58 protein-coding genes and 1 tRNA gene are annotated in these 56,526 nt (G+C 57.5%); 25 read left to right on the forward strand and 34 right to left on the reverse strand.

From position 1 onward, the window contains the following. Positions 1–396: 396 nt before the first annotated feature. Positions 397–1,212: an FkbM family methyltransferase gene (locus LC334_RS12790; protein WP_085800924.1), complete on the forward strand. Its 816-nt coding sequence runs from the start codon at positions 397–399 to the stop codon at positions 1,210–1,212. A gap of 153 nt (positions 1,213–1,365) precedes the next feature. After that, positions 1,366–2,229, forward strand: coding sequence for an NAD(P)-binding domain-containing protein (locus LC334_RS12795; RefSeq protein WP_223412978.1), 864 nt, complete (start codon positions 1,366–1,368; stop codon positions 2,227–2,229). Here LC334_RS12795 and LC334_RS12800 read toward each other — a convergent pair. From LC334_RS12800 to LC334_RS12815, 4 genes are all read right to left on the reverse strand, one after another. Beyond that, complete coding sequence (locus LC334_RS12800; RefSeq protein ID WP_223412979.1) at positions 2,204–2,458, reverse strand: hypothetical protein; 255 nt, start codon at positions 2,456–2,458, stop codon at positions 2,204–2,206. The two genes, LC334_RS12795 and LC334_RS12800, sit on opposite strands and share 26 nt — an antisense overlap. A gap of 214 nt (positions 2,459–2,672) precedes the next feature. Then, positions 2,673–3,476: a response regulator gene (locus LC334_RS12805; RefSeq protein WP_139836414.1), complete on the reverse strand. Its 804-nt coding sequence runs from the start codon at positions 3,474–3,476 to the stop codon at positions 2,673–2,675. A gap of 170 nt (positions 3,477–3,646) precedes the next feature. Next, complete coding sequence (locus LC334_RS12810; protein WP_085800920.1) at positions 3,647–4,420, reverse strand: sensor histidine kinase; 774 nt, start codon at positions 4,418–4,420, stop codon at positions 3,647–3,649. A 98-nt stretch (positions 4,421–4,518) separates the two neighbouring features. Then, complete coding sequence (locus tag LC334_RS12815) at positions 4,519–5,973, reverse strand: extracellular solute-binding protein (RefSeq protein WP_085800919.1); 1,455 nt, start codon at positions 5,971–5,973, stop codon at positions 4,519–4,521. A 110-nt stretch (positions 5,974–6,083) separates the two neighbouring features. Here LC334_RS12815 and LC334_RS12820 point away from each other — a divergent pair, with 110 nt between their 5' ends. The 3 genes from LC334_RS12820 to LC334_RS12830 all read left to right on the forward strand — a co-directional run bounded on the left by LC334_RS12820 (position 6,084) and on the right by LC334_RS12830 (position 8,861). After that, positions 6,084–8,039 carry a sensor histidine kinase gene (locus tag LC334_RS12820; protein ID WP_176237709.1) on the forward strand — a complete coding sequence of 652 codons (1,956 nt, stop codon included), beginning with the start codon at positions 6,084–6,086 and terminating at the stop codon, positions 8,037–8,039. 36 nt (positions 8,040–8,075) lie between these two features. Next, on the forward strand, positions 8,076–8,507 hold the full coding sequence (locus LC334_RS12825) for a response regulator (protein WP_085800917.1): 432 nt from the start codon (positions 8,076–8,078) through the stop codon (positions 8,505–8,507). A gap of 213 nt (positions 8,508–8,720) precedes the next feature. Further along, entirely contained in the window at positions 8,721–8,861 is a 141-nt protein-coding gene (locus LC334_RS12830) for a hypothetical protein (protein WP_217809114.1), read from the forward strand. 535 nt (positions 8,862–9,396) lie between these two features. Here the strand turns inward: LC334_RS12830 and LC334_RS12835 are convergent. From LC334_RS12835 to LC334_RS12850, 4 genes are all read right to left on the reverse strand, one after another. Continuing rightward, positions 9,397–9,473: transfer RNA gene (locus LC334_RS12835), tRNA-Arg, on the reverse strand. Positions 9,474–9,536: 63 nt separating this feature from the next. Beyond that, positions 9,537–10,922, reverse strand: coding sequence for a sensor histidine kinase (locus LC334_RS12840; RefSeq protein WP_085800950.1), 1,386 nt, complete (start codon positions 10,920–10,922; stop codon positions 9,537–9,539). A 19-nt stretch (positions 10,923–10,941) separates the two neighbouring features. Next, on the reverse strand, positions 10,942–12,360 hold the full coding sequence (locus LC334_RS12845) for a dihydrolipoyl dehydrogenase family protein (RefSeq protein ID WP_085800916.1): 1,419 nt from the start codon (positions 12,358–12,360) through the stop codon (positions 10,942–10,944). A gap of 4 nt (positions 12,361–12,364) precedes the next feature. Further along, positions 12,365–13,099 (reverse strand): TVP38/TMEM64 family protein, encoded by a 735-nt coding sequence (locus LC334_RS12850; protein ID WP_085800949.1) that lies wholly within the window; start codon positions 13,097–13,099, stop codon positions 12,365–12,367. Positions 13,100–13,382: 283 nt separating this feature from the next. Between LC334_RS12850 and rpmH the strand changes: the two genes are divergently transcribed. The 3 genes from rpmH to yidD are packed head-to-tail and all read left to right on the forward strand — an operon-like array spanning position 13,383 to position 14,171. Next, positions 13,383–13,517 carry a 50S ribosomal protein L34 gene (gene rpmH, locus LC334_RS12855; protein ID WP_027241708.1) on the forward strand — a complete coding sequence of 45 codons (135 nt, stop codon included), beginning with the start codon at positions 13,383–13,385 and terminating at the stop codon, positions 13,515–13,517. Positions 13,518–13,542: 25 nt separating this feature from the next. Next, a complete protein-coding gene (gene rnpA / locus LC334_RS12860; protein WP_085800915.1) occupies positions 13,543–13,941 on the forward strand; it encodes a ribonuclease P protein component in 399 nt (132 codons plus the stop codon). Next, the gene (gene yidD / locus LC334_RS12865; protein WP_085800914.1) at positions 13,938–14,171 is read left to right on the forward strand and encodes a membrane protein insertion efficiency factor YidD; all 234 of its coding nucleotides are present in this window, start codon (positions 13,938–13,940) and stop codon (positions 14,169–14,171) included. The genes rnpA and yidD overlap by 4 nt, the downstream gene beginning before the upstream one ends. Positions 14,172–14,255: 84 nt before the next feature. Here yidD and LC334_RS12870 read toward each other — a convergent pair whose 3' ends face one another. From LC334_RS12870 to LC334_RS12915, 10 genes are all read right to left on the reverse strand, one after another. Next, entirely contained in the window at positions 14,256–15,617 is a 1,362-nt protein-coding gene (locus LC334_RS12870; RefSeq protein ID WP_085800913.1) for a sigma-54-dependent transcriptional regulator, read from the reverse strand. Then, complete coding sequence (locus tag LC334_RS12875; RefSeq protein WP_176237708.1) at positions 15,614–15,751, reverse strand: hypothetical protein; 138 nt, start codon at positions 15,749–15,751, stop codon at positions 15,614–15,616. The genes LC334_RS12870 and LC334_RS12875 overlap by 4 nt, the downstream gene beginning before the upstream one ends. A gap of 1 nt (position 15,752) precedes the next feature. Continuing rightward, positions 15,753–17,051 (reverse strand): c-type cytochrome, encoded by a 1,299-nt coding sequence (locus LC334_RS12880; protein WP_085800912.1) that lies wholly within the window; start codon positions 17,049–17,051, stop codon positions 15,753–15,755. Then, positions 17,052–18,257, reverse strand: coding sequence for a formate dehydrogenase subunit gamma (locus LC334_RS12885; RefSeq protein WP_085800948.1), 1,206 nt, complete (start codon positions 18,255–18,257; stop codon positions 17,052–17,054). 114 nt (positions 18,258–18,371) lie between these two features. After that, positions 18,372–18,965, reverse strand: a complete 594-nt coding sequence (gene fdh3B / locus LC334_RS12890; RefSeq protein WP_085800911.1) for a formate dehydrogenase FDH3 subunit beta — start codon at positions 18,963–18,965, stop codon at positions 18,372–18,374. Between the two features lie 13 nt (positions 18,966–18,978). After that, on the reverse strand, positions 18,979–21,873 hold the full coding sequence (locus LC334_RS12895; RefSeq protein WP_085800910.1) for a formate dehydrogenase subunit alpha: 2,895 nt from the start codon (positions 21,871–21,873) through the stop codon (positions 18,979–18,981). A 111-nt stretch (positions 21,874–21,984) separates the two neighbouring features. Continuing rightward, on the reverse strand, positions 21,985–22,173 hold the full coding sequence (locus LC334_RS12900; RefSeq protein WP_085800909.1) for a twin-arginine translocation signal domain-containing protein: 189 nt from the start codon (positions 22,171–22,173) through the stop codon (positions 21,985–21,987). Between the two features lie 55 nt (positions 22,174–22,228). Continuing rightward, the gene (locus LC334_RS12905; protein WP_085800908.1) at positions 22,229–22,843 is read right to left on the reverse strand and encodes a TorD/DmsD family molecular chaperone; all 615 of its coding nucleotides are present in this window, start codon (positions 22,841–22,843) and stop codon (positions 22,229–22,231) included. Then, the gene (locus LC334_RS12910; RefSeq protein WP_085800907.1) at positions 22,840–23,460 is read right to left on the reverse strand and encodes a DUF3306 domain-containing protein; all 621 of its coding nucleotides are present in this window, start codon (positions 23,458–23,460) and stop codon (positions 22,840–22,842) included. Before LC334_RS12910 ends, LC334_RS12905 begins: the two co-directional genes overlap by 4 nt. Continuing rightward, a complete protein-coding gene (locus tag LC334_RS12915; protein ID WP_223412980.1) occupies positions 23,457–24,026 on the reverse strand; it encodes a DUF3305 domain-containing protein in 570 nt (189 codons plus the stop codon). The genes LC334_RS12910 and LC334_RS12915 overlap by 4 nt, the downstream gene beginning before the upstream one ends. A gap of 339 nt (positions 24,027–24,365) precedes the next feature. Between LC334_RS12915 and LC334_RS12920 the strand changes: the two genes are divergently transcribed. After that, positions 24,366–26,324 (forward strand): 4Fe-4S binding protein, encoded by a 1,959-nt coding sequence (locus LC334_RS12920; protein WP_085800906.1) that lies wholly within the window; start codon positions 24,366–24,368, stop codon positions 26,322–26,324. Here LC334_RS12920 and LC334_RS12925 read toward each other — a convergent pair. Beyond that, positions 26,318–27,031: a hypothetical protein gene (locus LC334_RS12925; RefSeq protein ID WP_223412981.1), complete on the reverse strand. Its 714-nt coding sequence runs from the start codon at positions 27,029–27,031 to the stop codon at positions 26,318–26,320. The two genes, LC334_RS12920 and LC334_RS12925, sit on opposite strands and share 7 nt — an antisense overlap. Positions 27,032–27,127: 96 nt before the next feature. Here LC334_RS12925 and LC334_RS12930 point away from each other — a divergent pair, with 96 nt between their 5' ends. From LC334_RS12930 to LC334_RS12950, 5 genes are all read left to right on the forward strand, one after another. Next, positions 27,128–27,319 carry a DUF6494 family protein gene (locus LC334_RS12930; RefSeq protein WP_085800904.1) on the forward strand — a complete coding sequence of 64 codons (192 nt, stop codon included), beginning with the start codon at positions 27,128–27,130 and terminating at the stop codon, positions 27,317–27,319. 4 nt (positions 27,320–27,323) lie between these two features. Next, the gene (gene apbC / locus LC334_RS12935; protein WP_085800903.1) at positions 27,324–28,385 is read left to right on the forward strand and encodes an iron-sulfur cluster carrier protein ApbC; all 1,062 of its coding nucleotides are present in this window, start codon (positions 27,324–27,326) and stop codon (positions 28,383–28,385) included. Beyond that, entirely contained in the window at positions 28,382–29,089 is a 708-nt protein-coding gene (locus tag LC334_RS12940) for a biotin/lipoate--protein ligase family protein (RefSeq protein WP_085800902.1), read from the forward strand. The genes apbC and LC334_RS12940 overlap by 4 nt, the downstream gene beginning before the upstream one ends. Beyond that, entirely contained in the window at positions 29,086–29,565 is a 480-nt protein-coding gene (locus LC334_RS12945) for a DUF6505 family protein (RefSeq protein WP_085800901.1), read from the forward strand. The genes LC334_RS12940 and LC334_RS12945 overlap by 4 nt, the downstream gene beginning before the upstream one ends. A gap of 182 nt (positions 29,566–29,747) precedes the next feature. Next, a complete protein-coding gene (locus tag LC334_RS12950; protein ID WP_085800900.1) occupies positions 29,748–31,505 on the forward strand; it encodes an adenylate/guanylate cyclase domain-containing protein in 1,758 nt (585 codons plus the stop codon). A gap of 198 nt (positions 31,506–31,703) precedes the next feature. Here LC334_RS12950 and LC334_RS12955 read toward each other — a convergent pair whose 3' ends face one another. Next, positions 31,704–32,474: a sulfite exporter TauE/SafE family protein gene (locus LC334_RS12955; protein ID WP_085800899.1), complete on the reverse strand. Its 771-nt coding sequence runs from the start codon at positions 32,472–32,474 to the stop codon at positions 31,704–31,706. Positions 32,475–32,623: 149 nt separating this feature from the next. On the opposite strand from LC334_RS12955, the gene LC334_RS12960 reads away from it, so the two are divergent. Then, positions 32,624–34,309 (forward strand): acyl-CoA dehydrogenase family protein, encoded by a 1,686-nt coding sequence (locus LC334_RS12960; RefSeq protein ID WP_085800898.1) that lies wholly within the window; start codon positions 32,624–32,626, stop codon positions 34,307–34,309. Positions 34,310–34,449: 140 nt separating this feature from the next. Here LC334_RS12960 and LC334_RS12965 read toward each other — a convergent pair whose 3' ends face one another. After that, positions 34,450–35,151: a fumarylacetoacetate hydrolase family protein gene (locus tag LC334_RS12965; protein ID WP_085800897.1), complete on the reverse strand. Its 702-nt coding sequence runs from the start codon at positions 35,149–35,151 to the stop codon at positions 34,450–34,452. Between the two features lie 111 nt (positions 35,152–35,262). Here LC334_RS12965 and LC334_RS12970 point away from each other — a divergent pair, with 111 nt between their 5' ends. The 3 genes from LC334_RS12970 (at position 35,263) to LC334_RS12980 (ending at position 36,971) form a co-directional block, all read left to right on the forward strand. After that, entirely contained in the window at positions 35,263–35,949 is a 687-nt protein-coding gene (locus LC334_RS12970; RefSeq protein WP_085800896.1) for a DUF1045 domain-containing protein, read from the forward strand. A 75-nt stretch (positions 35,950–36,024) separates the two neighbouring features. Then, positions 36,025–36,573 carry a TetR/AcrR family transcriptional regulator gene (locus LC334_RS12975; protein ID WP_223412982.1) on the forward strand — a complete coding sequence of 183 codons (549 nt, stop codon included), beginning with the start codon at positions 36,025–36,027 and terminating at the stop codon, positions 36,571–36,573. 5 nt (positions 36,574–36,578) lie between these two features. Next, the gene (locus LC334_RS12980; RefSeq protein WP_085800894.1) at positions 36,579–36,971 is read left to right on the forward strand and encodes an META domain-containing protein; all 393 of its coding nucleotides are present in this window, start codon (positions 36,579–36,581) and stop codon (positions 36,969–36,971) included. Positions 36,972–36,988: 17 nt separating this feature from the next. Here LC334_RS12980 and recO read toward each other — a convergent pair whose 3' ends face one another. From recO to LC334_RS13000, 4 genes are all read right to left on the reverse strand, one after another. Next, a complete protein-coding gene (gene recO / locus LC334_RS12985) occupies positions 36,989–37,726 on the reverse strand; it encodes a DNA repair protein RecO (protein ID WP_085800893.1) in 738 nt (245 codons plus the stop codon). A 68-nt stretch (positions 37,727–37,794) separates the two neighbouring features. After that, positions 37,795–38,733: a sterol desaturase family protein gene (locus LC334_RS12990; RefSeq protein ID WP_085800892.1), complete on the reverse strand. Its 939-nt coding sequence runs from the start codon at positions 38,731–38,733 to the stop codon at positions 37,795–37,797. Beyond that, on the reverse strand, positions 38,730–39,122 hold the full coding sequence (locus LC334_RS12995) for a hypothetical protein (RefSeq protein ID WP_085800891.1): 393 nt from the start codon (positions 39,120–39,122) through the stop codon (positions 38,730–38,732). The genes LC334_RS12990 and LC334_RS12995 overlap by 4 nt, the downstream gene beginning before the upstream one ends. A 62-nt stretch (positions 39,123–39,184) precedes the next feature. Further along, the gene (locus LC334_RS13000) at positions 39,185–39,751 is read right to left on the reverse strand and encodes a YqgE/AlgH family protein (RefSeq protein ID WP_085800890.1); all 567 of its coding nucleotides are present in this window, start codon (positions 39,749–39,751) and stop codon (positions 39,185–39,187) included. 151 nt (positions 39,752–39,902) lie between these two features. On the opposite strand from LC334_RS13000, the gene LC334_RS13005 reads away from it, so the two are divergent. Next, a complete protein-coding gene (locus LC334_RS13005; protein ID WP_263286462.1) occupies positions 39,903–40,712 on the forward strand; it encodes a protein-disulfide reductase DsbD domain-containing protein in 810 nt (269 codons plus the stop codon). On the opposite strand, the gene LC334_RS13010 is transcribed toward LC334_RS13005, so the two are convergent. From LC334_RS13010 to LC334_RS13040, 7 genes are all read right to left on the reverse strand, one after another. Beyond that, complete coding sequence (locus LC334_RS13010) at positions 40,691–44,098, reverse strand: efflux RND transporter permease subunit (protein ID WP_085800889.1); 3,408 nt, start codon at positions 44,096–44,098, stop codon at positions 40,691–40,693. The genes LC334_RS13005 and LC334_RS13010 overlap by 22 nt on opposite strands. Positions 44,099–44,101: 3 nt before the next feature. After that, positions 44,102–45,559, reverse strand: coding sequence for an efflux RND transporter periplasmic adaptor subunit (locus LC334_RS13015; RefSeq protein WP_085800945.1), 1,458 nt, complete (start codon positions 45,557–45,559; stop codon positions 44,102–44,104). 96 nt (positions 45,560–45,655) lie between these two features. After that, positions 45,656–46,198 carry a molybdenum cofactor biosynthesis protein B gene (gene moaB, locus LC334_RS13020; protein ID WP_085800888.1) on the reverse strand — a complete coding sequence of 181 codons (543 nt, stop codon included), beginning with the start codon at positions 46,196–46,198 and terminating at the stop codon, positions 45,656–45,658. 3 nt (positions 46,199–46,201) lie between these two features. Next, positions 46,202–46,822, reverse strand: coding sequence for a LysE family translocator (locus LC334_RS13025; protein ID WP_085800887.1), 621 nt, complete (start codon positions 46,820–46,822; stop codon positions 46,202–46,204). Further along, positions 46,822–47,415: a metallophosphoesterase family protein gene (locus LC334_RS13030; protein WP_085800886.1), complete on the reverse strand. Its 594-nt coding sequence runs from the start codon at positions 47,413–47,415 to the stop codon at positions 46,822–46,824. The genes LC334_RS13025 and LC334_RS13030 overlap by 1 nt, the downstream gene beginning before the upstream one ends. After that, positions 47,412–47,999, reverse strand: a complete 588-nt coding sequence (locus LC334_RS13035) for a hypothetical protein (RefSeq protein ID WP_085800885.1) — start codon at positions 47,997–47,999, stop codon at positions 47,412–47,414. Before LC334_RS13035 ends, LC334_RS13030 begins: the two co-directional genes overlap by 4 nt. Further along, positions 47,999–48,775, reverse strand: coding sequence for a uracil-DNA glycosylase (locus LC334_RS13040; RefSeq protein WP_085800884.1), 777 nt, complete (start codon positions 48,773–48,775; stop codon positions 47,999–48,001). Before LC334_RS13040 ends, LC334_RS13035 begins: the two co-directional genes overlap by 1 nt. Before the next feature lie 1,029 nt (positions 48,776–49,804). Here LC334_RS13040 and LC334_RS13045 point away from each other — a divergent pair. The 6 genes from LC334_RS13045 (at position 49,805) to LC334_RS13070 (ending at position 54,792) form a co-directional block, all read left to right on the forward strand. Then, on the forward strand, positions 49,805–50,755 hold the full coding sequence (locus LC334_RS13045) for an aspartate carbamoyltransferase catalytic subunit (RefSeq protein WP_085800883.1): 951 nt from the start codon (positions 49,805–49,807) through the stop codon (positions 50,753–50,755). Next, positions 50,752–51,273, forward strand: a complete 522-nt coding sequence (locus LC334_RS13050) for a hypothetical protein (RefSeq protein ID WP_085800882.1) — start codon at positions 50,752–50,754, stop codon at positions 51,271–51,273. Before LC334_RS13045 ends, LC334_RS13050 begins: the two co-directional genes overlap by 4 nt. A gap of 8 nt (positions 51,274–51,281) precedes the next feature. Next, the gene (gene pyrC / locus LC334_RS13055; RefSeq protein WP_085800881.1) at positions 51,282–52,559 is read left to right on the forward strand and encodes a dihydroorotase; all 1,278 of its coding nucleotides are present in this window, start codon (positions 51,282–51,284) and stop codon (positions 52,557–52,559) included. After that, positions 52,559–53,164 carry a glycerol-3-phosphate 1-O-acyltransferase PlsY gene (plsY, locus tag LC334_RS13060; RefSeq protein ID WP_085800880.1) on the forward strand — a complete coding sequence of 202 codons (606 nt, stop codon included), beginning with the start codon at positions 52,559–52,561 and terminating at the stop codon, positions 53,162–53,164. The genes pyrC and plsY overlap by 1 nt, the downstream gene beginning before the upstream one ends. Then, positions 53,161–53,418, forward strand: a complete 258-nt coding sequence (locus LC334_RS13065; RefSeq protein ID WP_085800879.1) for a hypothetical protein — start codon at positions 53,161–53,163, stop codon at positions 53,416–53,418. The genes plsY and LC334_RS13065 overlap by 4 nt, the downstream gene beginning before the upstream one ends. Positions 53,419–53,895: 477 nt before the next feature. Further along, on the forward strand, positions 53,896–54,792 hold the full coding sequence (locus LC334_RS13070) for a DMT family transporter (protein WP_085800878.1): 897 nt from the start codon (positions 53,896–53,898) through the stop codon (positions 54,790–54,792). Between the two features lie 148 nt (positions 54,793–54,940). Here the strand turns inward: LC334_RS13070 and LC334_RS13075 are convergent, their stop codons facing one another. After that, positions 54,941–55,594 carry a hypothetical protein gene (locus LC334_RS13075; protein WP_085800944.1) on the reverse strand — a complete coding sequence of 218 codons (654 nt, stop codon included), beginning with the start codon at positions 55,592–55,594 and terminating at the stop codon, positions 54,941–54,943. Positions 55,595–56,026: 432 nt separating this feature from the next. Then, positions 56,027–56,452, reverse strand: coding sequence for a VOC family protein (locus tag LC334_RS13080; protein ID WP_085800877.1), 426 nt, complete (start codon positions 56,450–56,452; stop codon positions 56,027–56,029). Between the last annotated feature and the right edge of the window lie 74 nt (positions 56,453–56,526).

Consider the following 56,526-nt stretch of genomic DNA (forward strand, 5'->3'; position numbering starts at 1 on the left):
TGAGAAGCCATCTAGCCCATGCGGTTGGATTTTCATTTCTACATTGGCCCCTGAAGCCCAAGGCATCCAGTTCCTGGGCAACGGGGATGTTGCTGCCGGGCCGGGAGTTTCACTGAGGCAGAGTCGGGCACATAGGCAACACGGGTATGGCAAGTAACGACGCTTCGATCCTTTTCCAGCATACAGGAACGGTGGTGAGCCTGGGGTGAGGTTGAAGAAGTGACAGTTGGGTTGGAACTCACTGCCGAACTCCCGAAAACCCAAAGTATATCAGCCACTTGACAAAATTATTAACACTTCTGGTGATTTTTACCTATCATGGAGCGCCGGTGGGGTTGTCGGTTATTGGTTCGGAGCGGGGGGCTCTCTGGGTAAAGTGCGTTGATACAATCAGGTATGAAATGGATTTCAGCTAAGCTGGACCGCATTGTAGGGGCCCTGAAGCTGTGCATGATTTATGCCGCCGACATACAAACGCGGCGCACGTTGCTTCATATCTATTCCAACCTTTCACGCCATGAGCTTTATGATGATGAGGTTTTTGTGAACTTCCGGGTAGGGAAACAGGTCTTTCCCTTCTATATGCGGATCAGCGATATATTCATTGTTCTGGAGATTTTGCACGAGCAGCAATACCGCCTGCAACATCCCATCCCGACCCGAGGCACAATCATTGATCTGGGTGGCAATATAGGGGCGTCGATGATGTGGTTCCTGGGGCAGCATCCAGAGGCCGATTATCATGTATTCGAACCCGCTCAAGACAATTTGCATTTTCTCCGCCGCAACGTCCAACCCTGGCCACATATACATCTCCAGGAAGTCGCGGTCGGTGACAAAACTGGCTCAATTGATCTTTTTCACGGAGAATTTGGCGGCATGCATTCGACCATCGCGGTTCCTGAAGACCCTGGGTGCAACTTCGAAACCGTTCCAGTCATTACCATGGCTGATTACCTGGAGACCCATAAAATCACCCGTGTCGACCTGCTGAAAATCGATGTTGAAGGGGCAGAACAGGTGATAATTGATGGCTTTGGGCCCAAAATAAAGCGCGTACAGACAATAATAGGCGAGGTGCACGACAATATTATAGATACGAAAAGATTCTACGAAACCTTGAGAGGAGCTGGCTTTTCACGGATAAAACGCAATTCATTCCGCGAGGGTGCTGATCTGGGTGTGCATGGATTTGAAGCATCCCGTACGTAATTATCCAACATTTCCGATTTGTCCGCGTAGCCGTCAAGTTCGTTCTGAGCCCAAGGCGGAATTTCAGATTCACAGAGGGCTGCTGGTGATATGTGCTATCGTTCGCTTGCTCACGCTTTGTGCGTGGACACCTAATTTTGGGGGGACGTGATGATGAGCGACATAACGGTTGTAGGACTAGGAGCCATGGGATCTGCGTTGGCGGCTGCCCTTTTGGACGCAGGACGAGACGTGACAATCTGGAACCGTTCGCCAGATAAAATGAACCCCTTGGTGGAGCGCGGCGCACGAGGTGCCTCTGAATTGAGTGAAGCAGTATCTGCAAGCCCGAGGGCGATCATCTGCCTGCTGAACTATTCAACCACGAATGCCCTGTTTGGAACACCACAGGTCTCGAAAGCCGTTTCCGGGCGCAATATCGTTCAGCTTGGCACATCATCGCCGCAGGAATCCGAGGACAGCAAAACTCAATTCAACAACTGGGGCGCTGGTTACCTCGACGGGACCATTATGTGTTGGCCCGGAAATATCGGAACACCCTCAGGCCGGATCGCTGTTGCGGGAGACAATGTCGCCTTTGCGGATTGCGAGATTGACCTGAAGGTACTCGCCGGTGACTTGCGTAATTTGGGATCGAATGTCCGTTCGGCAGCGACACTGGAACTAGCGTTTTTGTCGCGCCTCCTTGGCATCATTTTCGGGTCAATTCACGGTGCGCTGGCCTGCGAAGCCGAAGGCGTACCTGTATCGGAATTCACGTCAATCTTACCACCGGGAGACAGAGCCATTCCGCTAACGGAAACAATTCACGCCGGTTCGTTCGACCAGATTTCCACAGGTGGCGCATCGGTCGACGTGGCCGCAGAGGCAGTCACCGGCCTGTATGACCATGCGGTTTCAATGGGCATCAACAGCGAGCTTCCGTCCTTGATGCGTGATTGGGTAAAGCGAGCACAAGATGCAGGTTTCGGAAAACAGGAAACCGCGGCAGTCATAAAAACACTTCGAAAGCAATGAAGCCTCTACGGCCGGATTGAGCCCATACTGTGAATCTGGTTTTCATGCTGCGCGCGCTCGCAGCGCGCCGATCCGCTGCACTGCCGAATTTCTCTCGCTGCATGGCAGAGGAGAATGCAGCCATTCCGGCAGGCCGCAGCAAATCTGAAACCTCGAATTCACGGGTCGCGGACAAATTGAGCTTTCGCTGCGCGCGCACCAGTGACCGCTTCGCAGCTACCTTGTCCATTCCAATGCAATTGCTGTGGAACAGATCAAACAGGCAAGCGCTTACGGCCCAGCTAGAAATCTATTGGCATCGATTAACGCCACAGCGCTGCATGTTTGAGAAAGACTGCCGGGACAACTCCGCCATTTACCACAACAGCGCTGACAACCATCGCGGATTCTGCATTTAGAAACAAACGGTTCTCTGCAAGAAAATCTGGAGGATAGTTTTTAAATCAAAGATTTTGCGAGGGCCTTCTGGGCTTAATCGTCTTTGAACATGATCCGTTTTCAACTTGTCTTTGCCCGGCTTGACTAATCACGGAGGTCCTGAGAGCTTGTGGTTGTCCAAGTAAACTACTGGCAACTATGCTCGAGAGCTCACCTTCGTCTGCAAGTGACGACAAGTCCTGAAAAAATTCATCCATTCGAGCGCAGGTGTTTTCGATCTGGGAAATGCTTTCAGACGTAACATATTGGCCGATTTCCGACTTTAATTGTCGAATTTGCCGCACCATTCTTACCAACATCGGTTGCATTTCCTCGCTGCAGGCCGTCGAGAAAGATTTCAAGACCGCTTCGATCGACTTGGTCTCCGCCTCTGCGGCAACAGCGACCTTCGCGAGGCGTGTTTTCTGAATTGCGTTTATTGTTGCGCGCTCCAAAGAGGCTTTCGAGAGAGCGCTCTTTTCGATGTAATCAGCGAATCCCGCCCTCAATGCACTAAGGGCAACCTCTGCTTGGTCATCACCTGCTACCATAATCATCGCGGCGTTTTTGTTCACCTGATGGGAGCGAACCACAGGCAAAAGGTTCATGCCGTTGGCATCCACGAGATTTAAATCCACGAAGATTATGTCAAATTTGTCTTGGTCAAGGATATGCCCAAACTCGTGCACTTCACTGACTTCCTTCAGGTAAAAGTCAAGGCATGTTTCTTTTGCTATGCGCAAAAGCCTCCGCCGATCAAAGGCGTTGTCATCAATAACGAGAGCGCTGATCAACCCCATATTGCTGACTTTAGCGTCGGTTCCTTTCAAAATGACTCCTCCCAGGTACGAATTTCATGCGTTATTAGAATAAGCTACATGCACTTAATTTCAGGTTAGCAAATGCTTTACACTCAATGAATTAGCCGTCTCTAAAGTTTGCTTAAGCACGCTATTCCGGCATAGTCCTGTGAAGGGTTGGCAATGGTAGGGTTGTTATCTTAAATCGTTTCCGTTGAATTTTGTTCTGATCTAATCGGAAAAACCAATCCGAATGTTGTTCCTCGGTTAGGTGGACTGCTTTTTAACCAGATTTTTCCCTCATAAATTTTGCATATCTTTTTGCAAATCGCCAATCCAAGCCCACTCCCCTCGACTTGGTCTTTTGATTTCAAGGTTTTCATCATCTCAAATATTTTACCCTGCATATCTTCTCGTATGCCTGGTCCGTCATCAGAAAATTCAATAGTGACAAATCCATCCATTTCGCTTGAGTTAATCGTTAATGCAGCTTTGGATCGGTCATTGTGTTTGAAAGCGTTCGAAACGATTGACTCGAATAGCGTCGCCAGATCGTGTTTGCTGATCCAAATTTGGCAAGGCGAAACATTATTCGTTATCAAGCACTTGGATCCGATGTCAAATCCAGACAATACTTCTTCCAATACTTTTGCCGGATCGATAAATGTGATAACTTGTTCGCGCCCAACACGCGAATAGGTGGCGAAATCCTGCGTCAGTTGTACGAAACGGCTGGATTGACGAATGAGCATCTGGAGGTTTGCGAGGATTTCATCTGGCAGTTCGATGCCCGCATCCTCTACATCCTGCAAAATCCAGCGGGGTATGTCAGAAATTGCCCTCATGGACGCTCCGACATCGTGCGAAAAATTGGAAATCAACTTGTCAAACTCGGCTTGCAGATCAGCATCCGCGTTACGAGTGATAGTTTGTAACGTTCCGTCCATATTGTGTTTCACCACCTGATGTGCCACCAGATCGTAGGATCAACATCTTCTGTTAACAAACTCTAAAATCGCGTTAAGAAATCAAGATAAAATTGTTCAGATCCCGCTCAAGGCACCAGGTGGAATCACGAGTAATCTCGCAGGCGGTTTCGAACTGCTTGCGGGTATTTATTGCGCAGTTGCATCCAGCGTTCCTTTTGCTTTTGATGCCCGGTTCGCACAGAAATCAACGCCCAGTTTTCAGCAACCCGTTCCAACGCATCTTCTGGTTTGACCTCTCCGGTCAAAGCCCTGTAGAGCCATTCGCTCAAGACTCGGAAATACTCACCCTGATGCGCGAGGTATAGATCAGGGATCGCGTTTCGCATGCTGGCAGCGTGCACTTCAAGAAATTCGTCAGAATAAGTCTTACGTATTTCCAGATCTTCGTAATGTTCGAGACGGAACGGATCAAAGAAACCGGCCTGCTGCCGAACGGCGCGCTTCGACATTTCCGAACTGGACGCGAAAAGCGCGAATAGATAGGCTATTTCCGGCTCTCTGGATTGCGAGGTGACAACATAGTTCCAACCCCAATTGAAATACGGCGTAAACAAAAGATGTCCATCAACCAACCCGCCAGGCGTAGGGCCAAATTTCATCCGATTTTGCATTTTCGACTCTGGACCGTTCAGAAATTTTTGCGAACCACCCCAGCCGATATTGCAATAGACATCACCCCTCGCGTAACGCTCCCAGTTTTCAAACAGTCCGAGGGTCGCGGTTTCCGGGCAAAGGTGCTCAGAGACCCGGATCAGGTCTTCGAGCGCGGTTACGCCCGCATCTGACGCAATTTGCGGAACAAGATCCCGAGAGAACGGCCAATAGCCCCTGGCATGAAAACGTACCCACCATTCCCATGTCACATAGCTGGGTGTCCGGAAAAGCAGACCGCCACCCAATCCTTGGTCCGGACGATTGAAATACTGGATCTGCTGGTCCAATTGTTCCCATGTTTCGGGTACATTCAGGCTGTATCCGTGTGTGTCGGCGAAACGGCTTTTCTCATCCTCGTCATTTAGCAAATCCTTATGATAAAACATGACATAGGCATCACCATCGGTTTGAAAGCCGAAAATATTACCATCGAAACTGTCTCCGGTCTGATACAAAATATCATCGCGAAAACCGTCCGGCTCGTGTTCATTGGCGTATTGTGTAATTGGCAAGATTGCTCCGGACGAAACCAGGTCCGGTAAACCGAATGTCGCAGGTAAGGCCAAGTCATAGTCGCCTTTGCCATTCAATGTATCCAGCGTCAGCTGGACATTGATGTCATCTACCGGTGTCTCAATCGAGCGGATAGAGATCCCTGTTGCGGTTTTAAACGCCTCTATGACCGGATTAACACTGGCCCCACTTCCGTTGGGCAGTAAAAGTCCAAGCTGTACATCGCGCCCCTCGGTTAGCCTCGCGGCTGTTCGCGCAGCATAGTTGTGCAAACCCTGTTGTGTATTTGCAAAGAGTGGATTCGCCAACGGCATGACGAAACTTGAAGTCGAAAGGCCAAGCAAGGCCTGGCGTCGTGAAAGACCGTTCATAAAGATATACCGCCGTTGCTGGGACACCGTTCTAACAAGGCATCAATAGATTTAAGAAATCATAAATACCTTTTGAGCCAGTATGCCCACGAAACAATCGGGTTGACCGCGTGCTGAACTTACTAACAAAACTTCGAAATCGTTGGCGCTCCAGCGCAGTATTCAAACTCAGTGTTACGACATATATTGTCGTGTTCTTAATCATTGCGTCCCAAGCCTCTGTCGGGCTTCAAATATTTCGTTTGAATGGAGTTCAGAATTCGATTTTGAACAATTCCGTTCCACTTCTTGAAAAAACTGAAGAATTTGCGCGGCTTACTGCAAAAACTCTCGCTCAAACCACGCTACTCAAGCGAACATTATCAGCGCTAGAACTGCGGCGACTTCGCGAAAGCTATCAAGAAAACGAAAATCAATCGGAAAGGATCTTTGACCAGATTATCGCTTCAAATCTTGAGCCTGAAAAGACAGAGGCATTCGAGGCCAGTTTGCAAAGATTCGTAGAGATCAATGAAACGCTGTTCGAAAACCAATTTGCGCAACGTCAAACAGAACAAAAAATCCGGGAAGTAGCCACTCATCTGATGCGCGCCACCACACAATTTGAAGACTTCATAGACAAATTGCTTATTCGGGCAACGACAATAATATTGACGAATTCTTCGAAAATTGGCGCGGGCCAGGTGATTGTACCAGATGAACGTAATGTGTTTTTGATCTTTGCGGGCGAGGTTGAAGTTCTCAATTCCCTGAAAAGTGATGTCATCGACATATCAAACATCGTGCAGAGTGATCTGGCGGATTTTGAGAACAGTAAATCCGGTGGATTTGCAGACAAGCTCCGATTCCGCGTCCGCAGCATTACGCAATCCCTAACATTACTTCAACAATCCGAAACACGGTCAGAATTGGCAAAACTCGCAACGCAGATAAATGAAAGTTTAACTGCGCCAGCGGGCTACATAGATCTGCAAAACGAAGCTCAGAAAGCAAAAAGAGATTTTGATGAACTCAAAGGCGATCAAGCGGTTGCGGTGAACGATATAGACGCCAAGGTTGAGCAAATCGTTTTCGAAGCCACAGGCAGCTTTGAAACCGATATCATTCTGGCAGCCGATCTGACCCGAATCATAATGGGGATTGGTATTTCGACATCCCTTTTCGTTCTTTCCGCGATCTTCTTGTTAGACAGAAATGTTGTTCGAAACCAGATCAGTCGCAGGTTCACAACTATGACTGAAGATATTCTAACAATTTCTAAGGGCGACTATTCTCATTCCATACGGGTTCATGGCCGCGATGAGTTGGGTGACATTGCTCATGCGCTCGACGTTTTCAAAAATCAGGCGGCCGAGCTTGAACGCTCAAATGCCGAACTGGAACGGTTTGCGTACGTTGCGGCCCACGATTTGAGGTCTCCTCTGGATGCCATTCAGGACCTGGCGCGCTGGACACTTGAGGATGAGCGCGACAGTCTCTCAGCATCATGCATCGAAAACCTCGAGCTTTTAATAAAACGCAGCTCGCGCCTATCTGCACTCCAGGCCGATCTGCTGACATATGCTCAAGTCGGCGAAATGGATACCAGCGTGAAGCCTCTTTTTCTCAAGGATGAAATCGAAAAAATTTCAGACATGTTGGACCCTGAAAGCCATTACCACATTACTCTAGAGAACGATCCGGGAGAAATAGTCACATACAACCTGCCCCTACGACAGATATTGATAAACCTAATCACAAACGCGATAAAACATCACGACAGAAGCTCAGGTAGGATTACGGTTAAGTTTTCACGCGGGGGCGGGCAGCTCAAATTTGTCGTGGAAGATGATGGCCCGGGGATCGAGCCTCGTTTCCAAGGGCAGATTTTTGAACTCTTCAAGACATTGCAATCTCGAGACCGAGTAGAAGGCAGCGGTCTTGGGTTGGCACTGGTTACCAAGGTTGTAGAACGTCTGGGGGGTAAAATTTTGGTGCAATCGGATGCGCCGCAAGAACGTGGCACAAGGTTTGTGTTCGAGATCACCGATTTCTCTGAGGAATCTGAGGTTAGTCGAGCAGCATGAGGCGAATGCAGGCACAACAAAGCGAGGGCGAGCAAAATGATAGACTTTGAACCGGTAAAATTTCTAATCGTTGATGATGATGAAGTCAGCGTTATTAAAATCAAGAGAGCCATCGCCAAAGCCAAGCTTGGAAATCCGGTTCGCGTTGCGAACGATGGCATTGAGGCCCTTGAAATCTTGCGTGGTGATGGCGGTCAAGAGAAAATCACGCCACCTTATATCGTAACTTTGGACATCAACATGCCGCGTATGGACGGGCATGAGTTTCTGCAGGAAATTCGCAATGACACGCGACTTAAGAATGTCTTAGTGTTTGTACTGACAACGTCGAGCAACGAGGCAGATATCAGAGCAGCCTATGATCGCAACGTCGCGGGCTACATTCTGAAAGAGAATTCAGAAAGTGACCTGATTGATAAAATAAATATGATTGAGAACTTTTCAAATTTAGTCGTTCTCCCAAAATAACAGGTCAGGTCGGCTACATTCAGCGTGTTCGCACTCAAATTTAGGAACTTCACGAGTCGGATTGATTCCTATAACTCACCGTGGCTCATTCGGGAGAAAGTGTTTTCTTAGTCAGTATGCTTCCCAGGACTGCTCATTTGTGATGCCCGGCCAGAATGATGTACTGAACGGCAAAACCGATTTTCGCTCAACGCTAGACAATCCGGGGCCGCATTGCCCACGGGTTTCGATAGCAGCTCCATCCGCCAGATCGGAGACGGGGCCGAGGTCGTCTCGATCATAGAATGGAAAAGCGACAAGGTAGCCGAAGAGCGTTGGTTCGTGGACACCGAACAATGGAAAGCCGCGTTCTGAATGTAGAGTCGAATTAGTGTCGGCGGCTTTCTCTGTTCAGGAAAGCTATCCGCGTTTTTTTCGAGAATGTCGATCCACGTCTAGATTATGGAGCCAACTGCAGCGAGGGGTCGGTTTGGAATTTGAGGCTCATGATGTGGTCCAATGGCCGCTTGGACGACAATGAGCGGCGTCGCAGAAAACGGCCTGCCGCAAGTGCGCGTAATTGCTGCGTGAGCAATAGCCGCGCCAGCAAAAGGCGGCTTGGTCCCGCGATCTGTTAGTTCGCATTATCCCTGATTTCGCCATAGCAGCGAAAGGCCGCACTACAGCAGAGCAAGGCAGTGTCCAACGGCAGCAGGGGCCGAGTGATACTGTATCTGTCTGGAGCTGACGCAATGAGAGTAGTGCGGCTTGTTTCAATCAAATCCGAATGCCTATAAATCACGACGATATATCAAAAAATCACGCGCGAATAATATGAAGTATTAATGGCGGGTCTTTTGGCGGGTAAATGTTTAAATTTATTAAATTATTAAATAACTTCAATAATAAATGGCGGACCGAGGAGGATTCGAACCCCCGACCCCCTGATTCGTAGTCAGGTACTCTATCCAGCTGAGCTATCGGTCCGTCGAGGGCCAGCATCTAGACCCTAGTGCACGGCAATGCAAGAGGGTACGGCAGAATTTGTTTTCACCGCTGGAGGTCTGCCTTGGGCAGGCAAATGCAGAATACCGTGCCCTCCGGGCCGGTCCGTTCCAGCATCAGTTCACCGCCATGGCCGCGCACCAGCTCGGCAGCGATGCTCAGACCCAATCCGGTGCCACCCTTGCTTGCAACGCCCTGAAACGGCGTAAACAGAAACTCTTGCGCCTTGGGGGGCAGTCCGGGGCCGGTATCGGACACGCGGACATCCCAGAAGTCGTCCCGTTCCCCGGCCGAGACGTTAATCTCGCCGGGTTGGCCGGAGGAAATGATCGCCTGCCTTGCATTGCGGACCAGATTGGCGATGACACGGTAGAGCTGCTCGGCATCGGCACGTATGGTCAGGGCGGCCGGGATATCTTCGGACAGGCTCAGGTCATGGTCACCTATCGAAAGCCGCTCGCTGTCGATCACCTCGTTGACGATATCAGCAAGCGCAAAACGGTTCAGCGTTGGCGTCGGTTCCTCGGCCTTGCCATAGGCCAGGGTCGATTCACACAAAGACACCGCGCGCGTAATCGAATTCACCAGCTTGGGTGCCATGCGTTTCACGATCGGATCCTCGCTCGTCTCGATCCGGTCGGTAAAAAGCTGGGCACTGGTCAGGATGTTGCGCAGATCGTGGCTGACCTTGGCAACGGCGCCACCCAACTGGGCCAGGTGCTCTTTTTGCCTGAGCGCTGCTGTCAGTTGTGTCTGCAGGGTCTGCAGGGTTTCTTCGGCCTGACGCAGCTCGGTTACACCGGCGGACGGTTGCATTACCAGACGCGCATCCTCGGGCTTTGCCGCATAGGCCTCCATGTTGCCGACAACCCGCTTGATCGGTTTGACGAGAAACACCCGTACCGCCAGAAACAGTAGCACCGCCGTGATGATCGAAATCACCGCCGACAGCCACAGGATGCGCACGCCATAGTCGATCATGGCCGAACGCAGCTCGCCCGTCTCCATGGTCACTTCGATCAGCAGCCCGGCCATGTTCACAGGCTCGCCGATCACCCGGATCACCTCGGGCTGGGCATTGAAAAAGCACTCCAGCGCATCGCGGATCAATTCCAGCGCACCGGCATTGCGCAAATCATATGTCTTGGTGATCGGCGCGGGGATCGGCGCCGAGAGCATCAACTGCCGCGCCTCATCCCGGCGCAGGACGACGTTATAGACGCCAGCGTTCTGCAGCAGCTCCTCCTGCACATCGGCATCCACCTCGGCCTCTGCAAGCATGGCCAGCGCCGCGATCTGTGCCCGTTCCAACCGCGACATCAGGAAATCCTCGCGATACCGCGCGACCGAGGGCACAAAGATCAGCACTTCGGCCAACATCACGAAGACCGCTGTCAGAATCAGAAATCGGCCAGAAAGAGTATTCAAAATCAACCTTCCAGATCTGCGCTCACGGGAGCCAGCGTTGTACCAGTCCGACCAGTTTTTTCACGGTAGGATTATCAAACAACCTCGGCGAGAAATAGGCCCCCGCCACACGTTTGTTAATCTCCCCGATGGTCGGATACGGCGCGACCATATTGGCCACATGTTTCATCTTCAACTTGTTCGCAATCACCAGCGCCCAGAGATTGATCAGCTCGCCCGCCTGCGCCCCGGCGACAGAGGCCCCAACCGGGCGGCCCTTGACCACCATCACCTTGATCAGGCCAGTGGTTTTGCGCTCAGCAATGGCGCGGTCGTTCCCGGCATAGTCAAACCGCACGACTTCGAGTGCCGCGCCGTATTCTTCTCGCGCCTGCGCTTCGGTCAACCCGACCTGCGCCAGCTCGGGATCGGTATAGGTGGCCCAGGAAATATGATCAGTGCGTTGCTTTGCCGGCAATCCAAACAGGGCCGAGCGAATGACAAGCCCGGCATGATACCCCGCCACATGGGTGAATTGCAGCCCGCCGGCCACATCGCCGATAGCATAGACACGCTTGTTCGTGGTGCGCATCCCGGCATCCACCTTGATGCCGCGCTTGGTGGTCTCGATCCCGGCGGCTTCCAGTCCCAGACGGTCGATATTTGCCTTGCGGCCCACCGCCATCAGCAGATGCGAGCCCTTGAAGACGCGACCATCCTTCGCTTCGACCTCGATTGCGCCCGCTTTGCCGCGAATTTCCGAGGCCATGGCCCCTTCGGCGATCTCTATACCTTCCTCACGCAGCCGCTCCAGCACGACGCCCGCCATTTCAGGATCATCCTGACCCAGCGCTTTCATCCCCTCGATCACAGTCACCTTGCTGCCCAGTCGCAGATGCGCCTGCGCCATTTCCATGCCAATCGGTCCACCACCGATGATCAGCAGATGCTTCGGCTTTTCGCGCAGCTCGAAAATGGTCTCGTTGGTTTCATAGGGCACAGCGTCCAGCCCTGGGATCGGCGGCACCAGCGGCGACGAACCGGTTGCAATGACGATCCGACGCGCGGTGATCACATGGTCACCCGCCTGCACCTCGTTGGGCGAGATGAAAGACCCGTATTCCTGGATCACCTGCACGCCCAGCCCCTCAAACCGCTCCACGCTGTCATGGGGCTCAATCTGAGCAATCACACCTGCCACGTGATCCTTGGCCGCGGCATAATCGACCTTCGGCTTCACGTTAGCCACGCCGTAGGCGCTGGCGTGGGCTTGCGCATGAGCCGCCTTGCCGCTGGCGATCAGCGCCTTCGAGGGCACGCAGCCATAGTTCAGGCAGTCGCCGCCCATCTTGTGACCTTCCAGCAAGATCACCGAGGCCCCCATCTGCACCGCGCCCGCCGCAACCGACAACCCACCCGAGCCAGCCCCGATGACCAGCAGATCCGCTTTCAACTCGCTCATGGGATCAGACGCCTTCCTTGTGGCCACGGACGGCCTTGATGATGATCGGCAGCGCCGCCAGTGCGCTTAGTGCCAGAATCGGGCCGATTACCTGTGGTTCCCACAAGAGCGAGAGATCCGGGCTTTCGCCGCGGTCGAAGACTTCACCCAGACCGACACCGATCCAGGTAAAGACAATGGCGCCGGGGATGATGCCCAGCACAGTTGTGAACGCAAAATTGACGAACTTCACGCCCACCAGCGCCGGCAGCAAATTGGCCACGAAAAACGGCACCGCCGGGACGAGCCGCAATAGGAAAAGCACGGAGATCTCGTTTTCCTGCAGCCCCGTTTTAAGCTTTTTCAACGCGCCATCGGATGCTTCCATCTTGGCCGCCAGCGTTTTTCCCAAGCCCCAGCGGGCGGCCAGAAAGATGGCCACCGCGCCCAGTGATGCCGCAACCACGTTGAACAGCGTGCCAAGTGTCAGGCCAAAAAGGAACCCACCCGTCACCGATGCAACGGCTGCACCGGGGAGCGAAAAGGCCACGATCACGAAGTAGAGCGTAATGAACACCGCCACGATACCCGGAAAATTGGCATCCCTGAACGCCAGCAGCGCCTCGCGGTTTTCCCGCAGCGTATCGAATGTCAGATAGTCGCGAAGGGTGAAGAAGCCGATCACCGCAACGATCAGGATAATCGCCAAAGGCGCATGTCTCAGGGCCGAGGCCTTCTCGGGTCGGGTCACGTTTTCCATCTTTCCACCAGGTTTGATTACTTTGACCCCTAAATGCTTGCTTGAGCACCCGTTGCATAGCCGCATCACGTTCCCTTGATCGCCGGTGATGGCTTCCGCCGCGTAATTGCCCTGATTTAGGGGATTTGTAACATCGCGTGTATCATCCGGCACGTTTTTTGTTGCAAAACCTCTTTGACGGGTTTGACTTGTCAAATCGGGCCTACTATAGACCGGGCTTCAGGTATCCCCCGGACGGGCCTCGATTCCATGTGCGCCCCCGGAACAGATCGGAGACGGAGCGATGAAACGCACCTTTCAACCCTCGAACCTCGTGCGCAAACGGCGCCACGGTTTCCGCGCGCGCATGGCCACCAAAGCCGGCCGCAAGATCCTGAATGCACGTCGCGCCCGCGGCCGCAAGGAACTGAGCGCCTAAAGCTCGGCGATCCAGGAAAACGGACATGACACCGCCGGAGGCCCCCGAGAACATACCGGGGAATACGCCCCCGGCGGTTTCCGTTTGTCTGGAGATACTGAAAAACCGTTCTGACTTCCTCGCCGCCGCCCGCGCCCAGCGTCAGGCCACGCCGTCAGTGGTCGTGCAGGCCCGCAATCGAAACGACGAAGAAACTCATATCGGGGTGGGCTTTACCTGTTCCAAGAAGGTCGGCAATGCGGTCGCCCGTAACCGCGCCAAACGCCGCCTGCGCGAAGCTGCTCGGGCGATCCTGCCGGAAACCGGCCGACCGGGCTGGGATTACGTCCTGATCGGTCGGGCAGAGATCACCGCCACCCGTCCCTTCGACCGATTGCAGCAGGATCTGCAGGGCGCGCTGCATCGGCTGCACGCCAAACCATGAGCCCGCTTGCCCATCTCCTGGCGCTGCCCGTTCGCGCCTACCGGCTGATCCTGTCGCCCTGGGTCGGGTTCAACTGCCGCTACCAGCCCACTTGCAGCGCCTATGCGCTGGAGGCGCTGGAAAAACATGGGGGCCTCAAAGGCGGCTGGATCGCCGCCAAACGCATCGGGCGCTGTAACCCGTGGGGCAATTGCGGCTACGATCCGGTACCGGAAAACCAAGATCACTGACGCATGTGCCACATGGTTTAGGGTAAAGCCCCAAGGGTTGCCTGCGCTTCCGCGAACTCTTTCAGGAAACACCCGCCTGAAACTTCACACACCCCAAGCGGCGCATTTGCGGTCTATCGTCTTGCGCGACACACCCAACCGGCGCGCAGCCTCGGCGCGGTTGCCGCCGCAGGCATCCAGCACATTCATGATATGGCGCTGCTCGACCAGTTCCAGCGTCTCCAGCGCCCGCGCACCCGTGACCCGGCCCGCGCCGGAAAATTCCTCAGGAAACTCCCCCAGGATGACCGATCGTTCGATCAGGTTGCGCAGCTCGCGCACATTACCCGGCCAATCATAGCGACTGAGTTTCAAAAGCACCTCTTCATTCAACTCCAGCGCCGGCATACCCAGTGATCGCGAGAACTCGCTCATGAACAGCGCCGTCAACTCGACGATATCCTCCTGCCGCGTACTCAGAAGCGGCATCTCGATCCCTACCACATTAATCCGGTGATAAAGATCCTGCCGAAACGTTCCCGCCGCCACCGCCTCTTTCAGATCGGCATTGGTGGCAAAGAGAAAGCGCAGGTTCAACGGAATTTCGCGTTCCGCGCCGGCAGGGCGGATGCGCTGATCTTCCAGCACCCGCAGCAGCATCGCCTGTACCTGATCGGGCAGTTGCGCCACCTCATCCAGCAATAGCGTGCCGCCATCCGCATGCAGGAACAGGCCGTCTTTGCGATGCTCTCCACCTTCGACCACGCCAAAGAGTTCTTCGGCGATATGATCTGACGCGAATGCCGCGCAGTTGACGGCGACAAAAGGCTTTCCGGCCCTGTCCGAATGCCCGTGCAGGCTGCGCGCGGCGATCTCCTTGCCGGTTCCGCTGGCGCCGGTAAACAATACCGGTGTCGGTAGTGGTGCCAGCTTGGTCAGCATGTCACGCACTTCCTGGATCGGCTGCGAATTGCCCAACAGGCGCCCGCGGGCGGTAAATCCGGCCTCGCTCAGCTCATGTTTCAGCAGGTAGTTTTCACGCCTGAGCGACTTGCGGTCTAGTGCCCGCGCCGCAGCATTCAAAATCTGGTTGGCGCGAAACGGCTTCAACACGAAATCCGCAACGCCAGTGCGCAGCGCCTGAATGGCGGTGTCCAGATCGGCGTAAGCGGTGATCAGGATTGTGTCGGCGTAAAAACCGACCCGGCGCTGTTCCGCCAGCCAATCGAGGCCGGTCTGCCCCGGCATGATATTATCCAGAATGACCAGATCGAAATGCGCCTGATCCAGGATCGCCGCCGCCTCGACAGTGGATCGTGCCTGCTCAACCCGTTTGCAACGCGGGGTCAGAATTTTGGTCAGGAAGTTGCGCATCCCCGGCTCGTCGTCGATCACCAGGATCGATGCCACCCCAAGGCTTTCGCCATAATCGTCAGGATTGACGGATGCCGCCGCGTGAACGGTCATTCCGGGGCAGCACCCAAGCGCACAGCGTTACCGGTATTCGCGGCTTCGGCGCTAAAGCCCATGCCTTCCAATACCAGATCGGCCCCAACGGCGATCACCGCCGTCACTGCAAATGCCGCAAGCATAGCTTTCATCTCAATTCTCCCCATTCCCGCCGGCCCGGCGCAAAAATTCGACCAAATCGCGGCGATCCTCTGCCTTCGCGATGCGTTGCATCGGCATCTTCGATCCCGGAATGTAGTGATCCGGCCCAAGATCGAATAGCTGATCAATCGTATCGTCTGACCATATGATATCCGATCCGGACAGAATCTCCGAATAGCGATAGCCTGGCTGAGTGCCCGCGCGCCTCCCGAAGACGCCGTATAGCGTAGGCCCCGCCTTGCGCGAAGGTGGCGGTGTCAGCGCATGGCAGATCGAGCATTTTCGCATGAACTGCCGCTCTCCATTGGGCATTGCATCCGCGTCGCGCAGAAAGCTCCGGGTTTCACCGCCTGCCGGATCGTACTCATCCAGCAGATCAACAGGCCACGAAAACACCACGTCGTCTAACCCGCCAGCATAGATGGTAGAACCGTCGGGGCCAAAATCCAACGCCCAGACCGGCCCCTGCCGCATGGCGCGGAAATCACGGCTGATGCTCCAGCGTGTCGAGTCGATCATCATAATGAACCCATGCCCGTCACCCACGGCCAGCTGATTCGTATCGGCATGATAGGCCATCGACAAGATTGGTCGCCGCTCCAGCGTGAAATCGGCAATGGTCTCGCCGCTCACCGGGTCAATCACCCGGGTAACGCCATCAACCGCACCATAGGCCAGCCAATCGCCGCCCGGCGACAGAATAAGGCGATTGACGCCAAAACCGTGGCTGACGACGATCCGCGCCGCGCCGCCGGTCAGATCCCATTGCCGGATCGTCCCATCTGCCGAGGCTGAATAAAGACGCTGGCCGTCGGCACTGAACACCACATCGTTGACCCCCGCATCATGACCGCTGAAAAATCTTGCTGCACCGCCCGCCGCGGGCCACAGCCCGACGCTGCCATCCCAACTGGCCGAGGCGATCCAGCTGCCGTCGGGCGATACCGAAAGGCGGCGCACCTTGCCCTTGTGACCCTCAAGCCGGGTCTGATGTCCGGAACTAAGTTCCCACAGGATCACGGCGAAATCATCGCCGGACGAAACGGCCCGTGACGGGCCCAGAAACGCCACCGCATTGGCCGCAGCCTCGTGCCCTTCCAGCCAGGTGGGCACACGGCCCTCCCAAAGCCCGACCGAGTTGTCGAAACTCGCCGTGGCCACCTGACCGGTCCCGGCATGCACCGAGATGTCCATGATGGGCCCGCCATGCCCTTTGAGGGTGGTGAATTCCTGCGCCGCCGCGCCCAGCGGTGCCAGTAAAATCCACAGGCTGAGCGTCCAGCTGCGCATCTATTCCGCAGGGGTGGCCTTGCCATCGGCAGGGGCGGCACCTTCGCGGTTCTGCACCTCTTCCAGCCACAGCGAATGGTGCTCGCGAGCCCATTGTTCATCGACCTCGCCATTACCCATTGCGTCATAGGCGCCCTCCATGCCGACCGAGCCGATATAGATATGTGCCAGGATGATCGCCATCAGCACGAAGGCCATGATCGCGTGCCAGAGCTGCGCATATTGCATCTCTTCATGCGGCGCCAGTTGCGTCGGCAACTCACCATAGCCTGCCAGCCCGGCCAGTCCGGTGTCGTTCAGTATGGCGAAGGTCTTGGCGAACATCGGCATCTCGAAGGGGAAAAGCAGCGACAGACCAGTCAGCGATATCGAGGTGCCAAACAGGATCACCGACCAGAAGATCATCTTCTGACCGGCGTTGAATTTTTTCGCTGGGGGGTGTTTGCCATCGGACAGGATCCCACCGCCCTGCGCCAGCCATTTGAGGTCGGTCCGGCTGGGCAGATTATGGATGACCCACATCACGAAGACCATTGCCAGCCCCAACATGAAGGCCCAGCTGACATTGTTGTGGATCCATTTCGACGCAATCGCCAGGGTCGAGAATGCCTCGTGCCCGAAGGCCGGGATCAACACTTTGCGCCCAAACAGCGAAACCAGCCCCGTCAGCCCCAACAGGATGAACGATCCCGCCATCAGCCAATGGCCAAAGCGTTCAATCGCCTTGAACCGTGTCACCGTGCGGCCGGTCTTTTCGCCATCAATGCGGATTTTTCCGCGCATCATGTAAAACAGCAGCAGGAAGACCAGCGTGCCGCCCAACAACCCCGCGCCCTTGACCGATAGCGGCCCGTCGCGGAAGGCCAGCCACTTCATGCCACCATCCTGCATCAGCACCCGTGCAGCGTCGCCGCCGGATGAAACCGTGATGTCCGCCGTGCCATAGCGCAGCGCGCGCCACAGCTCCGGATCCGACGCACCGCCCAGCGTACCCAGTTGCGCCGCAATCCCCGCTGCGCTGTCAGCATTTCCCGTCGCCTCACGGCGGAAGCTGTCATCGATTTTTTCCCCGCGCTGACGCGCCAGGATATCCTCAAGCGTCTGCGCGCCGCCCGTGGCGGCCCGGTCGGCACCAGACATTTCCTGCGCAGAGACCGGCAGGCATAGCATCAGTGACAGAAGCAAGCTCAGCAAAAGGCGTGGCATCATCCCATGTCCCGTTTGAATTTCATATGAGGGCCAGGGGGGCGGCCCGCAGACCGCCCTCCCGAATGTCAAAGGCGTAGGGTGGGTCAAACCCACCGTTATCCAACCTGCAGGTCAGCCGCCCTTCTGGTCATAGGCCGTTCCCCAGCCCCAGGCGCCAGATCCGAAACCGCGCGCCACGACGCGTTCGCGGTAGATGGCCGACACGATGTCACCATCGCCCGCCAACAGCGCCTTGGTCGAACACATCTCAGCGCAGATTGGCAGTTTGCCTTCTGCGATCCGGTTGCGTCCGTATTTCTGGAACTCGGCCTGAGAGTGGGTCTCTTCGGGACCACCGGCGCAGAAGGTACACTTGTCCATCTTGCCGCGGCTGCCAAAGTTGCCTGCCTGCGGATATTGCGGCGCGCCAAAGGGGCACGCGTAGAAACAATAACCACACCCGATACAGAGGTCCTTGGAGTGCAGAACCACCCCTTCCTCGTTCTGGTAAAAGCAGTCTACAGGGCAGACTGCCATACAGGGTGCATCGGAACAATGCATGCAGGCCACGGAAATCGACCGTTCACCCGGCTTGCCATCCTGAATGGTGACAACTCGGCGGCGGTTGATGCCCCAGGGCACTTCATGCTCGTTCTTGCAGGCAGTGACACAGGCGTTGCATTCAATGCAGCGTTCGGCGTCACAGAGGAATTTAGCTCTAGCCATTTCTCATATCTCCTTATGCTGCACTGATTTTGCAGAGAGAGACCTTACTCTCCTGCATCTGCGTGACCGAGTCATAGCCATAGGTCATTGCCGTGTTGGCACTTTCGCCCAACACGTAGGGGTCCGCCCCGTCGGGATATTTATCCCTCAGGTCCTTACCCTCGAAATGACCGCCGAAGTGGAAGGGCATGAAGGCCACGCCTTCGCCCACCCGTTCGGTGACCATCGCCATGACCTTGACCTTGGCGCCTTCAGCCCCTTCAACCCAGACCTGTTCACCATCACGCACACCAAGATTATTGGCATCGCGCGGATGGATTTCCACGAACATGTCCTGCTGAAGCTCGGCCAGCCACGGGTTCGACCGCGATTCATCACCGCCGCCCTCGTATTCCACCAGACGTCCGGATGTCAGGATCATTGGATAATCCTTGCTGAAATCCTGCTTCTGGATTGAGGCATACATGGTCGGCAAACGATAGGCCTGACGATCCTCGTAGGTCGGATAATCCGCCACCAGATCGCGCCGCGGCGTATAGAGCGGCTCGCGGTGGATCGGCACCGGGTCGGGGAAGGTCCAGACAACCGCGCGGGCCTTGGCATTGCCGAAGGGCGCACAGCCGTGACTGATCGCAACCCGCTGGATACCGCCCGACAGGTCGGTCTTCCAGTTGGTCTTGGGTCCGGCCACCGCGTCGATCGCAGCGCGCTCGTCGTCGGTCAGGTCACCGTCCCAGCCAAGATCCATCAGCATCTGCATCGTGAACTCAGGATAACCGTCCTGAATTTCCGAGCCGACACTATAGACCCCTTCGGCCAGCAGGTTGTCGCCATCCCGCTCGACGCCGAAACGCGCCCGGAAGGTCAGACCGCCCTCGGCCACCGGCTTGGACATGTCGTAGAGGTTCGGCGTTCCGGGATGGCCCATTTCGGCCGTTCCCCAGCAGGGCCAGGGCAGACCGTAATAGTCCCCGTCCGCCGGACCACCAATCGCCTGCAGCGTGGTTCTGTCGAACGTATGCTGGTTGGCCATGTGAAGTTTCAGGCGTTCCGGTGATTGGCCGGTATAGCCAATGGTCCAAAGACCGCTGTTGAACTCACGGGTGATGCTCTCAACATTGGGTGTCTCAGAGTCTTCCATCTCGATATTGCGGAAGAACCGGTCAGCCCAGCCGAACTTGTTGGCGAATTTGGCCATGATGACCTCGTCCGGCAAGCTCTCAAAGAGCGGCTCAACGACGCGATCACGCCACTGGAAGCTGCGGTTCGATGCCGTGACCGAGCCACGGGTTTCGAACTGCGTACACGCCGGTAGCAGATAGACGCCATCGGTACGGTCATGCAGCACGGCAGAAACGGTGGGGTACGGGTCAACCACGACCAGCATGTCCAGCTTTTCCATCGCCGTCTTCATTTCCTTGCCGCGCGTCTGGCTGTTGGGCGCGTGGCCCCACAGAACCATGGCACGCACCTTGTTGGGCTGGTCCATGTTCTCGACATCTTCCAGCACACCGTCAATCCAGCGGCTGACCGGGATACCCTTGAGGTTCTGGAGCGATTTATCCTTACCCTCGGCATCCTTGATGCTGTCGAACTGACCGGCCAGCCAATCCGGATCTTCTTTCCAGACACGGGCCCAGTGGCCCCACGCCCCTGCCGACAGGCCATAATAGCCCGGCAAGGTATGGCTCAGCACGCCCAGATCGGTTGCGCCCTGCACATTGTCATGGCCACGGAAGATGTTGGTGCCACCCCCGCTGGTGCCCATGTTACCAAGCGCCAACTGCAACACGCAGTAAGCGCGCGTGTTGTTGTTGCCGTTGGTGTGCTGGGTGCCACCCATGCACCAGATCACGGTGCCGGGACGGTTGTTGGCCAGGGTCAGCGCCACGCGACGCAACTGGCTGCCCGGTGTACCGGTGACTCGTTCGACCTCTTCAGGGTTCCACTTGGCCACTTCTTCCTTGATCTGATCCATTCCCCAGACTCGGGTGCGGATGAACTCCTTGTCCTCCCAGCCGTTCTCGAAGATGTGCCACAGGATCCCCCAGACCAGCGCCACGTCGGTGCCGGGACGGAAACGGACATACTCATCCGCATGGGCCGCCGTGCGGGTAAAGCGTGGGTCACAAACAATCACCGGCGCATTGTTCTGCTCTTTTGCTTTGAGCAGATGCAACAGCGAGACAGGGTGCGCCTCGGCCGGGTTGCCGCCGATGATGAAGATCGCCTTGGAATTGTGGATGTCGTTGTAGCTGTTGGTCATGGCGCCATAGCCCCATGTGTTCGCCACACCGGCCACTGTCGTCGAGTGGCAGATCCGCGCCTGGTGATCCACGTTGTTCGTGCCCCAGTAGGCCGCGAACTTGCGGAACAGATAGGCCTGTTCGTTGTTATGCTTGGCGCTGCCCAGCCAGTAGACCGAATCCGGGCCGCTTTCCTCGCGGATGTTCATCATGCCATCGCCGATCTCGTCGATCGCCTGTTCCCAGCTGATGCGCTTCCACTCTCCGCCTTCCTTTTTCATCGGGTATTTCAGGCGGCGCTCGCCATGGGCGTGCTCACGGACCGATGCGCCCTTGGCGCAATGGGCGCCCAGGTTGAACGGGCTGTCCCAGCCGGGCTCCTGCCCGATCCAAACGCCGTCCGATACCTCGGCCACAACGGTGCAGCCGACAGAACAGTGGGTGCAGACCGATTTCACGGTTTCGACCGCCTCGTTCGCGGCTGTTTGAGCCGTGGCGCGGGTGACGGTGCCCCCGGTTGCGCCAATTGCGGCCAGGCCACCAATGGCCAGACCTGATCCGCGCAGGAACGCGCGGCGATCGACCGATTTCCCGGCGACCTCAGACAGGATACTTGTCCGCTGGGGGCGTCTCGCAACCCCGTTGGTCTTTTTCCTAAGCATGTTACTCTCCTCCCTAGCGTCCCCATCCGGGTTTGCTTGGTATTGCTGTTTCCTCTGACTGTCGGGCCTATCGCTACCAGTCGTCAGCGGTTTCGGGTGACGTCGTCCGGGTTAGAACCGGGCGCTGTCGAGGTAGGCGCGAGTATGCGCGGTGTCCTGCATCTTTTCCGATGTCAGGTCAGGCTCGGCTGCTTCTGCCGCGGTGCCACTGACCGCAACGGCGGCCACGGCAGCGGGCGCGGCAGTACCGGCCAGCTTCAGAAAATCACGACGGCTGCTGCCTTCGGTTTTCTTCGTCATGAGAGTCTCTCCTCTCCTTGGTTGTGACAGGTTACCCTGTCCTTTCATGCGGGGGCTAGCCCGCGCTCATCCGGAAACCTTCCGCCTCGATCTCCATGAACACCCGGCCGACAGCGCCGACCGAAGCATAGAGAACCGAGTTCTTCGCAGCCTCCAAATCCGTGTAGAAATGCCCCGCCCAAGGGCCGATATGTTTGGCGTAGAAAGTCTGCTGATCCGCCAGCGTGGCCGGTTTGCCGAACCGGCCACGGATCATCCCGCCCATCATCTCCATGAGCGATGCGATATTATCTTCCGGCTCGTAGACATTTTCCGCCCGCGTCATCCCGCGCGCCGCCATGTCCCTGCGCAGGCTGGCCAGCGGTTTTTCGTTCAGGAAACCAGTCAGGTAATAGCTGGCATAGGGCAGAAGCTCGCCCCTCCCCACGCCTATGAAGAGCGCGTTGAATTCGCTTTCAACTGTCGAGGGCTTGCTCAGGGACGCGATCCTGGCCAGCGCTGCAATCGCCGTGCCCAGATTGCTTTCATCCCCGTGCAGCCTGGCCGTCTGCGTCAACAGCGACTGATCCGGCGGACCCGAGAGGATCAAGCCCAGATAGTCGTAAAGATCGGCGCGCAGGCCATCTTCCTCTGCAATCTCGGGTCTGTCGCTCATCACGGCCTCGCTCATGCGCTGGTCACCTCTTTTGGCTCAAAACTGAACTGCATCCGGCGGCGGGGCGTCGGTGCCGCGTCATCATCGGCGAAGAGCACCGCGTCTGCCAACTCGACTTCGGCCAGTTCGACCTCCGGAGCCTCATCTGGGGTTTTCTCGGACAAAAGCTGTTCGTCCTCGGCACCCTCGTTCTCCGGCAGCTCGTCAGCGGTCTCATCCTCTGCCGCCTCAAGCTCGGCCTGCCGCGCCATTTCTTCGACATGCGCAGTCATGCCTTTGCCAACCTGATAGGCGGTCTGCAGGTTCTCGATCACGCAGGCTGCATCGGTGAAATCCTCGCCGTAATCCACCAACCCGTCGACATTGGCCAAAACCGGGTTTGTAAGCCAGAGCTTGCGCAGCGCTCGGCGGCGCAAGCGGTCCGGCACGGCTTTGGCCATGAAGCCACTGAAATCATCTCCTGGCTGCAAGTCATCCGGGTCGGGCAGGTTCAGATCGGCCAAAATTTCCGCGTCAGACTTCTCGGCCTGTTCGACTTGCAGTGCGCGGGCCTCCAGCACGGCATCTTCAGCCTCAGCCTCCTCGGCCACTCGCGCCTTGCGGCGGGACCAGAAATCGCGAGCCTCGGTCAATGCAGCCTCCCCTTGCGGGCCAGCGCCGGTGACCGGTAGACCCCGCTCAACTGTGCAATCCGCGGATCACCGACCCCATCCTCGACCTTGCCGATATTGGTTTTGTCGCGACGGCGCTTCTTGAACGCCTCTTCCTCGTGATGCGCCTCCACGAAATCGCGGACCCACGCCACCAACGCCTCGGGCATTGGCACCTTCTCGATCATCTCTTCGCCGCTATCAGCATAGTCCTGCGCCTCGTAGGGCGAGGCGGTGACCAACAGCACCTCCAGCGGGCGCTCGGCCATCTCGCTGTCGCGCAGAACCACATAGATCGACGGCACTCTCGCGGAAAGACCATGCAGATAGGCCTCGGTTTCAGCCCCGTGCAGTTCCAGCGGGCAGGTGGCGGCGTGAAACTCGGTGGCGCCATCCTCTTCGCGCATCACCCGCCAGTCGGCCAGCGCAGCGCCGGGCAGCACGCCCACCGCCTTCCACGCCCATTTCGCCCAGCGCGTCGCACCCGGCGTGCGACGGATCACCACGCCTAACGGCAACGTCTGGTAGCGGTCTGGATTGTGGATCACGGTGACGGATATCCCCCTTGCGTCCCTTCCAGAGTGAATCAGTTTTTCCGTCGCTCAAAGCGATTTCGGTATCCCGCCGCATGCGCGGACATTTTGGGCAACTCCCGATCACCTCCGACACCGCTTCGGACAGTTTGACCGGACGGACGGATTCTGTGACCATCTGACACATCTTCAAACCCGATACCAAACAGAATCAATCAGGTTTGATTTCAGACCTTCGCGCACTCACGATCCAGGCCGATTCATGTTTACGAGGGCAGAGAAACGTGCCTAGTCTGTGGCCCGAAGTGAGGGGATGCTCGCCGCCTAAACGCGCCTGAAAAGCAATGGGATGAAATGTCTAAGCAACTGATATTATGTGACTGTTCCGGCAGTCAGCAGATCGACGTCGACTCGCTTGAGCAGGCCACGGGATTGGCGTGTTCAAAACTGCATTCAGGGCTTTGCACCCACCAGATTGACGCGGCCCAGGCCGCCATCGCGACGGGCGAGGCAATCATTTGCTGCCGGCAAGAGGCACGCATTTTCCAGGAACTGGCGGATGAATTAGAGGTCGCCGAACCGCCGCTCATCGACCTGCGTGACCGCGCCGGCTGGACCGGGGATGACGCGTCAACCCTGCCCAAAATGGCCGCGCTGGTGGCCGAGGCCACGCTGACCGCTGCGCCTGAAAAGGCCGTAGATGTGATATCTGAAGGGCTGTGCCTGATCATCGGCGCCAGCGACGTGGCCCTGCCCGCAGCCGAAAAACTCAGCGATGTTCTCAGCGTCACCGCGTTACTGACCGACGATACAGAGCCGCCGGAAAGCCGGACGTTTGACGTGATCCGGGGAACCATCGCTCGGGTCAAGGGCGCACTTGGACAGTTCGATCTGTCGATCAATAATCTGCAACAGGTCGATCCGGGCGGACGCGGTGCGCTTAACTGGACGGTGCCGCGCGACGGCGGCCAGACCGGTTGTGACGTGATCCTTGATCTGACCCGCGGCAGCCCGCTTTTCCCGGCCCCCGAAAAACGCGAGGGCTACCTGCGGGCCGATCCCGGCAGCTTGCCCGCTATGGCCGACGCAATCCTGACCGCGTCGCAGTTGACCGGCACGTTTGAAAAACCGCTTTATGTCGCGCTAGAGCCGCTGATCTGCGCCCATTCCCGCGCCGAGCAGGCAGGCTGCAGCAAGTGCCTGAACATCTGCCCCACGGGTGCCATTACACCCGACGGCGACCATGTGGCGATCGATCCGATGATCTGTGCCGGGTGCGGCGCCTGCGCCGCGCTCTGCCCCTCGGGCGCGATCACCTATGACGCCCCTCCGCCCGACCTGATGTTTCGCCGCATCGAAACGCTGGCCAGCGCCTATCGCAAGGCCGGGGGCAGCGTGCCGCGCCTCTTGGTGCATGACACGGGTCACGGCGCCGAGATGATTCGCCTTGCCGCCCGGTTCAGTCGCGGCCTGCCCGTCAACGTCATTCCGCTGGAGGTTTCTGCGCTGGCCGGTTTCGGCCATGCCGAAATTCTGGCGGCGCTGGCTGCGGGTTTCACCGAGGTGGCCGTGCTGCTCGCCCCCACAACCGAACGCGACGCGCTCGATACCGAGGTGCCGCTGGCCCGCGCCATCGGTGGCGAGGAACAGGTCACAGTGATCGACCTCTCTGATCCCGATAAGCTTTGCGCAGTGCTCTATGATACCGGCCAGCCCGCACCGCAGGACATCCAGCCGATCTTGCCAATGGGCAGCCGCCGTCAGGTCGCGCGGCTGGCCGCCAAGGCGCTGCACCCGGAGGCCGAAACCCTGCCCCTGCCCGAAGATGCCCCCTATGGCGCGGTGCTGGTCGACACGCAAGCCTGCACGCTCTGCCTCAGCTGCGTCTCGCTCTGCCCCTCCGGCGCGCTCAACGACAATCCCGACATGCCGCAGCTCCGATTTCAGGAGGACGCCTGCCTGCAATGCGGTCTCTGCGCCAATATCTGCCCTGAGGACGCGATCACCTATGAGCCACGTCTTAACCTCACCGACGCGGCGCTGACACAGGTGGTGCTGAACGAGGAAGAACCCTTTGCCTGTGTCGAATGCGGCGCACTTTTCGGCGTGAAATCCACGGTCGAGAAAATTGTCGAGAAGCTCGCCGGCAAACATTCGATGTTCGCCACCTCGGACGCCGCAAAAATGATTCAGATGTGCGACAATTGCCGGGTCAACGCGCAGTTCCATTCGGAAAACAACCCGTTCGAGGGCAAGGAACGCCCGCGCCCGCGCACAACCGAAGATTACTTCAGCAAACGCCGGGATCACTGATGCTTGATCGGCGCGCCCAGATCAGCAGGTTTCAGCTGGTTTACATAGGCCAGGATCGCATCGAGATCATCCAGCGTGATCTCGACCGGGGCGATCGGCGACGGACGGTTGGCCGGGAATGGCTCCGTCACCTCGGCCACTTGCGTGAAACTCGGATGCGGATTGAGTGCGAAAAAAGACTGAAACCGCCGGTGCCAGTCCCGCATCGTCCTGAGCACGAAGAACGAGGGCGTCGAGCCAATGGCGTTCATCCGGTTCGCCTCGCTCACCACATGACAGCGCCCGCAATGCACGCTCGACAGCTTCAGCCCCTCCGCGGCATCACCCGCAAAGCTGACGGCGACGTCCAGTTCGGCCTCTTCAGCGGGCAGGGTAAAGGCCTGTACCCCGTCGACCTGATAGCTGGTCAGCGTCCGCCTGCCCACGTCAGAGGTCAGCCATTCGGCAAACCGGGCGGCCCCGCCATGCGCGCCATTTACCTGCATCCGCCAGGTGGCCCCGACCCCGCTGAACACCGCAACACCCTCGCCCTCAGGCACGAGCGCAACCTCTGCGGCGCCCTCGACCAGTTCAACCCTGATCTGCGTTTTCAGCGAGAAGCGCGGCAAAAGATGTTTCAAAAGCCCGCTGTCGACCAGCGCCGCTGGCGCATTAAGCCGGAAATCACGGTCCCCGGCGTTTCCCAGAACGGGCAGAAGAACCAGCATCACGGCAAGGGAAACTAAAATTCGCATTCCCGTAGGGTAGGAAATCCCGGCCACTTCCGTCAATAATCTTGCCAAACCATCAAAAGGACGATCCCGATGAGCGACGATTTCAACATGTCCATGCGCAAATTTCTGAAACAGGTCGGCGTGACTTCGCAACAAGCGATCGAGGAAGGGTTGCGTAATGCCGGTGACACCGCTGGCAAGGAGTACACCGCCAAAATGACCCTCACCATCGACGGACTTGACGTGAACCATGTCGTGACCGGCACGATCAAGGGGCAGTAAAGCATTGAGCCTGACCCGTGAAAGCGTCCTTGAGGCGCTGAAAACCGTGAAAGACCCGATCAGCGGTGGCGATATCGTCAGCGCGGGCGTCATGCGTGGCCTCAATGTCGAGGGCACGACCGTGCGTTTCGTGCTGGAAATCGTCCCTGCCAAGGCCGAGGCCTACGCCCCCGTCCGCGACGCCGCCGAGGCTGCCGCCAAATCCGCCGGCGCCACCGAGGTCTCCGCCGTGCTGACCGGCCACGCCACCAAGGCGCCCCCCGATCTGAAACCGCAGCGCAAGGCCGAACCACAAGGCCCGCAAAAGGTACCGGGGGTTGAGAACCTGATCGCCATCGCCTCCGGCAAGGGCGGTGTCGGCAAATCCACCATCTCGGCCAATCTGGCCTGCGCACTGGCTGCCGAAGGCCGCCGGGTGGGCCTGCTGGATGCGGATGTATACGGCCCGTCGCAGCCCCGGATGCTGGGTGTCTCGGGCCGTCCTGCCAGTCCCGATGGCAAGACCATCCTGCCGATGCGCAACCACGGTGTCACCATGATGTCGATCGGATTGATGACCAACGAAGGTCAGGCGGTGGTATGGCGCGGCCCGATGCTGATGGGCGCGCTGCAACAGATGCTGATGCAGGTGCAATGGGGCGCGCTCGACTGCCTTCTTGTCGACCTGCCGCCGGGCACAGGCGACGTACAGATGACATTGGCCCAGAAGGCCGAGGTAACCGGCGCCATCGTGGTCTCGACCCCGCAGGACGTGGCCCTGCTCGACGCCCGCAAGGGTATCGACATGTTCAACCAGCTGCATGTGCCGGTGCTGGGCATGATCGAAAACATGTCCACACATATCTGCTCGAATTGCGGCCACGAAGAGCATGTCTTCGGGCATGGCGGCGTCGCGGCCGAGGCGGAAAAACTCAACGTCCCGCTTCTGGCCGAAATCCCGCTGCATCTCGATATCCGCCTCGCCTCGGATGGCGGCGCACCGATCGTGGTCAGCCGGCCCGACAGCCCGCAGGCGCAATCCTTCCGCGCGGTCGCCCGCGACCTGATCGCCAAAGGAGTCGCATGACAGACCCCACCTTCCCTCCCCTCATGTCCGGTCAGGCGGTCAGCGGCAACATCGACCCGTTTGAGAAAGCCTGCGCCATGGCAGCACTTGGCTGTGACGCCGGGCTGATCGTGCACAATATCACCGCCAACCGACTGATGGCGGCGATGGTCATGGCCCCCGAGGTGCCGCTCGAGAACGCGATGGCGATGTTGCCCGCCTGCGGCGTCGGCTTCCAGAACGCATTAGGCGCGCTGGCCCCGCCCGAGGTCGCGGTACACCTCGAATGGTCCGGCGGCCTACGCATCAACGGCGCGGCCTGCGGCTACATGCGTATCGCGGCAGGCGGCGCGGACCCCGCGCAGGAACCCGACTGGCTTGTCGTCGGGCTGGAACTGCCGCTGATGCAGATATCCGAGCGCCCCGGCGATACTCCTGATCAGACCGCGCTTTACGATGAAGGCTGCGCCGATGTTGACCCGACGGCGCTGCTGGAAAGCTGGGCGCGCCACACGCTCAACTGGATCACAAGGTGGGAGAGCGATGGCGCCGCGCCGCTCCACGCCGAATGGCGCGGGCTGGCGCATGGGATTGGCGAAGAGATCACCCAAAACGATATCTCGGGCAGCTGGCTGGGGGTCGATGAACGCTTCGGCATGCTGATCCGCGACCGCGATGATACCCATCTTATCCCGCTCTCGACCATTCTGGAGAACGCCTCATGAAACTCGCCCGCGCAATCCATTTCGACGAAAGCGATATGAACGTCTACCACTCCCCTGCCCGCACCGGTGAATGGTGCGTCTCCGGCGGGTTCGAGTTCTCCAACTGGTCCGATGCCGACCTGACCGGCAAACCGCGTCAGGCCTTTGCCAATGGCTGGCTGGGCTGCGAAACCTTCGGCCGTGTCACCTTCGTTGCGGTCACGCAAGCGGAGCAATCCGAATTCGACGCATTGGCGCAGGTGCTGGCCGAGCATTTCGTGCAGATCTACGGCGCCCCCGATGTGGCCGCCGCCCTGCCCGTTGCGATGGACGAGTTGAACCACATGGCCGAGCTTTGCGAAGACCACGCCCCCAACACGCTCTTGACGGTCATGCGCGAGCTTACCGAAGCGGGCGTCAAGGAAAGCTTCCGCGTGATCGAGGCGCAAGACGCCGGCCTCGACCAGTTCGCCATCCACGGCGATCTAGAGGAATAGCTACCCCTATGACCTGACACGGAGTCCGGGAACGCTAATGTCCGCTTCGAGCCCTAAGCGGACGCGAACCCAATTTCAAACAAGTTCAGTTTAATTACCCTAGCCAATGTACGGTGTCCCCTAGCTTCTTCTGGTTTTTGCTCAAACCAGCTTCTAAAAGTCTTTAAAGGGGGATTCTGGTATTGGAACGCAAGCTCGCCGCCATATTTGCTGCCGATGTGGTGGGTTACTCGCGCCTGATGGGGGAGGACGAGGCCGGAACACTCAAAAGATTACAAGCGCTCCTATCAGAACTCGTCAAACCGCTTATCAAAGCGCACAGAGGCCGGATCGTGAAGCTTATGGGTGATGGGCTTCTTGCAGAATTTCCAAGTGTGGTTGAAGCTGTTGAGACAGCAGTGGAAGTCCAGCGCTCGATGGTTGAGCGAGAAAACGGTCCGCCTGACGAAACAAGCATCCGGCTGCGTATCGGTATTCATCTTGGCGACATTATCAAGAAAGGGACCGACATTTTTGGCGATGGTGTCAATGTCGCAGCACGCTTGGAATCGATTGCTCCCGCAGGAGGCGTCTGCATCTCTGAAGATGTACATCGCCAAATAGAGGGAAAGATGACCACTCACTTTCAAGATTTGGGTGAGCAGGAACTCAAAAACATCAAAGGGAAAGTGCGTGCGTTTAGCGTAAGTCTTGATCCCGCTCAGATTTCCCCCAAGGGGTTCGAGGCGCTGACCGGTGAGAGACTTGATTTGCCGTCCCAACCCTCAATCGCCGTATTGCCGTTCGAAAACATGTCTGGCGAAACAGACCAGGAATACTTTGCCGATGGTATCACCGAGGACATTATAACCGCACTATCGCGCCTGCCGGGAATGATCGTCATGGCTCGAAATTCGACCTTTGTCTACAAGAGTCAAGCAGTGGATGTGCGTCAAGTAGGCCATGACCTCGGTGTACGTTACGTACTGGAGGGCAGCATTCGCAAAGCAGGCAATCGGGTTCGCATTACCAGCCAGCTGATTGACACTCAAACGGGTTCGCATGTCTGGGCAGAACGCTACGACCGCGACCTCGACGACATCTTCACAATACAAGACGACATCACACGGGAAATTGTCGTCGCAATGGCCGTCAATTTGACCCACGGCGAAGAAATCAAGCTTTGGTCTACACATGCGCCGAGCGTGGAGGGATGGGACCTGTTTATGAGGGCCCTTGCAGAGCAATACAAGTTCACACGGGAAGGCAATTTCGAGGCAGAACAACTCTTTCGCAGAGCAATTGCCCTGGACCCGCACTACTGGATGTTCAAAGTTGGTCTTGGCTGGTGTTTGCAATCGGGCGTTCGCCTTGGCTTTAAGGACGATCCGGCCGCTACATCTGCTGAAGCGCGATCAATATGTGAAGAGCTGCTTTCGGACGATGATACGAATGCCGACGCGCTTGCGTTAAAAGCATATGTTGACACCGCACGTCGCGATTTTGACGCGGCACTTGCGGCTGGCAAGCGCGCTGTAGAGTTGCAGCCCGGTGTATCCCTGAACCACGCAGCACTTGGTATCGCGCACAGATATATGGGTAATTTTGAGGCGTGTTTGAACTGTATGCGTAAAGCCATGCGTTTGTCTCCCTATTGTCCGGATTGGTATCTCGCTTTTCTGGGCGACGCCTATTTCGGTTTGAATGAACTTGACCAAGCGCGGTTGGTTTACGAAAATCTGGCCTCTCGTCTGCCGTCGAGTTTGCTCTCTCAAACTCGGCTGGCGGCGGTTTATGTTAGATTAAACAACACTGCGAAAGCCAGCAATGCAGCAGCAGCTGTGCTATCTATCGCCCCGCAATTTTCAGTAAGCAATCATTTGTCGCAGTACCCCTTCTCAAGGGAGGAATTGCGTGAAAATCTTGCGCAGGATTTAATCAAATCCGGACTGCCAGCATAGCGCTGACGGAGGTTAAAATCTCACACGGAGATTCAGGACTGGTAAGAACCAAGCGACAAATTGCTAACTACCACGATGTCAGCTTTGTCCGCAAAGCAGACTTGGGAAGGTACTTCCATGCGATTTCATTGAGGACAGAGCTTTGTTACTAACCTGTCCTTTCCCGACACACAGAAAACAACAGTCGCGCCCGCGAAGTTACCCCACCATCCCGCGCCGGATCAGGTTCAGGCCGCCGATAAGCAAGACCGCCAATGTGGCCTTTCGGAACATCGCGTGATCGATCCGGTCCTGAATTCTGAACCCGATGGCCAGTCCCAAAACCGCGGTGGGGATAAGCGCCAATGACAGCGGCACCGTCTCGGCGCGCAGGACGCCCGACGCCAGATGTCCCGCCACCAGCGTCACCGACCCCAAGCCATAAATCACACCCTGAATGCGAATTTGATCCTTCTTTTCAGTGTTTAGCGCTGTCAGCATCGCCACGGTCGGTGGCCCCCAGATACCTGAAAGCCCCCCCATGAACCCGGTCACACCGCCAATCGATGCTTGCATCTGGGCTCCGGGATGGCCGGGCAATTTCAGCTGAACACCTATAAGCTGCAGCGCCACGATAAGCGTGACCAGAACGCCGATAGCCAAGAGCAAGACATGTCCCGGCACCACGGACGCCATTTGCGCGCTGATCATCATCACGACAAAACCGGTGGCAAGGAAGGCTTTGAACTTTCGCACAGACTCAATTGCCGCCGGCACACCCTGCCGCAATGCCTGCCAGCCGTTGGTGGCCAGTGTCGGCAAGATCAGCCCGGCCAGTGCCACCTCTGCACTTACCACCGACCCCAGCCCCGAGATTAGCACCGTCGGCAAGCCAAAGCCCACCACGCCCTTGATCACGCCGGCCAACATGCTGATCGCAAATGCGAAAACCAATATGCCCGGCGACGGTATTCCAAAGAACAAATCCATTGCCCTTCCTTTTAACAGCTTGTTCTCTCGCTGCACCGCAATAAATCATCGCGCAACTTTGCGTCAAAATGCAGCGGGTAAGGGTATTAATATTGCGCTGCACCTGCAAAATGACTAGGAAGAGCACCGACAGAAAAAGGATATGATTCATGGCGCATGATGGACAGGATATCGCAATGGCAGAATCGGTAATTCTCGATGATCTTCTGGCGCTTACGGGTGCCGCAATTGCGCCGGCCGAAGCCGTCCTGAACACTGCAAAGGATAAACTGAAAGAGGCCGTCGTCGTCGATGAGCGGGTTTCAGGCGCAGCAATTGAAGAAAACCAATGTGCGGCGCATGGTCTGGCGTGGCTTGCCACCTACGTCGAAGCTCTCCGCCAGATGCAGAACTGGGCCGACCGACTGAATGAACAGGGGACTTTTGGAGAAGTTGAACAGTTGATTCACCAGATCGCCTTTGGTGAATACCTCTGGCAGATTTATGGCGGCATCCAGATGAACCAGGGTGAAATCATCCGCCTTCAGGATATCGGTCTGGACCAGGACGACATGCGCGCCCTGATGAAACCGGCGGTGATGTCCCTGACACAGAACGGCAATACACAGGCCGCCCGGATGCGTCTTGTCAAATTGATGCAGGAACAGTCAGCCAATATCACTGTCGGCAACTCGGGCCTCGAAGAAGAGCTGGAGATGATCCGCGAACAGTTCCGCCGTTTTGCAATCGAGAAGGTCGAACCCCACGCCCATGACTGGCACCTCAAAGATGAACTCATCCCGATGGAGATCATCGAAGAGCTGGCCGAAATGGGCGTCTTTGGCCTGACCATACCCGAAGAACATGGCGGCTTTGGCCTCTCCAAAGCGTCAATGGTCGTCGTCTCGGAAGAACTCAGCCGGGGCTATATCGGTGTCGGCTCTCTTGGTACCCGGAGCGAGATTGCCGCCGAACTGATCCTCTGCGGTGGCACCGAGGAGCAGAAGGCCAACTGGCTACCGAAGCTTTCCAGCGCCGAAATCCTGCCCACGGCCGTCTTTACCGAACCCAACACCGGATCGGACCTTGGCAGCTTGCGCACGCGGGCGGTCAAGGACGGGGCTGACTACCGCGTCACCGGTAACAAGACCTGGATCACCCACGCGGCGCGCACCCATGTAATGACGCTGCTGGCCCGCACAAACCCCGACAGCAAAGATCACCGTGGCTTGTCGATGTTTCTGGCAGAAAAGACCCCGGGCACAGACGACCATCCGTTCCCGACCGAGGGCATGACCGGCGGCGAGATCGAGGTGCTGGGCTATCGCGGTATGAAGGAATACGAGCTGGGTTTCGACAATTTCCACGTCAAGGGTGAGAACCTTCTGGGCGGCGAAGAGGGCAAGGGTTTCAAGCAGTTGATGGAAACCTTCGAATCTGCCCGTATCCAGACCGCCGCCCGTGCGATTGGCGTGGCACAATCGGCGCTGGACGTATCGATGCAATACGCCGTCGACCGCAAGCAATTCGGCAAGTCCCTGATCGAATTCCCCCGCGTTGCCAGCAAGCTGGCAATGATGGCGGTCGAGATCATGATCGCGCGTCAGCTCACCTATTTCAGCGCATGGGAGAAGGATCATGGCCATCGCTGTGACCTTGAAGCCGGTATGGCCAAACTGCTGGGTGCCCGCGTTGCCTGGGCCGCCGCCGATAACGGCTTGCAGATCCACGGCGGCAACGGGTTTGCCATGGAATACAAGATCAGCCGCATCCTGTGCGACGCACGTATCCTGAATATCTTTGAGGGAGCCGCCGAAATCCAAGCGCAGGTCATCGCTCGTCGTTTGCTGGGCTAGTTCGGATCGGAATTCGCTGGGTCTGGACGCGTTTGGCTTTAGCCGCCATTCGCGCCGAGGGTGCAATGCCACACGGGATGGCAAAACTAACCCAGTCGTTTTCTCCTGCCTCTAATTCTCTCTAACGCGCTGAAACCGAGTTATTCTGCAACACTGATCGTCAACTCGACCGGGGCCAGCCCATCAATCTGACCGGTCAGCACATCTCCCGGTGCAACCGGCCCTACCCCGGCGGGCGTGCCAGTAAAAATCAGATCACCGGCTTCAAGGTGATAGAACCGCGACAGATGCGCGATGATTTCGGGCACCGACCACACCATGTCCGACAGGCACGCCTGCTGAACGGTGAGGCCGTTTTGATCAAGACGTATTTCCTGCTCGCCGATCACGCCAAAATCAGTGGCGGGCACAAGCGATGCCAACACCGCCGCATTTTCGAAATCCTTGCCCAGATCCCAAGGGCGGCGCTTCTCTTTCGCGGCCCCTTGCAGATCGCGCCGTGTCAGATCAATACCGCAGCCATATCCCCAAACCGAGGCCATCGCCGCACTCTCATCAACCCGAAAAGCGGGTGAGCCAATGGCAACAACAAACTCCATTTCATAGTGACAATCTTCAGTGCCCGGCGGATAGGCGATTGTACCGCCTGAAAGACACAAGGCATGTGCCGATTTGGTGAAGTAAAACGGCGCTTCGCGGTCTACCTCATTCCCCATCTCGGCCGCATGCGCCGCGTAATTGCGCCCGACACAGAAGATGCGGCGCACCGGAAAGGTTTGATCACTGTCATGGATCAATGCCACGGGCAGATCGGGTGCGGGGAAAACGGTGGTGGCTGGCATGGCGTCCCGGGCATAAGTAACTTTGCTCTCTTATGCGGCCTGCAGAAAGCCGTGTCAAAATACACCTTCGCACACGTGGCCACCACCGGCGCGATGCCGTAAACCATTGCCATGGAATTCACCCGCTACGCGATATTCTACACCCCTGCGCCCGGCCCCCTGGCCGATTTTGGCGCCCGGTGGTTGGGGTGGGACGCCACAACCGGACAGATGCCGCCGCCCTCAGACATTCCCAACCTGCCGATGGCATGGCAAGAGATCACCGAAACACCCCGGAAATACGGCTTTCACGGCACATTCAAACCGCCATTTCGCCTGAAAGAGGGCGAGACCGAAGAACAGTTGCGCTGTGCGATTGCCAAGTTTTGCGCGTTGCAGCGCGTCGTCACGCTCGACCGGATGGAGTTGGCACAGCTGGGTCGGTTTCTGGCGCTGGTGCCGACCGGCGACACCAGACGGCTTTCTGCGTTTGCCGCCGACATCGTTCGTGCGTTCGACAAGTTCCGCGCACCGCTGACCGACGAAGAGCTTAACCGCCGCCGCAAACATTCGCTGAGCCCCCGTCAGGATAAGCTTTTGCAGACCTGGGGTTATCCTTACGTCATGGACGAGTTCCGGTTTCACCTGACGCTTTCCGGCAAACTTCCGAAGGCTAAGACAACCCGACTGCGCAGCATATTGGAACCGATCCTGACCCCACTTCTAACAGATCCGCTCGTGGTCGATGCGCTTTGCCTGATGGGTGAAGGGCCTGATGAGAAAATGCGTCTGATCGAACGTTTCATGCTCTCAGAATGACCGGCAAAAGGCGAATTCATGCTAGCATCGCCAGCAATGCTTGCGGCCCCCAATACGTCGGCGTATTCACCCTGCATGACCGTGACAGCAACCAAGCGACTCACTAAATCCGACTGGCTTTTAGCGGGTCTTGGGGCCGTGGTCGATGTCGGACCTGACGCGCTCAAGGCAGAGCCCCTGGCACGACGGCTGGGAACGACTAAGGGATCATTCTACTGGCATTTCAAAGACGTTCCCGCCTTTCACACTGAACTACTGGCTACATGGGAAATGCAGGTCGACGATGAGCTTCTGGAAGCGCCGGGCGAAGAAAGCACGGCGGCGGCACGCCTGCGGCGATTGGCGCAGACCATTACCAAGCGATCGACGACAATGGTGCCTGATCCATCCATCCGCGCCTGGGCGCGCAGCAACAGATTTGCGGCACAGGCCGTGGCACGGGTCGATAGCCGGTGGCTCACTTCTTTGCAGGATCATCTGGCCGATCTGGGTATTGGCAACCCGGAAATGGCGCGCATCATTTACGCTGCCGCTGTCGGAATGGGTGATTTTGGACAAACCTCAACCTGTGAGAATACCGATGCGATAGGCTCGCTTGTCGATCTGGTTCTGGCGCTGAGATAAAGACGATGCGTCTGGCTTTCGTGACACTCGCCCTGCTGACACTGGCTAACTGCCGTGGGGACGAAAGCGTTGCCCGTTATGGTGAGGCCAACACCGATTGGCAGTTGATGGAACTGGATGGCGCCCCGTTCGATGCCCGCGCCACGCTACGTCTGGGCGAAGATGGTGAAATTTCAGGTGAGGCGCCGTGCAATCGCTATTTCGGTACCCAAACCGCGCCCTACCCCTGGTTCAAGGCCGAGAAAATTGGTGCGACACGCCGCGCTTGTCTCGAGCTGGATTGGGCAACCACGTATCTCACTGCGCTATCTGAGATGACGCTTTCGGAAGTAACCGGCGATACGCTGATACTCAGCAATGATGCCGGGCGTGAAATGGTGTTCAAAGCGGCGCCCTAGTCCATCCGTTCGAGGTGTCAGGCCCCTGCAAGGCTTTTGAGAAACCGGTCGACAAAGCGCTGGCGCGCCTCTGGTAACGGTTTGTGTGCCAGTTCCGGTGCCAATCGATGACGCAGAAAATGCCCGGTGACATCGAACCCCTGTGCAATCTCGCTGTCTGGTGCCGGCCCATGGCCCAGCAGGCACGACGGCAGCGGCAGCAGCCGATCAGCCCATTCCCCGGCCCCTGCACGCGACACGGCCCGCCCACTGCGAGGCGAGACGAAGCTGAGATCGTTTGCGGCCTTGCCCATCACAGCGCAGCTTGAAAGGTCCAGACCAAATCCCAACTCGTCCAGCAACGCCAATTCCCATTGCAGATAGGCCAGCGGCCAGATGTCCACCTGCCCGAGCAGATCGAGCAAGCTCTCCGTTCGCTCGTAAAGCTTGGGATGGGCCTCACGCTCAGGCAGGGCAAAAAGCAACAGCGCGGTGACTGCGTTCAGTCCGGCCAGCGACAACCTCTCGGTCATTGAAAGCGCCGCGCGCGAGCGCAGCAACTCGGCCTGAAACGTGCCCAGATGATCCTCAAGCCGCGCCCGCCAGGCCAGATCAAGCTGTGCACCCGGTTGTAGCACCGGCGCCATCTTGTGCGATACCCCGCCGCGCACAACCCCGGCGTGGCGCCCACGCGCAGGCGTGAATACCTCGATAATCACCGAAGTCTCGCCATGTGCCCGGCTGGACAGCAATATACCCTGATCACGCCATTCCACAGACGACCCCTGCCTCGGTTTCGGTGCCCATAGGACATCATTCCGCAGAAGGAGCCAAGGGCCTGCGTTCAGGGCAGTTCGGTAAAACCCGGTGTCCCCTTGTCCTCGGGATGCTTAAGCAAGTGTTTCCGTTTGATCTGCTCAGACGTATCGCGCGTATCATCATGGCTCCACCCCGGAGGCGCGACCGCATACATCAAACGCTCGCGCCAGCTTAGCCCCGGCTGCAGCACGTCGCGAAAGATGCCAAGCCATTCGTGGAACGCCACGCGAACCGGGTTGAATGTGCCCAAATTGCGCACAAGGCCGTAATCAACCTTTTCCTGTTTCAGCTCAGGCACGAAGGTGCCGAAAATCTTGTCCCAGATGATGAAAACACCCGCATAGTTCGCATCGAGGTAACGCGGGTTGCGGCCGTGATGTACCCGGTGATGGCTGGGGGTGTTCATCACCGCCTCGAACCAGCGGGGCATTCTGGCGATCGCCTCGGTATGAATCCAGAACTGGTAGATCAGGTTCAAACCGCCGCAAAACAATACCATCGCCGGATGAAACCCCAGTAGAATCAGCGGCGCCCGCACCACCATCATGAAGGTGAAGGTGCCGGTCCATGTCTGCCGCAGCGCCGTGGTCAGGTTGTAATGCTGGCTGGAGTGATGGTTCACATGAGAGGCCCAGACCCACCGGATGCGATGCCCGAAGCGGTGCACCCAATAATAGCGCAGATCATCAAGGACAAAGCACAAGGCCACGATCCAGACAGATGTGCCCAGATCAAGTGGCGTGGCGGCCCAGAGCGCCATGAAGAACCCGTAGGCGATGAAGCCCAGCAGGATCGACGAGGCCACATTCCCTGCCCCCATGATCAATGAGGTCAGCGCATCGCGGGTTTCGTATCGCCCGCCACGCCCCTTGATTACAATCCACGCAAGCTCGATCAGGATCGCGGCGATAAAGAACGGCACCGCCCATTGGGTGACCTCCGGATATGTCAGAACGTCACTCATGCAGGTTCCTTCAAATGTTTGATCCAGGCAGCGGCCTCATTCTCTTTGAGGGCCAAGGCGATGTGCGGCGCGGTGACATCGGGCAGATCGATACGCAAACCGGTCGAGGTGGGCACAATCCGTGCGCCAGTCAGGTAGCGTGCCGTTGTGTCGGCCCCTATCGCCCAGACGATACCCTTGCCCTGCGGCGTTTCGATCAGCGCTGCTTTTTTGTTCCGGCAAAGCCTGACATGTGTCGCCTTATCCTCGGGGAATTCGCGCGACCAGGCTGCCTCCGCAGCAGCCTCGTCCTCAAACTTTGTCGGGGCAGACAGGCCGAGCTGATGTAACAGAACCGCAATCCCTGCGATCCCGAAAATTACCAATGGCAGTAGAATTTCCAGCGGCATGCACCCTCCGATACCGGCATTACTGCCAATGCGGTGGCGGCATTGTCAAAGAGCGCGTTACGTCACGCGCGCCCGGCATCCGACGACAGGGCCAGCGGGTTGATGCCCAGCTTGGCCAGCGCTGCTTCCCATTTGTCGGTATCTACCGTGTCAAAGACCAGCTCGGCATCCGCATCACAGGTCAACCAGCCGTTTTGCGCGATCTCGGCTTCAAGCTGCCCCGGCCCCCAGCCAGCATAGCCAAGCGCCATCACGACACGGCCCGGGCCACGGCCATCGGCCAAGTCCTCAAGGATATCCATCGTCGCCGTCATCGCGAAATCATCGTTCACGTCCAATGTCGAAATAGCCGAGTGATACCCGTATTCATGCAACACGAAGCCCCGGCCATGTTCCACCGGCCCACCGAAATGCACGGGCACGTCGCGCGCGTCCGTACCGGACTTGATCGAAAGCTGTTCCAGCAGATCATGCAACCGCAGATCGCTGGTCGGTTTGTTGATCACCAGCCCCATCGCCCCATCATCGGAATGGGCGCACATGAATATCACCGAATGTGCGAATCTTGGGTCCAGCATGCCCGGCATCGCGATCAGCAGTTTGCCGTTCAAATTAATTTCCTGGGTCAATCAATGGCTCCTGACGGGTTCACCCGTGCGATTGGCTTCCCCGAAAATGGGCATGACCGCAGCGTAACGCAAGCGTGTGATGAGTGTCACACACAATTTTCTCGCTCGAAAGTGAATTGGCATTTCAGCGCCTATGGCCCATTTGAGGGTCATGATCAGAATCGTTTTCAACCTTTTCCTCTCGGTTGCTGCCTTGGCAGCGCTTCCGGTCGCCGCCCAGCAAAACAGCGACATTCTCGACGCCAGCATCCTGACCGGATGGCAGAGAGCGGATGGCAAACACGTGGCTGCACTTCATCTGAAACTCAATGACGGCTGGAAAACCTATTGGCGCTCTCCGGGTGATGCGGGCATTCCTCCTCAATTCACCTGGTCCGGTTCACGCAATCTTTCGAATGTCGCCGTCAGCTGGCCCGCACCCAAGCGCATCCTGCAAAGCGGTGTGCACACGATTGGTTACGAAAACAGCCTGACCCTGCCGCTGACCTTGACGCCCACCCAGAAGAGCAAGCCAATCAGTCTTGATGGCGAGATCATCATTGGTGTCTGCAAGGACGTTTGCGTGCCGATGACTCTGAAACTGTCCCAGGATCTGCCTGCGGGTCAGACCAAACCCGATCCCCGCATAGTGGCAGCGCTGGCCGACCGGCCCTATTCAGCCGCCGAAGCGGGCGTGGCGCGTGTCGCCTGCCATATCTCACCGCTGGCTGATGGCCTGCATCTGCGCGCTGAGGTCGACCTGCCCGCCACTGGCGCTGGCGAGTTGGCCGTCATTGAAACCGCCAACCCGCAGGTATGGGTGGCACAGGCCAAAACGAGCCGACAGGGCGGCAGGTTGATCGCTGAAACCGAGCTTTATCATGTCGAAGGCCGCACCTTTGCGATCAACCGCTCGGGATTGCGCATCACCGTACTTGGCAAGAAACACGCGGTGGAAATTCAGGGCTGCCCGGCGGGCTGAGGTTTCTGTCGTCGTTGCAGCAGCGCCAGCGCAACATAGATCACGATCACCAGCACCACTGATCCAGCGATGTAGATGGTCAATGCCCCGAGCATCGGAGAAAGTGCCGAAAGTCCCGGCCAGAGCTGTGTCAGCACGGGCGGCACCGAACCTATGAGCATGGTTCGGCCCAGTGTCGCACCGAGCCAGATCAACAGCGTCGCCAACCCTATGATCAGGCCGATCTGAACCCGCGGGGCGCGAAACCGCAATCCCCGGCGCAACGCGGAAAACTTGCGGCCAAGGTCGCGCTGCATTGCCAGAAGGGCGGGCACCACCAGCAGCACCATCACCATGCCGAAGGCCAGCCCGTAGACCAGCGTGATCACTGTGGGTTTGATGAACTGTGCCTGTTGCGAGCGCTCAAAGAGCAGCGGCGTCAGCCCCAAAACCGTGGTTAGCGTCGTCAGCAGCACCGGCCGCAGCCGGTCTGCCGCACCATCTATGATCGACGGGATCAGCCCGCGATCCTTGGCGTATTCATCCACCGTCGTGACCAGCACAATGGAATCGTTGATGATGATGCCGGTCATCCCCAGAAGTCCCACCACCGAGAACATGCTCAGCGGCACGTCCCATTGATTGTGACCATAGATCGTACCGACAAGACCAAATGGGATAATAGCCATCACGACAAGGGGCCGGGTCCAGCTTGAAAACACCCATGCGAGAACAAGATAGATACCGGTCAGTGTCAGCGTCAGCCCAAGCCTCGCATCTTTCAGGAAGTCGTCTTCCTGTTCGCTCAACCCGGAAAGCCGCCATTCAACCTGCAGCTCGCTGGCGATTCTTGGCAGAATTTCGCCCTCAAGCGCCTGCATCACCGCTTCGGCGCGGGCAGGATCATCTTCCGAGATATCGCCGGTCACATTGATCAGCCGCACACCGTTTTCGCGTATCACCTTTGAAAAACCGTTGCGCCGCTCGACGCTTACAATGTCAATCAGCGGCACATAAGCGCCATCCGGCGTGCGTAGCTGCATCCGTTCCATGAAATCGGCCGTCAGCTCACCTTCGGGCAATTCCACGCGGATCTCGGCGCTGCGCGGCCCCAGCGGATAGGTCGCCGCTTCGATCCCGTTCAACCGGTTGCGCAAAACACGCCCCAGCCCGTCAATGGTAAAGCCGAGCGCGTTGCCCTGCGCTGTCAGCTCAAGGATCAGCTCTTCCTTGTCATAGGCCAGGTTATCCTCGACCCCTGTCACTTCGGGAAAGCGCAGCAAAGCCTCTTTCAACGCCTCTGACGCGGCTTTCAACCCATCGGCAGTCGTTCCGAAGAACTGGACATCCAGCGCGTCACCGCCGGGGCCGGATCGCCACCCCTTGAAACTGACAGTTTCCGCCAGCGGATGCTGCTGTATCCGCTCCTGCAGATCAGCGGCAAAGGCAAAGCTGGAATAGGGACGCAGATCAGAATCAATCAGCTCAATCGCAATGCCGCCCAGATGGTCCGGTTCCTTGGTATCAGCCCCAGGCAGGCTGTATCCCGCGTTCCCGCCCACCTGCGCCATCACGAAATCCAGCGGGTTCGTGCCATAGGTCTCGGTATACTCCTCGGCCAGTTCCTGCGTCGCACGCTGCATTTCGCGCATCATATCAAGCGTGTCGGCACGGGACGCACCGGGGGCCATGGCAAAATTGCCGGTCACGCTGCCGCGTTCGGGTGCATTGAAGAACCGCCATTTCACATCACCGCCGATGAAAAGCACAAGCTGGCTGGCCAGCACGACAAGAACCAGCGCAAAGACCGGATAGCGCGCCCAAACGACGCCAGCCATGAACGGGCGGAAAAGACGCTCGCGCACCCAGACGAAGCCGGTGTTCACCGTCCGGCTTGGCCAGTCATACCAATTGCGATCACCCGATTTACGCAGGGCATGAGCCATGTGATTAGGCAGGATAAGAAAGCACTCGATCAAGCTGGCCAGCAGCACGGCAATCACCGTGAAAGGGATGTCGAGGATCAGATCACCAAACCGCCCCCCTATGGCCGTCAGGCCGAAAAATGCAATTAGCGTGGTCAATGTCGCCGCAAAAACCGGCAAGGCCATGCGATGCGCCGCACGTTCGGCCGCCTCAACCGGACTTTCGCCGTATTTTCGTACCCGCGCATCCGCGTGCTCTCCCACCACAATCGCGTCATCCACGACGATCCCCAGCGTGATTATCAACGCGAAAAGCGAAATCATGTTGATGGTCAGCCCACCGATATACATCAGCGATATTGCCGCCAGCATCGCCACTGGAATGCCTGCCGCCACCCAAAAGGCCGTGCGCGCATTGAGGAACAGAAAGAGCAGCCCTACGACCAGCGCAAGGCCGGTCAGCCCGTTCTCCATCAACATGTTCAACCGACTGGAAATCCGTTCCGAACGAGTACGGATCAGCTTGGCTTCCACACCCTCGGGCAGCGATTCCGTCATCTCGCGAACCACGCCTTCGACCCGGCTCTGTATCTCGATTGCGTCGCCCTTCGCCGAGCGATCCACCCGGATCGACATCGCCGGCGCATCCCCCACGAAATAGCTGCGTTTGCTGGCGATCCCCTCGACCCGGATCGTTGCGACATCTCCGACCGTCAGCTTCGACCCATCGGCATTGGAGCGCAGCACAATCGCAGCTAACTGGTCGGGGTCGCGCTTCTCCACGCCCGTTCGAACCCGTGTGTTGGCACCTTCCACGTCGCCCGCCGGGTCGGTATCAACCTCGCCCGCAACAGCCTCGGCAATCTCGGCGAAGGTCACTTCATGGGCAATCAGGTTGGCCGAAGGCACCTCGATGATTGTTTCCGGCGCCGATACGCCCCGCACCGTCGTTCGCGTCACGCCCGCATCAAAAAGCCGAACCACCAGCTCGTCAGCAAAAAGGCCAAGCTGCTCGGGACCGACCGGCCCTGTGATCACCACATCGGTCACCCGTTCCGCCCAGCCATCCCGCCGCACTTCCGGCTCCTCTATGTCGGCGGGAAGCGTGGTCACCTGGTCGATGGCGTTCTGTACGTCGTCGACAGCACGCGACATGTCCCAGCCCGGCTCGAACTCTAGCACCAGCGTAGCACGGCGTTCCCGGCTAATCCCACGGCTGTTGGTCACGCCTTCGACCGAGAGCATGACCGGCTCCAGCACCTGCACGATGGCGGCATCCACATCCTCGGCCCCGGCCCCCTCCCAGACGATCTGAACGCGGATATCATCGACAATCACGTCCGGGAAGAACTGCGCCCGCATTCGTGGCAGCGCAGCGATGCCCAGCACAATCAGAACTACCAGCAGAAGATTTGCCGCGGTCCTGTGCCGGGTGAAATAGGATAAAATACCGCCAGCTGCCTGTGGAACGTCGCGGGCCACCCGTCAGCCCCCCATGCGGTTTTCCAGCCGCTTGACCATCCGCGCCGGAACCCGTGGTTCGGCAAGTTGCCCCAGAAGCCGCGTCTTGACCGGCTCGGACATGTCGGTATTACCCTCGATAAAGGCAACCAGCCGCGCCCGGCGATCCTCGCTCAACTCCAGCATATCGTTCGTATTCAGCGCATTATGCGCCTCACTGCGCAGCGGGCGCACCTTGATCCCGGCGCCCAGCAAAGGGGAGCGCTGGCTGACGATCTCGCGCCCGTCGAGCGCCGCGCCGCGTACCAGGATATCATCACCCTGTCGCCGCATTAGCCTGACCTCAAGCGCCTCAAGGCGATCTTCGCCAATGAGTGCAAGGACCTTCCCATCGGGACCAAGAGCAGATGCCGGAAGCCGGATGACATTATCCAGAGGCGGCTCTTCAATGCTCACCGTCACGAAATCACCAGGCTTCATTCCCGTCGCGCCGGTCAAGCGGGCAAAGATCAGCCGGCCGGTCTGTCCCTCTCCCACGACCGCACTATCGCGGCTGATGACACCTTTGGCTTCAAGGTCGACACCAAAAACGTCGAACCTCACCGTTACGTGTGCGCGGGTCAGCATCCCTTCTTCATTCAGCAAGCGCAGATATTGCGGTGTCGACACGCGAAATGCGACTTCAAGCTTGTTGCCATCCACCAGCTTTGCAAGCTGCTCATTCGCGGCCACCAGACCACCCTGTACCACCGTAACGTCGCTCAGCGTGCCCGCGAACCCTGCGCTGATTCTCGTGTCATTCAGCCGCCGCTGCGCCTCGGCCTGGGCGATTTCCGCCCGTGCCAAACGGGTCGCTGCCTGATCAACACGAGCCTCGGCCTGCGCCAGTGCCTGACGGCTGCCCAACACCGCCTGACGCGCCTGTGCAGCGGCCAGTTCGGCATTTTCCACCGCAGCAGCGGTGCCGACCCCGCGCTCCTCTAGGTCTAACTGGCGCTGATAGGCCCGCTCCCGCAACGCCGCCTGATCCTCGGCGGCGGTCAATTCGTCCTGTGCCAGTACCAGCCCGCGTTCCGCCTCACGAGCTTCATCCCGGGCATCCAGCAGATCACTTGCGGCACGATCAAGCCCTGATTGCGCATCCGCCGGATCGACCCGTGCCAGTAATTGCCCGGCCTCAACCTGTCCGCCTTCGACGAAATCGTCAGTCAGCTCTACCAACGTGCCGCCCCATTTGGACCGGATCTCGAGCGTGCGTCGGCTTTCGATCTCGCCAAAAGCGGTCAGAACCGGCGTAATCGTCTCTTCGACAGCGGTGACGAGATTGACGGCAAACACCCTTTCGCGCCGTTCTGGCACGTCGGGTTCGCTGGCAAGTCTTTCCTGAACCGCTGTAAAAATGGCATAGCCCGCATAGCTCAACAGCCCCAGCGTCAGCGACAGCAGGAACAATCCGGTCAGGCTGTGACGCAAAAACCGCATGAACATCAAACCCTTGCACGGGCCCCGAAAGGCACCAATCTAATGTAAACCTAGCATGCGAAATGCCAAGTCTTTAGCGTTTTACGCACGGAATCGTCATTTCCGGCGCTGATGTTCGTCGAGTCGTGGCATGATTTCCACAAAATTGCAGGGACGATGACGGTAATCGAGCTGAAATTTGAGGATTTCGTCCCACGCGTCTTTGCATGCGCCAGGACTGCCTGGTAGCGCAAACAAATAGGTGCCGCCCGCTACGCCGCCCGTTGCCCGCGACTGCACCGCTGATGTTCCGATCTTCTGCATACTAACGTGGGTGAACACCGTACCGAATGCGTCGATTTCCTTTTCATAAACATCGCGATGCGCCTCGACGGTGACATCGCGTCCGGTAAGGCCTGTACCGCCAGTGGAAATCACCACATCGACCCCGGCATCGGCAATCCAGTTGCGCAGCTGTGCCGCGATCTCTTCCCGCTCATCGCGGATGATCCTGCGATCCGCCAGCACGTGCCTGGCATCTCCGATCCGATCAACCAGCACCTGACCCGAGCGATCGTCGGCCAGCTCGCGACTGTCACTGACAGTCAGCACCGCGATGCGGACCGGAATGAAGTCCTTGCTTTCGTCGATATTCGACATGACTTATACCCTTTCCAACACTGCCAGCCGTACCGCCAGCACGGTAAACACTCCGGCGCTGAGCATTCCCAAGCCGCGGGCAAATCTGCGCCCGGTCAATCGTTTGCGCAAGGTGCCCGCGAACACTCCGACACCACCATTCACGACAATGCCGCCGATTGCCAGCACCAACCCGAAGATCAGGAACTGGCCCAGGATACTGCCCTGCTCCGGATCTATGAACTGTGGCAGAAAGGCCAACACGAACAGGATCACCTTGGGGTTCAGAAGGTTCACAATCATCCCGTCTATGAACGCCCGGCCCACGCCCATTGGCCGCACATCGGCGCTTGCGACCGGTGCGGCATGCAGAGCGCCCCATGCCAGAACGAGAAGATAGGCAACGCCGATCCAACGGATCACATCAAAAAGCCAGGGCATCGCAGCCACCGCCGCACCAAGCCCCAGCCCCGCAAGCGTGACATGCACCATACCACCGGTCGAGATCCCGGCGCTCGCCGCCACCGCCGCCTTCGGACCCGAGCGCAGCCCGAGCCCAAGACAAAACATCATATCCGCCCCAGGGCTGAGGTTCAGCGCCAACCCAACCGGGATAAACGCCATCAATGTCCAGATATCCACCATCAGAGGGTGAACCAGTTCGGCGTCGGCCCAAGGTTGACCACCAGCGTTCGACCGATCTGGTCGGCCTGACCCCAGCTGTCATGGATATGCCCGCACAGCGCTAGCTTGGGCTGGATCCGCTCGATTGCCTCGTGGATGGCCGTCGAACCCACCGAAACCCCACTCGAAGTCAGGTCGGCCACACCCTCGGGCGGGGAATGCAGGATCAGAATATCCGCTGCCTCGCAGCGCAACAGCTTCTCGGCCGCATGGGCCTCGGTCAGATCACAGGACCAAGCGCCAAAGGGCGTTGGCGGCACGCCATAGCCGAGGCCGAACAGTTGCAGCCCGCCGATCTCGAGTCCGTTGCCATGCAACACTGTGGTACCTTTGTGGGCCGCGTCCCGTAATTCTTCGGCGCTTTCGGCGTTGCCTGGAACCACAACCATCGGCGCGGCGATCCCACTCAGCAGGTTCATCGCCTCGGGCAGGCCTTCCCGCATATTGCAGAAATCCCCGGCCCCGATCACCAGATCGGCCTCGGTGCTGGCCTCAACCAGCGCCTCCGCCCGGCGGCGCGAATGATGCAGGTCGGAAAAGGCGAGAACTTTCATTGGTCCCTTCCCACGCTTGGACCACATGGAGACCGTACCGGCAATCTCGGCAGCGCAATCGATTGTTCGACCGCCTCGTCCAGCTTAAGATACGCCTCGTCCATTATTTCCTCACTCACTTCTATGCCAGCACAATAACGCTTTCTCGAAATTGCGTGTGCTGTGGCTTTCAGCCCAACATTAAGTCTTGTCTTTATCTTCTGGAGATCTTGGGGCGGGACAGAGTTTTCCGCATAGAAAATCAACAGCTTGTCGGCCAGCGACATTAGCAGTTTGGCATGATAATCCGGAATTTTCTCCGGGCAGGCTTCCACCACGGCCAGTTCAACCTGCAATCCCTGCACGAGACATCCCACAGGGATGTGACCGGACGAGTCGAACGCAGTGTATTCCTGTACCCCGCTCACCATTTTCGACGTCACCGACACACCGTTATCCAGTTCCAGCAGACGCTCACCGGGTTTAGAGTCGACAACTTCGTCGGCTCGCTCAGCGAACATTGTTTCATAGTCGTTAACGTAAAGAGGTTCGGCCTGCGCAAAGTGAATGGGAACCGACGCGGTTATGGCAAATTGCCACTTCATTAGACGCCCCGCAGCCGCGCTTGCAGCTCCAGCAGATCCGCCCAGGCCTCACGCTTGGCATGGGGGCTGCGCAGCAGGTAGGCGGGGTGGAACATCGGCAGGCAGGGTGTACCGTAGGCTTCGGTCCAGTTGCCACGCAACCGGGTGATGCCGCGCTTTCCAAGGCCCGCCTGACAGGAAATATTGCCCATCAACACGACCACCTGAGGTTTCACCAGTGCCACATGCCGCACGACAAAGGGCAGCAGCATGGCAATCTCCTCCGGTTTCGGATCGCGATTCTGCGGTGGCCGCCACGGCAGCACATTGGTGATATAAACGGCGCGGTCGGCCTCTGCCGCTTTGCGATCCATGTCGATCGCCGCCAGCATCCTGTCCAGAAGTTGCCCGGCCCGGCCCACGAAAGGCCTCCCCTCGCGGTCTTCATCGCGCCCGGGTGCCTCGCCGATGATCATCACGCGGGCGCTTGGGTTACCATCCGCGAACACCAGATTGCGCGCGCCGCGCTTCAGTTCGCAATGATCAAATACCCCCATCGCCGCGCGCAGCCCATCCAGATCCTGTGCGTTGGCGGCCATCTCCCGCGCCTCGGCCACCGCGTCCACCTTGACCTCCGGTGTCGCCGCCGCAACGGGCTGGGCCACCACAGGTTTCTCGGCTTTTTCCGGCACCTCGTAGCGATTTACCGGCACGTCCCCGATCGCCTCGGTCGCCCCAAGCTCGACCTGCCAGTCCAGCAGGGCCTTCATGAGATGATAGTCAGACGCCGATTCCATGCCCAAACCTAACCGAGTTCACCCCGGTGCTGAACCATTGAATTCAATGCCTTGATCGTTCCGGGGCACGACCGCTTTCTGCACAAAAAATGCGGGGCGTTCCGGGGCTAAACCAGCATTTGGCAAATGTATCTCCCGCGATCGACAACATTGATGTGCCACAGATGATCACCTTCAAAATGCTACTACCCTCGTTGATCTTTTGCGCGCCGCTCATATTTACCAGTTGGTGTTTCGCTTGGCGCATTGCATTACTTTAGATGTTGACCGGCATCCTAATCTGGCGTTTTTCGCCGCCATTACATTGGTCAGACGAGGGTTGGGAATACGCAATCGCCATCGGAATCATCGGCCTGAATGCCTTCTTAACCATCGCTTGTTTCTCTCTCGCCGGGCCTTATGGGTTCTCGGCACAGTGCCCAGGGTCGCATCGTGCAGAGCCGATATGGATTTAGCTCCACCTGATCATGTTCTAACTATTGCAACGGCGTTTTTAGTGACCTTGCTCTTTTCTGTTTAACTCAGCAGGCAGCGACAGGCCCTTTCTTATCCATGGCGCATTGATCTTTGCGGCTACTGCCTTTTGCGGTCTTTCGCAAAAGTGGATGGCTGGCCTTTAAACCGTTTTTCATTGAGCGTGGCAGGTGCGGTGACTGTCCTGACGCTGGCAAGTGAATTTTGTTACCCCTCCGCGGTATTACTGGCTCCCCGAGGCGCCGCAACCGGTGCGCCACATTGCATCGCTCTGCATACCCACAAGCGAAAAGTCGGCTCCCACATCGATCTTACATTCCTGACGTTTGACAAACATGAATGGCTGCGCCACTCGTCATTGCATGTCGATACCGGGGATGGCATGAAGGTTTTCAACTATTCCTATTACAGAACACGTTTCCTTAGACATCCGGGCTGGCCGCAGCCCGTCCCTTGCGACCCTTCGGGGAGATTAGTTTGCGCCAGTCGCAGCTTGACTGGACACCTTAGCCAACCCTTTCTATAAGCGAGCGGATTTCAGGATCGGAGCGGCGGATGAGTTTTTCACAATCCCACCTTCTGGGGATCGAACCCCTGAGCCCTTCCGATATTACCGCCATTCTCGATCTGGCCGATCAATATGTCGACCTGAACCGCCGTGACATCAAGCATTCCGACGCGCTGGCGGGCCTGACCCAGATCAACATGTTCTTTGAAAACTCCACCCGGACGCAATCCAGCTTTGAATTGGCAGGTAAAAGGCTGGGTGCCGATGTCATGTCGATGGCGATGCAGGCCAGTTCGATAAAGAAGGGCGAAACGCTCATCGACACTGCCCTGACATTGAACGCCATGCATCCTGATCTTCTGGTCGTACGGCACCCCCATTCAGGCGCGGTCGATCTGCTGGCGCAGAAAGTCAATTGCGCAGTGCTGAACGCCGGTGACGGGCGCCATGAGCACCCCACGCAGGCACTGCTTGACGCACTCACCATTCGCCGCGCCAAGGGCCGCCTGCATCGCCTTTCCATCGCGATCTGTGGCGATATCGCCCATAGCCGCGTGGCACGGTCGAACATCCTGCTGCTCGGCAAAATGGAAAACCGGGTGCGCCTTGTCGGGCCACCTACGCTGATGCCAAGCCAGATTGATGAGTTCGGCGTCGAGGTCTTTGACGACATGCGCGAAGGGCTTACCGACGTCGATGTGGTGATGATGCTCCGGCTGCAACGCGAGCGCATGGATGGCGGCTTTATCCCGTCCGAGCGGGAATACTACCACCGCTACGGGCTTGATGCCGAAAAGCTGAGCCACGCCAAAGATGACGCCATTGTCATGCACCCGGGCCCGATGAACCGCGGTGTCGAGATCGACGGCGAGATTGCCGATGACATCAATCGCAGCGTCATTCAGGAACAGGTCGAAATGGGCGTGGCTGTGCGCATGGCCGCCATGGATCTGCTGGCACGTAATCTGCGTGTCCAACCACCGGACGTCATGGCATGAGTACGAAGATCGCCATCAGTGCGACTGAAACGGGCACGGTGCGCGTATTTGCAACCGAGCTTCACAAGGATCAGATAGACGGCTTTGATGTCGCCGCAGCTCTCGGCGCTGAAAACCTGAACATGGATCAGGTTGAGCTTTTTGATCTGGCCGACCTGCAGGGGCTAGGCCTGTCTGCCTATCTGCACGAGGGTCACGGCATACCAACAGAACAGCTGTCGGATATGGCCGTACAACTGAGCGCGTTGAAAGGCGTCGTGCTGATCGTGCCATCGCGTGCCTTCGATGGGCGAAAACAGACGCTCACTCCCACCGCCCCCCTGCGCCTGACCGGTACTTTCTTCGAAGAACAACCGCCCGTGAGTTTTGAAAAACTGCCCTCTGAGGCGGCGCAGGGCAATGTGAACACGGATACGAAACCAAAACCTTCCAACGCCGCAATATCGGGGCGGGTGGCGATGATCGCATTACTGGTCCTCGCTCTTCTGGTCGCGGTCATGATCTGGATCGCAGGATAAGGATCTTCATGCAGACACTCTTTACCAATGCCCGCCTGATCGACCCGGAAAAAATGACAGACCAATCCGGTGCGCTGCTGATCGAGGGGGGGATCATCAAAGACATCATCTATGGTGGCAATCCCGATCTCGGCGTCAGAACGGTGGATTGCAGCGGCCAATGCCTGGCCCCGGGGATCGTCGACATCGGCGTAAAGGTGTGCGAACCTGGTGAGCGACACAAGGAGAGCTATAAATCCGCAGGACTGGCGGCGGCGGCAGGTGGCATTACCACCATGATCACCCGCCCCGATACGCAGCCTGCCACGGACAGCCCCGAGACCTTGGAATTCGTCGCCCGACGCGCGAACAAGGCCGCGCCGGTGAATGTCCTGCCCATGGCCGCGTTGACCAAGGGGCGCATGGGCCGGGAAATGACCGAAATCGGCTTTCTGCTGGATGCCGGCGCCGTGGCCTTCACCGATTGCGATCATGTGGTTACCGACACCAAGGTCTTTAGCCGGGCATTGACCTATGCCCGATCTCTGGGTGCGTTAGTTATTGCGCACCCGCAGGAACCAGGACTGAGCGATGGGGCCGCGGCAACCAGTGGCAAGTTCGCCTCGCTGCGCGGTCTGCCTGCTGTTTCGCCCATGGCGGAACGCATGGGGCTGGATCGCGACATTGCGCTTTTGGAAATGACCGGCGCCCGCTACCACGTAGACCAGATTACGACCGGGCGTGCCCTGCCCGCGCTGGAACGCGCCAAGAGGAACGGGCTCGACATCACGGCAGGCACCTCAATCCATCACCTGACCCTGAATGAGCTGGACGTGGCCGACTACCGGACCTTCTTCAAGGTCAAACCCCCGCTGAGGTCCGAGGATGACAGGCAGGCAGTGATTGCCGCCGTTCGCGATGGGCTGATTGACACGATCAGCTCGATGCATACCCCGCAGGATGAGGAAAGCAAACGCCTGCCCTTCGAGGAAGCAGCCAGCGGCGCGGTGGCACTGGAAACCCTGCTGCCCGCCGCGCTCAGGCTTTATCATGCGGGTGATCTGGACCTGCCAACGCTCTTCCGGGCGATGGCGCTAAACCCCGCCAAACGGCTAGGCTTGTCATCGGGCCGTCTATCCGCCGGCGCTCCGGCCGATCTGGTGCTCTTTAGCCCTGACACGCCTTTCATTCTGGACCGTTGGAAGCTGAATTCAAAATCCAAGAACACCCCGTTTGACGGCGCGCGCATGCAAGGTAAGGTCAAGGCGACCTATGTCGCCGGCACACTAGTATTCGAGGCCCCCTGATGCCCCCGATCGAGACCTCCACCTTCATGCTGATCTTCTGGGCCGTTTTCGGATACGGGTTGGGCTCGGTTGCGTTTGGCATGGTCATCGCCAAGGCGATGGGTCTGGGCAATCTCCGTGAAGTCGGCTCGGGCAATATCGGTGCAACTAATGTGTTGCGCACCGGCAGCAAGAAAGCCGCTGCTCTCACGGTGTTGCTTGATGGCGGCAAAGGTGCTGTAGCGGTGTTGTTGGCGCGGTTTATCTCTGGCGAGGATGCAGCGCAAGTGGCCGGGTTGATGGCCTTCATCGGTCATTGTTTCCCGGTTTGGCTGGGGTTCAGAGGCGGCAAGGGAGTGGCCACGTTTCTGGGTATCCTTCTGGCCCTTGTCTGGCCTGTTGGCATCGCCTGTTGCCTGACATGGCTGGTCACTGCTCTGCTGTCGCGCATCTCGTCCATGGCGGCAATCACGGCCGCAGCATCCTCGACAATCTGGATGCTCGCCCTTGGCGGTGGCACATCATTCCTCTTGGGCATCATCCTTACGTTGCTGGTCTTTTTCCGCCATGCATCCAACATCCGGCGTCTGCGTGCAGGGACCGAACCCAAAATCGGCCAGAAGTGACTGATACATTTCTGACGGCTTTCGATGCCCTGCCGCTGGGCAGTTTTGTCGGGACATCACAGGGCAGGCGCTATGTCATCACCCAGCAGGATTTCTCGAATGGGCAAAGCCAGAAGCTGATCGCTGAGGAGCTGAGTGGCAACGACTATATCAGCCTGAACCTCTACCGCCTTGCCACTGGCGCGCGCCTGAAACCCTGCGAAACGTCTGAGGCCAAGGTAATCGAATTCGTTTTGAATCTAGTGCTGCTTTGAGCCCATTGCAGAAGAACCTATTTTGCATTGAATGTGGACACAGAAGCCGCTTCGCCCTGCGCGCGCTCGATCTCGCAATTGACCCGGTCCGAGAGGGCAGTGAGTTTCCATACCTGAAGCATTCGCAGTTTTCCCACACCGAGGTTCACAAGGCATTTCGGAATCGAAGATCAAAAATCGATCTGCGCCGTTGGCGGCCTTCGGGAAATTGATAACTGGATTCTGGAAGTGATAGTATGTCAGGAGAGGGCCGTGGCTGCCCGTTAGTGTAAGGTTGCCTCGGGCTCATATCGGAGAAGTGACCGCCCCAATCTAGGGGCGCCCGCAGAGCAAATTAATCCAAAAGCGACACGTCAGTCGAATTCGAGCACGACACAAGCAACTTCGTTGCAGTACGTTGGGCCATCCTACTAGCTGCGCGAATTATATTTGGCACAATCAACATCACAGAACCAGGGAGCAGTCCCAGGCGCAGCAATGCGCGGAAATGCCATTTGCATGATGGCAGTAGCGCTTTTTGCAACAGGATTTCCCGCCGCCGAAGTGCTCTTGGAGACTTGGGGCCCTATATCGCTGATTGCCGCACGGATAGTGCTTGCATGCGCTCTGCTGGCTCCACTTTGGTTGTGGGTAGATGGATGGCAGAGGGTTCTCAATGCGCCATGGTTGCGTGCGCTAGGGATAGGAGCATTGGGCTTTGGTACTGGTACTGTATTGCTGCTGGTGCTTCAGGATTTCACTGATCCGATAACTGCTGTGTTAATTGCTGCCACTATGCCAGTTAGCGCTGTCGCCCTTGAGATCTTGTTCGATAGAAGGCGGATAACAAAACACTTTCTACTGGGAACTATTCTGGTGTTGCTTGGCGGGTTTCTGGCGACTGGGGTTGACCTGCGCCAAGGGACATTCAGCGGTGGTGTGCTGTTTGGCATATTATCTTCCGTGACGTTTGCTTGGGGTTCTCGAAAAACCGTCAAAGGCCTGCCGGAAATGTCTACATTCGGACAAGGGACTTTGACTCTCATTGGGGCAATGCTGTTTTGTTTGGCGACCTTATTAGTGTTTTTGGCGTTTGGTTTGCCCGGTATTGAGGCCTCTGCGCTCGGACTTAAAGGCTGGTCAATGCTCTTAACTTATTCCTGGGCGGCTATGGCAGTAAGCCAAGCATTTTGGATTTTTGGTGTAACGCGCTTAGGCGTTGGAGTCGCATCGTTCCACCTCAATGCCGCGCCTTTCTATGTAATGCTCATAATGTTTTTCATTGGTGGAAGTTGGGAATGGAACCGAGCATTGGGAGCTGCATTGTTGGGTCTCGGTGTAATATTGGCGCAACGCCAAGGAGCAAAATCAACCCCTATCAAATTCACTAGATGATCGCTTTGAGCTTCAAAACTGACATAGCAAATTGAACGCACTGCAATTGGCCTTAGCGTTCAATTCAAGCGCGCGAACATCTACAACCATCGGTCTCCTGGGTGCCCGGTATAATAAGAGGATCAGCTACTCGCCGCGGTCAATTGCTTCAATCCGCAGCAAAACAGTAGAAGTACCCGTTCCCACCTGTGCCTCGAAGATCTTCCGCGGAACATCCGCGGCTGTCGTGGGCCGCATTCCAAGATGTGTTTCCACCGCCGTGGCGGTCGTGGTGTCCTACGGTCGCAGAGCCTTCGCTGTTAGACGTCCAGTTGGAGCAAGTCTTATCACCTTCCTGCCACGGGAAGTAGGCGGTGCCGTCGGCTTGCGTTCCCGTCAAAATGTCATGCTCATTCGGGTTGTCGCCACGGCCTTTGATCGTGTTTCCGTTTTCGTCAACCGCAGTGCGGTAATAAATGTTCGGAAAGATATGCAATTGGTCCAGATCTGAAGCGATCAACTCGCCGTTAGCGTTATACCAGGGGCCCTGGCCGATACGGCTTCTTGCCGAGATACCGCGTTGCCCTTCTTCTTGCGTTGAAAGATAGGCACGCCAAACCCGGTCCCCAGCTCCTGCAGCCGCAGCAAGACTTTGACAATGGGCATCCGCCCCTTCAAGGCCGCCAAGATTTCCTCCATCGCTCAAGCCAACCGAAGTGACGAAAAAACCCATTGGGTGGTTAACATTGGTTCCCTGCGCTGTCGCTGCGCCGACGATAAGTGCGCTTGCGGTAATGACTATTGAGCATATCGAACGGATCATGATTATTCCTCCATATTGCTGACGCGACGCCACATGCCCTGTGGTTGCCATTTAGCAAAGCTGCGTCGTCACCTTACCATTACTAGATCGAGCGTGACCATTACTAGATCGAGCGTGCGGGCAATTGAGCAAGTCTTTTTCTGGTATCGCGCACTCCCGTCACAAAACCGTTACGCTTATTTGGCAGCTATATTTTCTGTGTGCGGACATCATTCGCAATTTTGGCATGCCCTAAGTCCGGCTCTGTTGGGCAACTGTGGAATGGCGTCTTAGTCAGCTTCGTCAGCAGATCGTTGTTTGCCAGACTAAATTGCTGCGCGGTGCGCCAACAGCAGGTTTCAGAAACCGGCTGGCTAGTATTCGGTCATCCTCCAATATCGGCAATGGGCCGAAAACAACCAGAGCGAGCCTTGGCGTGTTGACCGTTCATGCCTAATCCGAAGAAATGACTTGCTGGTGAACCTCAATCACATTTCCCTCCGGATCATGAAAAAACACCTGATGCCACTCCTTTGCAAACGCCGTACCATAGTCCGAATATGGAATTTTCTTTTCGTCAAGCAACTTTAGAAACGTATCAAGATCATCTGTACGAAACGCAATGTGACCACGTTCGACGGGGTTAATGACTTCGCCGTTTTTGAATGCGACATCAAATGCACGTTCGGCAAGATGCATCTGCATGTTACCTTCTGTCGCAAATCGGATTTTGCCATCAAAGCCTGTTTTTTCATTGGCGTCAGGACGTGGGAACTTATGTTGCGGGACATTATCCAGACCCAGCACGTTTGTATAGAAGTCATGCATTCGATCTACGTCATCGGCGACAAAATTTATGTGGTGGAATTCCAACTTCATATTCGGTTTTACCTCTCAAACATTCTGTTGCGAGAATTGTAGCGTATGGAACCATAGTTTGGGACATCAGATTG

This window comes from Roseovarius aestuarii (genome assembly GCF_019966515.1).
In the GTDB taxonomy this organism is placed as follows: Bacteria; Pseudomonadota; Alphaproteobacteria; order Rhodobacterales; family Rhodobacteraceae; genus Roseovarius; species Roseovarius aestuarii.

Excerpts from the sequence above, each read along its gene's own strand:
- LC334_RS12790 (WP_085800924.1), top strand. The coding sequence starts at position 397 with ATGAAATGGATTTCAGCTAAGCTGGACCGCATTGTAGGGGCCCTGAAG.
- LC334_RS12795 (WP_223412978.1), top strand. The coding sequence starts at position 1,366 with ATGAGCGACATAACGGTTGTAGGACTAGGAGCCATGGGATCTGCGTTG.
- LC334_RS12800 (WP_223412979.1), bottom strand. The coding sequence starts at position 2,458 with ATGGACAAGGTAGCTGCGAAGCGGTCACTGGTGCGCGCGCAGCGAAAG.
- LC334_RS12815 (WP_085800919.1), bottom strand. The coding sequence starts at position 5,973 with ATGAACGGTCTTTCACGACGCCAGGCCTTGCTTGGCCTTTCGACTTCA.
- LC334_RS12825 (WP_085800917.1), top strand. The coding sequence starts at position 8,076 with ATGATAGACTTTGAACCGGTAAAATTTCTAATCGTTGATGATGATGAA.
- LC334_RS12845 (WP_085800916.1), bottom strand. The coding sequence starts at position 12,360 with ATGAGCGAGTTGAAAGCGGATCTGCTGGTCATCGGGGCTGGCTCGGGT.
- LC334_RS12850 (WP_085800949.1), bottom strand. The coding sequence starts at position 13,099 with ATGGAAAACGTGACCCGACCCGAGAAGGCCTCGGCCCTGAGACATGCG.
- rpmH (WP_027241708.1), top strand. The coding sequence starts at position 13,383 with ATGAAACGCACCTTTCAACCCTCGAACCTCGTGCGCAAACGGCGCCAC.
- rnpA (WP_085800915.1), top strand. The coding sequence starts at position 13,543 with ATGACACCGCCGGAGGCCCCCGAGAACATACCGGGGAATACGCCCCCG.
- yidD (WP_085800914.1), top strand. The coding sequence starts at position 13,938 with ATGAGCCCGCTTGCCCATCTCCTGGCGCTGCCCGTTCGCGCCTACCGG.
- LC334_RS12870 (WP_085800913.1), bottom strand. The coding sequence starts at position 15,617 with ATGACCGTTCACGCGGCGGCATCCGTCAATCCTGACGATTATGGCGAA.
- LC334_RS12875 (WP_176237708.1), bottom strand. The coding sequence starts at position 15,751 with ATGAAAGCTATGCTTGCGGCATTTGCAGTGACGGCGGTGATCGCCGTT.
- LC334_RS12880 (WP_085800912.1), bottom strand. The coding sequence starts at position 17,051 with ATGCGCAGCTGGACGCTCAGCCTGTGGATTTTACTGGCACCGCTGGGC.
- LC334_RS12885 (WP_085800948.1), bottom strand. The coding sequence starts at position 18,257 with ATGCCACGCCTTTTGCTGAGCTTGCTTCTGTCACTGATGCTATGCCTG.
- fdh3B (WP_085800911.1), bottom strand. The coding sequence starts at position 18,965 with ATGGCTAGAGCTAAATTCCTCTGTGACGCCGAACGCTGCATTGAATGC.
- LC334_RS12895 (WP_085800910.1), bottom strand. The coding sequence starts at position 21,873 with ATGCTTAGGAAAAAGACCAACGGGGTTGCGAGACGCCCCCAGCGGACA.
- LC334_RS12900 (WP_085800909.1), bottom strand. The coding sequence starts at position 22,173 with ATGACGAAGAAAACCGAAGGCAGCAGCCGTCGTGATTTTCTGAAGCTG.
- LC334_RS12905 (WP_085800908.1), bottom strand. The coding sequence starts at position 22,843 with ATGAGCGAGGCCGTGATGAGCGACAGACCCGAGATTGCAGAGGAAGAT.
- LC334_RS12920 (WP_085800906.1), top strand. The coding sequence starts at position 24,366 with ATGTCTAAGCAACTGATATTATGTGACTGTTCCGGCAGTCAGCAGATC.
- LC334_RS12925 (WP_223412981.1), bottom strand. The coding sequence starts at position 27,031 with ATGCTGGTTCTTCTGCCCGTTCTGGGAAACGCCGGGGACCGTGATTTC.
- LC334_RS12930 (WP_085800904.1), top strand. The coding sequence starts at position 27,128 with ATGAGCGACGATTTCAACATGTCCATGCGCAAATTTCTGAAACAGGTC.
- LC334_RS12940 (WP_085800902.1), top strand. The coding sequence starts at position 28,382 with ATGACAGACCCCACCTTCCCTCCCCTCATGTCCGGTCAGGCGGTCAGC.
- LC334_RS12945 (WP_085800901.1), top strand. The coding sequence starts at position 29,086 with ATGAAACTCGCCCGCGCAATCCATTTCGACGAAAGCGATATGAACGTC.
- LC334_RS12955 (WP_085800899.1), bottom strand. The coding sequence starts at position 32,474 with ATGGATTTGTTCTTTGGAATACCGTCGCCGGGCATATTGGTTTTCGCA.
- LC334_RS12960 (WP_085800898.1), top strand. The coding sequence starts at position 32,624 with ATGGCGCATGATGGACAGGATATCGCAATGGCAGAATCGGTAATTCTC.
- LC334_RS12965 (WP_085800897.1), bottom strand. The coding sequence starts at position 35,151 with ATGCCAGCCACCACCGTTTTCCCCGCACCCGATCTGCCCGTGGCATTG.
- LC334_RS12970 (WP_085800896.1), top strand. The coding sequence starts at position 35,263 with ATGGAATTCACCCGCTACGCGATATTCTACACCCCTGCGCCCGGCCCC.
- LC334_RS12975 (WP_223412982.1), top strand. The coding sequence starts at position 36,025 with ATGACCGTGACAGCAACCAAGCGACTCACTAAATCCGACTGGCTTTTA.
- LC334_RS12980 (WP_085800894.1), top strand. The coding sequence starts at position 36,579 with ATGCGTCTGGCTTTCGTGACACTCGCCCTGCTGACACTGGCTAACTGC.
- LC334_RS12990 (WP_085800892.1), bottom strand. The coding sequence starts at position 38,733 with ATGAGTGACGTTCTGACATATCCGGAGGTCACCCAATGGGCGGTGCCG.
- LC334_RS12995 (WP_085800891.1), bottom strand. The coding sequence starts at position 39,122 with ATGCCGCTGGAAATTCTACTGCCATTGGTAATTTTCGGGATCGCAGGG.
- LC334_RS13005 (WP_263286462.1), top strand. The coding sequence starts at position 39,903 with ATGATCAGAATCGTTTTCAACCTTTTCCTCTCGGTTGCTGCCTTGGCA.
- LC334_RS13015 (WP_085800945.1), bottom strand. The coding sequence starts at position 45,559 with ATGCGGTTTTTGCGTCACAGCCTGACCGGATTGTTCCTGCTGTCGCTG.
- moaB (WP_085800888.1), bottom strand. The coding sequence starts at position 46,198 with ATGTCGAATATCGACGAAAGCAAGGACTTCATTCCGGTCCGCATCGCG.
- LC334_RS13025 (WP_085800887.1), bottom strand. The coding sequence starts at position 46,822 with ATGGTGGATATCTGGACATTGATGGCGTTTATCCCGGTTGGGTTGGCG.
- LC334_RS13030 (WP_085800886.1), bottom strand. The coding sequence starts at position 47,415 with ATGAAAGTTCTCGCCTTTTCCGACCTGCATCATTCGCGCCGCCGGGCG.
- LC334_RS13035 (WP_085800885.1), bottom strand. The coding sequence starts at position 47,999 with ATGAAGTGGCAATTTGCCATAACCGCGTCGGTTCCCATTCACTTTGCG.
- LC334_RS13040 (WP_085800884.1), bottom strand. The coding sequence starts at position 48,775 with ATGGAATCGGCGTCTGACTATCATCTCATGAAGGCCCTGCTGGACTGG.
- LC334_RS13045 (WP_085800883.1), top strand. The coding sequence starts at position 49,805 with ATGAGTTTTTCACAATCCCACCTTCTGGGGATCGAACCCCTGAGCCCT.
- LC334_RS13050 (WP_085800882.1), top strand. The coding sequence starts at position 50,752 with ATGAGTACGAAGATCGCCATCAGTGCGACTGAAACGGGCACGGTGCGC.
- pyrC (WP_085800881.1), top strand. The coding sequence starts at position 51,282 with ATGCAGACACTCTTTACCAATGCCCGCCTGATCGACCCGGAAAAAATG.
- plsY (WP_085800880.1), top strand. The coding sequence starts at position 52,559 with ATGCCCCCGATCGAGACCTCCACCTTCATGCTGATCTTCTGGGCCGTT.
- LC334_RS13070 (WP_085800878.1), top strand. The coding sequence starts at position 53,896 with ATGCGCGGAAATGCCATTTGCATGATGGCAGTAGCGCTTTTTGCAACA.
- LC334_RS13075 (WP_085800944.1), bottom strand. The coding sequence starts at position 55,594 with ATGATCCGTTCGATATGCTCAATAGTCATTACCGCAAGCGCACTTATC.
- LC334_RS13080 (WP_085800877.1), bottom strand. The coding sequence starts at position 56,452 with ATGAAGTTGGAATTCCACCACATAAATTTTGTCGCCGATGACGTAGAT.